At 61.8% G+C, this 55,599-nt stretch carries 57 protein-coding genes and 2 tRNA genes (1 of these 59 only partly in view); 18 read left to right on the top strand and 41 right to left on the bottom strand.

The features are described 5' to 3' along the window. A protein-coding gene (locus ACLFKU_RS24730) for a DNA topoisomerase 3 (protein WP_410850799.1) crosses the window boundary here: on the top strand, positions 1-45 show its end. It extends 2,046 nt beyond the left edge of the window; the window shows 45 of its 2,091 coding nt (coding positions 2,047-2,091); its start codon lies beyond the left edge, outside the window; the stop codon is at positions 43-45. Positions 46-70: 25 nt separating this feature from the next. Here the strand turns inward: ACLFKU_RS24730 and ACLFKU_RS24725 are convergent, their stop codons facing one another. Then, complete coding sequence (locus ACLFKU_RS24725) at positions 71-562, bottom strand: hypothetical protein (RefSeq protein WP_410850798.1); 492 nt, start codon at positions 560-562, stop codon at positions 71-73. A 227-nt stretch (positions 563-789) separates the two neighbouring features. Here ACLFKU_RS24725 and ACLFKU_RS24720 point away from each other — a divergent pair, with 227 nt between their 5' ends. Next, entirely contained in the window at positions 790-1,098 is a 309-nt protein-coding gene (locus tag ACLFKU_RS24720) for an HU family DNA-binding protein (protein ID WP_410850856.1), read from the top strand. A gap of 29 nt (positions 1,099-1,127) precedes the next feature. Here the strand turns inward: ACLFKU_RS24720 and ACLFKU_RS24715 are convergent, their stop codons facing one another. The 12 genes from ACLFKU_RS24715 to ACLFKU_RS24660 form a co-directional block, all read right to left on the bottom strand. Beyond that, complete coding sequence (locus ACLFKU_RS24715) at positions 1,128-2,387, bottom strand: conjugal transfer protein TraB (protein WP_410850797.1); 1,260 nt, start codon at positions 2,385-2,387, stop codon at positions 1,128-1,130. A 245-nt stretch (positions 2,388-2,632) separates the two neighbouring features. Beyond that, positions 2,633-2,986, bottom strand: a complete 354-nt coding sequence (locus ACLFKU_RS24710; protein WP_410850796.1) for a DUF3085 domain-containing protein — start codon at positions 2,984-2,986, stop codon at positions 2,633-2,635. Between the two features lie 124 nt (positions 2,987-3,110). Next, positions 3,111-5,426 (bottom strand): SNF2-related protein, encoded by a 2,316-nt coding sequence (locus ACLFKU_RS24705; RefSeq protein WP_410850795.1) that lies wholly within the window; start codon positions 5,424-5,426, stop codon positions 3,111-3,113. A 111-nt stretch (positions 5,427-5,537) separates the two neighbouring features. Then, positions 5,538-6,221 (bottom strand): hypothetical protein, encoded by a 684-nt coding sequence (locus tag ACLFKU_RS24700; RefSeq protein ID WP_410850794.1) that lies wholly within the window; start codon positions 6,219-6,221, stop codon positions 5,538-5,540. A 112-nt stretch (positions 6,222-6,333) separates the two neighbouring features. Continuing rightward, positions 6,334-6,945: a hypothetical protein gene (locus ACLFKU_RS24695; protein WP_410850793.1), complete on the bottom strand. Its 612-nt coding sequence runs from the start codon at positions 6,943-6,945 to the stop codon at positions 6,334-6,336. A gap of 317 nt (positions 6,946-7,262) precedes the next feature. Next, a complete protein-coding gene (locus tag ACLFKU_RS24690) occupies positions 7,263-7,715 on the bottom strand; it encodes a hypothetical protein (protein ID WP_410850792.1) in 453 nt (150 codons plus the stop codon). 72 nt (positions 7,716-7,787) lie between these two features. Continuing rightward, positions 7,788-8,954 (bottom strand): DUF6094 domain-containing protein, encoded by a 1,167-nt coding sequence (locus ACLFKU_RS24685; protein WP_410850791.1) that lies wholly within the window; start codon positions 8,952-8,954, stop codon positions 7,788-7,790. Positions 8,955-8,970: 16 nt separating this feature from the next. Then, entirely contained in the window at positions 8,971-9,543 is a 573-nt protein-coding gene (locus ACLFKU_RS24680; protein WP_410850790.1) for a DUF3275 family protein, read from the bottom strand. Between the two features lie 295 nt (positions 9,544-9,838). Continuing rightward, the gene (locus tag ACLFKU_RS24675; protein WP_410850789.1) at positions 9,839-10,978 is read right to left on the bottom strand and encodes a hypothetical protein; all 1,140 of its coding nucleotides are present in this window, start codon (positions 10,976-10,978) and stop codon (positions 9,839-9,841) included. 140 nt (positions 10,979-11,118) lie between these two features. Continuing rightward, positions 11,119-11,538 (bottom strand): antirestriction protein, encoded by a 420-nt coding sequence (locus ACLFKU_RS24670; RefSeq protein WP_410850788.1) that lies wholly within the window; start codon positions 11,536-11,538, stop codon positions 11,119-11,121. 580 nt (positions 11,539-12,118) lie between these two features. Next, positions 12,119-12,793: a DUF3577 domain-containing protein gene (locus ACLFKU_RS24665; RefSeq protein ID WP_410850787.1), complete on the bottom strand. Its 675-nt coding sequence runs from the start codon at positions 12,791-12,793 to the stop codon at positions 12,119-12,121. 478 nt (positions 12,794-13,271) lie between these two features. After that, positions 13,272-13,664, bottom strand: coding sequence for a helix-turn-helix domain-containing protein (locus ACLFKU_RS24660; RefSeq protein ID WP_212173990.1), 393 nt, complete (start codon positions 13,662-13,664; stop codon positions 13,272-13,274). Positions 13,665-14,015: 351 nt separating this feature from the next. Between ACLFKU_RS24660 and ACLFKU_RS24655 the strand changes: the two genes are divergently transcribed. The 3 genes from ACLFKU_RS24655 (at position 14,016) to ACLFKU_RS24645 (ending at position 15,309) form a co-directional block, all read left to right on the top strand. Next, positions 14,016-14,435: an ACT domain-containing protein gene (locus ACLFKU_RS24655; RefSeq protein WP_410850786.1), complete on the top strand. Its 420-nt coding sequence runs from the start codon at positions 14,016-14,018 to the stop codon at positions 14,433-14,435. 332 nt (positions 14,436-14,767) lie between these two features. Then, positions 14,768-15,010, top strand: coding sequence for a type II toxin-antitoxin system ParD family antitoxin (locus ACLFKU_RS24650; protein ID WP_410850855.1), 243 nt, complete (start codon positions 14,768-14,770; stop codon positions 15,008-15,010). Next, complete coding sequence (locus tag ACLFKU_RS24645) at positions 15,007-15,309, top strand: type II toxin-antitoxin system RelE/ParE family toxin (protein ID WP_410850785.1); 303 nt, start codon at positions 15,007-15,009, stop codon at positions 15,307-15,309. Before ACLFKU_RS24650 ends, ACLFKU_RS24645 begins: the two co-directional genes overlap by 4 nt. Before the next feature lie 149 nt (positions 15,310-15,458). Here the strand turns inward: ACLFKU_RS24645 and ACLFKU_RS24640 are convergent, their stop codons facing one another. The 4 genes from ACLFKU_RS24640 to ACLFKU_RS24625 form a co-directional block, all read right to left on the bottom strand. Continuing rightward, complete coding sequence (locus ACLFKU_RS24640; RefSeq protein ID WP_410850784.1) at positions 15,459-15,890, bottom strand: TrbG/VirB9 family P-type conjugative transfer protein; 432 nt, start codon at positions 15,888-15,890, stop codon at positions 15,459-15,461. Beyond that, a complete protein-coding gene (locus ACLFKU_RS24635; RefSeq protein WP_410850783.1) occupies positions 15,887-17,218 on the bottom strand; it encodes a TrbI/VirB10 family protein in 1,332 nt (443 codons plus the stop codon). The genes ACLFKU_RS24640 and ACLFKU_RS24635 overlap by 4 nt, the downstream gene beginning before the upstream one ends. Before the next feature lie 2 nt (positions 17,219-17,220). Next, positions 17,221-18,000 carry a TrbG/VirB9 family P-type conjugative transfer protein gene (locus ACLFKU_RS24630; RefSeq protein ID WP_410850782.1) on the bottom strand — a complete coding sequence of 260 codons (780 nt, stop codon included), beginning with the start codon at positions 17,998-18,000 and terminating at the stop codon, positions 17,221-17,223. A 263-nt stretch (positions 18,001-18,263) separates the two neighbouring features. Further along, a complete protein-coding gene (locus ACLFKU_RS24625) occupies positions 18,264-19,004 on the bottom strand; it encodes a VirB8/TrbF family protein (RefSeq protein ID WP_410850781.1) in 741 nt (246 codons plus the stop codon). Positions 19,005-19,079: 75 nt separating this feature from the next. Here ACLFKU_RS24625 and ACLFKU_RS24620 point away from each other — a divergent pair, with 75 nt between their 5' ends. Further along, positions 19,080-19,340 (top strand): hypothetical protein, encoded by a 261-nt coding sequence (locus ACLFKU_RS24620; RefSeq protein ID WP_410850780.1) that lies wholly within the window; start codon positions 19,080-19,082, stop codon positions 19,338-19,340. Positions 19,341-19,342: 2 nt separating this feature from the next. On the opposite strand, the gene ACLFKU_RS24615 is transcribed toward ACLFKU_RS24620, so the two are convergent. The 8 genes from ACLFKU_RS24615 to ACLFKU_RS24580 all read right to left on the bottom strand — a co-directional run bounded on the left by ACLFKU_RS24615 (position 19,343) and on the right by ACLFKU_RS24580 (position 26,548). Beyond that, on the bottom strand, positions 19,343-20,371 hold the full coding sequence (locus ACLFKU_RS24615; RefSeq protein WP_410850779.1) for a type IV secretion system protein: 1,029 nt from the start codon (positions 20,369-20,371) through the stop codon (positions 19,343-19,345). A gap of 35 nt (positions 20,372-20,406) precedes the next feature. Further along, complete coding sequence (locus ACLFKU_RS24610) at positions 20,407-20,691, bottom strand: hypothetical protein (RefSeq protein ID WP_410850778.1); 285 nt, start codon at positions 20,689-20,691, stop codon at positions 20,407-20,409. A gap of 11 nt (positions 20,692-20,702) precedes the next feature. Further along, positions 20,703-21,506 carry a conjugal transfer protein TrbJ gene (locus ACLFKU_RS24605; protein WP_410850777.1) on the bottom strand — a complete coding sequence of 268 codons (804 nt, stop codon included), beginning with the start codon at positions 21,504-21,506 and terminating at the stop codon, positions 20,703-20,705. After that, positions 21,499-24,099 (bottom strand): VirB4 family type IV secretion system protein, encoded by a 2,601-nt coding sequence (locus ACLFKU_RS24600; RefSeq protein WP_410850854.1) that lies wholly within the window; start codon positions 24,097-24,099, stop codon positions 21,499-21,501. Before ACLFKU_RS24600 ends, ACLFKU_RS24605 begins: the two co-directional genes overlap by 8 nt. 104 nt (positions 24,100-24,203) lie before the next feature. Continuing rightward, positions 24,204-24,578: a VirB3 family type IV secretion system protein gene (locus tag ACLFKU_RS24595; RefSeq protein ID WP_410850776.1), complete on the bottom strand. Its 375-nt coding sequence runs from the start codon at positions 24,576-24,578 to the stop codon at positions 24,204-24,206. An 11-nt stretch (positions 24,579-24,589) separates the two neighbouring features. Then, positions 24,590-25,012 (bottom strand): hypothetical protein, encoded by a 423-nt coding sequence (locus ACLFKU_RS24590; RefSeq protein ID WP_410850775.1) that lies wholly within the window; start codon positions 25,010-25,012, stop codon positions 24,590-24,592. Beyond that, positions 25,005-26,054: a CpaF family protein gene (locus tag ACLFKU_RS24585; RefSeq protein ID WP_410850774.1), complete on the bottom strand. Its 1,050-nt coding sequence runs from the start codon at positions 26,052-26,054 to the stop codon at positions 25,005-25,007. Before ACLFKU_RS24585 ends, ACLFKU_RS24590 begins: the two co-directional genes overlap by 8 nt. Continuing rightward, entirely contained in the window at positions 26,051-26,548 is a 498-nt protein-coding gene (locus ACLFKU_RS24580) for a lytic transglycosylase domain-containing protein (RefSeq protein ID WP_410850773.1), read from the bottom strand. The genes ACLFKU_RS24585 and ACLFKU_RS24580 overlap by 4 nt, the downstream gene beginning before the upstream one ends. An 856-nt stretch (positions 26,549-27,404) precedes the next feature. On the opposite strand from ACLFKU_RS24580, the gene mobH reads away from it, so the two are divergent. The 4 genes from mobH to ACLFKU_RS24560 are packed head-to-tail and all read left to right on the top strand — an operon-like array spanning position 27,405 to position 32,755. After that, complete coding sequence (gene mobH, locus ACLFKU_RS24575; RefSeq protein WP_410850772.1) at positions 27,405-29,381, top strand: MobH family relaxase; 1,977 nt, start codon at positions 27,405-27,407, stop codon at positions 29,379-29,381. Positions 29,382-29,405: 24 nt separating this feature from the next. Then, positions 29,406-31,547 carry a type IV conjugative transfer system coupling protein TraD gene (gene traD, locus ACLFKU_RS24570; protein ID WP_410850771.1) on the top strand — a complete coding sequence of 714 codons (2,142 nt, stop codon included), beginning with the start codon at positions 29,406-29,408 and terminating at the stop codon, positions 31,545-31,547. A gap of 11 nt (positions 31,548-31,558) precedes the next feature. Continuing rightward, complete coding sequence (locus ACLFKU_RS24565) at positions 31,559-32,257, top strand: DUF4400 domain-containing protein (protein WP_410850770.1); 699 nt, start codon at positions 31,559-31,561, stop codon at positions 32,255-32,257. A gap of 54 nt (positions 32,258-32,311) precedes the next feature. Then, positions 32,312-32,755, top strand: a complete 444-nt coding sequence (locus tag ACLFKU_RS24560; RefSeq protein ID WP_217043867.1) for an SET domain-containing protein — start codon at positions 32,312-32,314, stop codon at positions 32,753-32,755. A gap of 16 nt (positions 32,756-32,771) precedes the next feature. On the opposite strand, the gene ACLFKU_RS24555 is transcribed toward ACLFKU_RS24560, so the two are convergent. Continuing rightward, positions 32,772-32,984, bottom strand: a complete 213-nt coding sequence (locus tag ACLFKU_RS24555; RefSeq protein WP_217043816.1) for a helix-turn-helix transcriptional regulator — start codon at positions 32,982-32,984, stop codon at positions 32,772-32,774. A 544-nt stretch (positions 32,985-33,528) separates the two neighbouring features. Here ACLFKU_RS24555 and ACLFKU_RS24550 point away from each other — a divergent pair. The 4 genes from ACLFKU_RS24550 (at position 33,529) to ACLFKU_RS24535 (ending at position 35,292) form a co-directional block, all read left to right on the top strand. Beyond that, positions 33,529-33,729, top strand: a complete 201-nt coding sequence (locus tag ACLFKU_RS24550; protein WP_410850769.1) for a hypothetical protein — start codon at positions 33,529-33,531, stop codon at positions 33,727-33,729. Positions 33,730-33,817: 88 nt separating this feature from the next. Further along, positions 33,818-34,042 (top strand): hypothetical protein, encoded by a 225-nt coding sequence (locus ACLFKU_RS24545; RefSeq protein WP_410850768.1) that lies wholly within the window; start codon positions 33,818-33,820, stop codon positions 34,040-34,042. Between the two features lie 312 nt (positions 34,043-34,354). After that, positions 34,355-34,798, top strand: coding sequence for a hypothetical protein (locus tag ACLFKU_RS24540; RefSeq protein ID WP_410850767.1), 444 nt, complete (start codon positions 34,355-34,357; stop codon positions 34,796-34,798). 29 nt (positions 34,799-34,827) lie between these two features. Beyond that, the gene (locus ACLFKU_RS24535; RefSeq protein WP_410850766.1) at positions 34,828-35,292 is read left to right on the top strand and encodes a hypothetical protein; all 465 of its coding nucleotides are present in this window, start codon (positions 34,828-34,830) and stop codon (positions 35,290-35,292) included. 577 nt (positions 35,293-35,869) lie between these two features. On the opposite strand, the gene ACLFKU_RS24530 is transcribed toward ACLFKU_RS24535, so the two are convergent. From ACLFKU_RS24530 to ACLFKU_RS24495, 8 genes are all read right to left on the bottom strand, one after another. After that, positions 35,870-36,907 (bottom strand): IS481 family transposase, encoded by a 1,038-nt coding sequence (locus ACLFKU_RS24530; RefSeq protein ID WP_410850765.1) that lies wholly within the window; start codon positions 36,905-36,907, stop codon positions 35,870-35,872. A 105-nt stretch (positions 36,908-37,012) separates the two neighbouring features. After that, a complete protein-coding gene (locus ACLFKU_RS24525) occupies positions 37,013-37,483 on the bottom strand; it encodes a hypothetical protein (protein WP_410850764.1) in 471 nt (156 codons plus the stop codon). Further along, positions 37,483-37,770, bottom strand: a complete 288-nt coding sequence (locus ACLFKU_RS24520; protein ID WP_410850763.1) for a hypothetical protein — start codon at positions 37,768-37,770, stop codon at positions 37,483-37,485. Before ACLFKU_RS24520 ends, ACLFKU_RS24525 begins: the two co-directional genes overlap by 1 nt. A 119-nt stretch (positions 37,771-37,889) precedes the next feature. After that, positions 37,890-38,432 carry a 3'-5' exoribonuclease domain-containing protein gene (locus ACLFKU_RS24515; RefSeq protein ID WP_410850762.1) on the bottom strand — a complete coding sequence of 181 codons (543 nt, stop codon included), beginning with the start codon at positions 38,430-38,432 and terminating at the stop codon, positions 37,890-37,892. Further along, positions 38,429-39,592 (bottom strand): hypothetical protein, encoded by a 1,164-nt coding sequence (locus ACLFKU_RS24510; RefSeq protein WP_410850761.1) that lies wholly within the window; start codon positions 39,590-39,592, stop codon positions 38,429-38,431. The genes ACLFKU_RS24515 and ACLFKU_RS24510 overlap by 4 nt, the downstream gene beginning before the upstream one ends. Then, positions 39,592-40,488, bottom strand: a complete 897-nt coding sequence (locus ACLFKU_RS24505; protein ID WP_217043821.1) for an AAA family ATPase — start codon at positions 40,486-40,488, stop codon at positions 39,592-39,594. The genes ACLFKU_RS24510 and ACLFKU_RS24505 overlap by 1 nt, the downstream gene beginning before the upstream one ends. Beyond that, positions 40,488-40,979: a hypothetical protein gene (locus ACLFKU_RS24500; protein WP_410850760.1), complete on the bottom strand. Its 492-nt coding sequence runs from the start codon at positions 40,977-40,979 to the stop codon at positions 40,488-40,490. The genes ACLFKU_RS24505 and ACLFKU_RS24500 overlap by 1 nt, the downstream gene beginning before the upstream one ends. Further along, entirely contained in the window at positions 40,976-41,926 is a 951-nt protein-coding gene (locus tag ACLFKU_RS24495; protein ID WP_124674380.1) for a CBASS oligonucleotide cyclase, read from the bottom strand. The genes ACLFKU_RS24500 and ACLFKU_RS24495 overlap by 4 nt, the downstream gene beginning before the upstream one ends. 192 nt (positions 41,927-42,118) lie before the next feature. Between ACLFKU_RS24495 and ACLFKU_RS24490 the strand changes: the two genes are divergently transcribed. Further along, positions 42,119-42,439, top strand: a complete 321-nt coding sequence (locus ACLFKU_RS24490) for a helix-turn-helix domain-containing protein (protein WP_124674379.1) — start codon at positions 42,119-42,121, stop codon at positions 42,437-42,439. A 2-nt stretch (positions 42,440-42,441) separates the two neighbouring features. After that, complete coding sequence (locus tag ACLFKU_RS24485) at positions 42,442-43,308, top strand: ImmA/IrrE family metallo-endopeptidase (RefSeq protein WP_410850759.1); 867 nt, start codon at positions 42,442-42,444, stop codon at positions 43,306-43,308. Between the two features lie 39 nt (positions 43,309-43,347). Here the strand turns inward: ACLFKU_RS24485 and ACLFKU_RS24480 are convergent, their stop codons facing one another. From ACLFKU_RS24480 to ACLFKU_RS24450, 7 genes are all read right to left on the bottom strand, one after another. Beyond that, positions 43,348-45,138, bottom strand: coding sequence for a phospholipase D-like domain-containing protein (locus ACLFKU_RS24480; protein ID WP_410850758.1), 1,791 nt, complete (start codon positions 45,136-45,138; stop codon positions 43,348-43,350). Beyond that, positions 45,135-48,404, bottom strand: a complete 3,270-nt coding sequence (locus ACLFKU_RS24475) for an AAA domain-containing protein (protein ID WP_410850757.1) — start codon at positions 48,402-48,404, stop codon at positions 45,135-45,137. Before ACLFKU_RS24475 ends, ACLFKU_RS24480 begins: the two co-directional genes overlap by 4 nt. After that, on the bottom strand, positions 48,382-48,720 hold the full coding sequence (locus tag ACLFKU_RS24470) for a hypothetical protein (protein WP_410850756.1): 339 nt from the start codon (positions 48,718-48,720) through the stop codon (positions 48,382-48,384). The genes ACLFKU_RS24475 and ACLFKU_RS24470 overlap by 23 nt, the downstream gene beginning before the upstream one ends. Positions 48,721-48,962: 242 nt before the next feature. Next, positions 48,963-49,481, bottom strand: coding sequence for a hypothetical protein (locus ACLFKU_RS24465; protein ID WP_410850755.1), 519 nt, complete (start codon positions 49,479-49,481; stop codon positions 48,963-48,965). 223 nt (positions 49,482-49,704) lie between these two features. Further along, entirely contained in the window at positions 49,705-50,991 is a 1,287-nt protein-coding gene (locus ACLFKU_RS24460) for a tyrosine-type recombinase/integrase (RefSeq protein WP_410850754.1), read from the bottom strand. A gap of 164 nt (positions 50,992-51,155) precedes the next feature. Then, a tRNA-Leu gene (locus ACLFKU_RS24455) sits at positions 51,156-51,242 on the bottom strand. 227 nt (positions 51,243-51,469) lie between these two features. Then, positions 51,470-51,556: transfer RNA gene (locus tag ACLFKU_RS24450), tRNA-Leu, on the bottom strand. Positions 51,557-51,969: 413 nt separating this feature from the next. Here ACLFKU_RS24450 and rnr point away from each other — a divergent pair. Together rnr and rlmB are read left to right on the top strand one after the other, a co-directional pair. Continuing rightward, on the top strand, positions 51,970-54,465 hold the full coding sequence (gene rnr, locus ACLFKU_RS24445; protein WP_368582790.1) for a ribonuclease R: 2,496 nt from the start codon (positions 51,970-51,972) through the stop codon (positions 54,463-54,465). Positions 54,466-54,597: 132 nt separating this feature from the next. After that, complete coding sequence (gene rlmB / locus ACLFKU_RS24440) at positions 54,598-55,341, top strand: 23S rRNA (guanosine(2251)-2'-O)-methyltransferase RlmB (protein WP_013089240.1); 744 nt, start codon at positions 54,598-54,600, stop codon at positions 55,339-55,341. Positions 55,342-55,599: the final 258 nt, after the last annotated feature.

Raw genomic sequence — 55,599 nt, 5'->3', positions numbered from 1 at the left:
ATGACAGGGCGCGCGAGATCAACGGTGCCAAGGACTGGGAAATGACTTTTGCCCGGTACTGTGCAGCCACTTACAGACCATCGGTCTGCTCGTTCGCATACGGTGGGCGGGGTGGTAATGGCGATGGATTCGTACCGCGGATGAAGCGCATCAGCGCATCGTCGGCCTCGATGATGGCGTGGGCGGGCGCGGTATCCAGTTGCCGGTCGTGCAGCATGAGAATCCGCTCGAAGAACGGATAGCCGTCTTCATGGAGATGCCAGGCGTCGGTGTCTACGCCGCGCCGGTTGGCTGTCTCCATGTATTGTTCGGCCGCATGAAACTGTGCCAATGGCAGCTCGCCATATCCGGCACGCTGAAGAAACCAGGTGACGTACATCGCACGCGCCAGATCGACAAGGTTCTCCCTGCATCCCGCGCCGAGACTAACCGTTGCAAGGGCGGCGTGAAACTTCAGCGAACGGGCACGAGCTGCTTCACACGGCAGAGGAAGCAGCAACGCGCGCGAATGGCGACGTTGGCTGCCGTTTCGATTGGGGATGGATCTGGACGTGCGGGACATGCGAAAGGAACTGGGAGCGTAGTGCGCTTCGTGGCATGTGCATTTTTACGCCAGTCCGATATTGCCGTTCCTGAAAGCCGAGCCCGCGCCGGACAGGCGCCATGCCGCTTCGCCTCACAGCGTTCGACCGGGGCTTGCGCAGCCGGCCCGCTTCGCGGTACGGTACGCGCTTGCACGAAAACCCGTCACCCTTCAGGTAACCGTCTGTGGGATCACGGCTGGTCATTATTCATCGACAGAGGAAGCAGGACATGAACAAGCAGGAACTCATTGATGCTGTCGCGTCGTCGACGGGCGCAAGCAAGGCCATCACGGGCGAGGCGATCGATGCGGTGATCGGGGCGATCACGAATGCAGTGGTCAAGGGCGACACCGTGCAGCTGGTCGGCTTCGGTTCGTTCAGCCAGGGTAGCCGCGCAGCTCGCACGGGTCGCAATCCCTCGACTGGCGAGGAGATCAGCATCGCCGCCGCGAAGACAGTGAAGTTCACCGCGGGCAAGGCGTTCAAGGATGCGGTGAACGGCGCCCGCAAATAAGCGGCCTAGCGATCCCTTTAGCGGATCATTCATCGGTTCGTGGCGCGCAGGAGTGGTGCGCCTGCGAGACGCGCCACCGACGCGATACCCTGCTGCTGGATTTCCGGGAGCGCCAGATCGGCGTCGAACCATCCGTTCGACAGGCTGATCACGATGTCAGGCCGGTCCAGCAGCGTTCGCCAGTGTGGCCACCAGAGCAGGTCCTCATAGCAGAGCGACATCGCAGCACGCCGGCCGGCGATCGTCAGAAAGGCTTGGCCGACGTCACCCCTGGCGGCACTCGTCCGGCTGCCCGGCCGCCATAGCGCGACCGGCACAGGTTGCCGGCTGTCCGCCCGGCCGCGTCCAGCACCCGTTACCACCGCGCTGTCGGTGTAACGGAAGGGCGTCGTGCTCACGCCAATATCCATTCCGATCACGAGCGTCTGTCCGGCCGCGCGCATGCGTTCGATATCTGGGCGCCACCATAAAATCATGGCCGGACGCCACAAGCCTGCGATCTCTTCGGGCAGGATCACCACGCGGGCGCCCCCCGCGGATGCACGCTCAACGACGGCCCGCAACCGCAGCGTTCGCGCGTAGAGAGACGGATAGGTGGACTGGTCGAAGCGACCGAGCGCTGTATTCACAGCGGTCCATCGGACGGGTGAGTCGGGTGGCGTCCATTGCCAGTGGGCACACATGGACAGCGCAGTGAGCAGCGCGCCTGCGAGCCACACTTTGCGGGTCCATCGCGGCAAGCCAGCCACTCCGAGCGCAGCCATACCGAGGACCATTCCAGCGAGCCGCCAGCCTGGATACAGCGCACTCGCCACCTGGAGCGGAGAGAGCCACCCGATGATGCCAATGGGGGGGACGGTGACCACCAGTGCTGCGAGCGCCACGCGCCACGCATGGTTCATTGCTGAAGCGGCCGGACCGGGTTTCAGTATGGTCCACGGAAGTGCCAGCACGAGGGCCTGCAGTAACCAGCAGGCGATACCGAGTGTGAACGCAACGGGCGCTGTGAGGTCGTGGTAGCCCGCGAAGAACCGCTCGCATACAACCGGAATATCACGCGCGCCTGTGAGGTAGTAGGCGGCCCAGAGCGTGAAGCAGGCAAGACGGCCGCGCGATTTCGACCAGGCGGCGGGCAGTGCGAGCAGCACGAGGGCGTCATGTCCCGGATACCACGCTAGGAGCGCAGCCATGATTCCGGTGACGGCCACCAACCCGTAATGCGAAAGCGGCATTCCGGCTTGCAGTACAACTACGGCTTGAACCCGTGACAACAACGGAATCTTCTGCATGACGGTCAGCTCGCGGCGTAATGAACTGGCGACAGGTGCTGTCGCAGTTTCGAGTCGCGCTGCTGCCCGGTGAGCTGATCAAATGATTGTCAGCATCCGGTATCGTTGTGGTGTGCAACCTCATCTTATGACATCCACCAGCAGCCTGAGCGAGCTTTGCCTGGCGCATAGAAAAAAATACCCCTGTCTCTTTCGAGAACAGGGGCAGCACACGTTTCTTTGGCGGGCGATAGCGGATCAGGTCGTCATGCTCCCGGCCTGACCGCATTCAGATACAGATGACTCGCGTCGGCTCGAATTTCCAGATTGCACCCGTCATGGATGACCCGGTCAAAGACGGCGTCGTCCTGACCAAGGTACTCCGCGAAATCGTCACCGCCGAACTCTGTGCGTCCACGATGCCACCACTCATCGAATGGCACCGTGTCGGGGTTACATCCGACGGCATACGCGATCAGTCGCGGCTGACCATTGGCTGGGGCGTCGCTCCTCCCGGACAGCATGTAGACACCCTGGTCCTTGACGAGAACGACGGAACAGCCATGGGACCTGGCTTCGATGAGCACAGGACGCAGATCGGAAGCGTTGAAACAGACCATGATATGACCTCCAGAAGTTGGTGAAGTCGAAGCGGGTCGTCGGACCCGCATGCAGACAAAGGGAGGGCTGCCACGTCGCCGCGCCATATGGAATGATGAGCGGCCGCGGAGCCTGTGGTGCCGGCTATTCCTGATTCACGAGCTGACGGGCGAGCGCGACTTCGATGCTTTCACCGCCCTGGTTGAGAATGTCGAGACCAGATTCCGGCATGTCGCCGGAAGTCGACTGCGAGACTGCGATTTTCTGTGCCATCAACTTCAGGCAACGCATCTGGGCCGTGCCTTCGTAGCCGAGGAAGCGCACCGTCACATCGAGGGTCTGGCCAATTCGCCAGCTTCGCCGTGCCGCCTGTTGCAACGTGTAGACGTTGTAGCCCGACTGGAGAAACGCTATGGTCGGGAATTCGAGCAGATCGAGCCCGGTCTTGACCAGCTCGGGGTTCGTGATGATGACCTCCGCACCACGCTCCAGCTGATCGGCGACCCAGTCCTCACGTTTCTCTGCGGGAACGCTCGCGCGAAGCACCGAAGCCCTGACACCGGCAGCATCGAGCAGGTTCTTCAGCCGTACCGACGTATCGCGGGTGCCGGTATAGGTTGTGTAGACCAGCGTACGCCGACGGTTCAGCAGTTCGCCGCGAACGAGCCGCAGCAGTTCGGCTTCCTTCGGACCGGGTTGGTCGTCACGCAGCAGGGCAGGGACGCTGGCGAGAATCCGTTTCGTGCGTGGATGTCGCACCAGTTCTGGACGAAAGCAGCATTCCGGCCACGCGAGCAATGCGTTAAGCACGACACCGAGCAGGCTCTTGTCGCCGCAGCGCAGTGCGGCACGCAGTTCCGACGTGAGCGTCGATTCGAGCATTCGATAAGCGGCTGCCATTTCCTCGGACAGCGCAACCGGCAGCAGCGATTCGTCGTAGGGTGGCAGGACATTCTGACCGATCTGCGACAGCTTCAGGAAGGCGGTATAGGGCACGACGTACCGCATGATGCCCTTGGGTCCGAAGCCTGGGCCCTTGACCGTCGAGACGCTCTTGCGATCGCCCTTCGCGGTGCGGTGCGAACCTTCGTCGACCTGCTTGTGAATGTCGATGAGCACGCCATGCTCACGCATGAAGGCCATCGTTGCGGCAGCCATCGAGCCATTGCTGTTGTAGTTGAAGCCGTCCTCGATCAGCATTGACGGATTCAGGCGATAGAGCAGGTGATACAGATCATCTGCGTAGCCGCCCATCAGCGTGCCGGTGAGCAGAAGGGTTTTCGACGCCTTGCGGGCAAGTACGCCCATTGCCTGACCCTGAGCGGAATTCTCATTCTTGTATTCGTGACCTTCGTCGGCGATGAGCAGGCCAAAGTAACCCTGCGGGAGATAGCGTTTGACGAACTCCGACGCCTGATAGCCACCCTGCCCGAACGAGATTTCCGTGTGGGCCAGCGCGCGCTCCATGCGTCGGGCCTGCCGGTCGGAGAAGACGAGTTCGCCGCTGTCGTCCATCAGGTTGATGAACTCGAACACATTGTCCTGAAGCATGTCAGCGAGCATCGATTCGCCGAAACGGGAGAGCAGGCGTTCGGCGGTTTTCTCACCGACGGTGGGCATCTGCAGCAGGGCGCCTTTCACGAGCTCACGCATCGATCGTGTGCCCTGGCCTTTGGGCGCCAGGGTCCACAGTCGCTCGCCGCAACTGCATGCGCGGCGCTTTTCGTTGAGCGCGGTACGGGCGAGGGTGGGTGTCAGCGGATTGCCGTCTTCATCGCAGACGAACTCGCCGCATGAAGGGCAGCATGCAAAGACGCGCGTGATCGCGTCGGTTTCCATATCGAGTGTGGCAACACGGCGCGCGAAGGCAGGCTTCCAGTCGAATCCCATGCGCATGCGCACGCGGCCGAGGATAAAGAACTCCGGCACCGAAGGTTTCGAGCGCATCACGCGCAACTGCAGGAGCTTGCGCAACGTATCCGGGCCGTTAAGGATCCAGACGCGCGCGCCCGGCACCGTGGTTTTGATTTCACGCCGCCACTTGTAGACAAGATGAGGGGGCGCGATGACAAGGGTGCGCGGAAAGCCGCAGTGATGCAGCAGGACGGCCACGCCGATGCCCATCAGCGTTTTGCCGGTTCCCATTTCCGCATTGATGACACCACCCGGTGCGTGCTGCGTAAGCAGTGTCGTGATCGCATGAATGACCTCACGTTGCGCCGGAAACGGCTGGCGTGAGAGGCCATCGAGCAGGACGTCCCAGTGTGCGGGGCGTTGGCCGTCGTAGATGGAGGGATTCTGTTGACGTACGGCGTCAAGCAGGCCAGCACCAAAGTTCGAGATGAAATCCGGCAACGCGATGATGGACGTTTCGCCGGTTGAGGCTTCACCGGTCGATACTGCATCATCGGTCCCAGCGGCATTGCTGGCCGGCTCGGTTGCTAACTGAAGGGTTTCCATGAAAGACCTCATCTGGAGAAGATGCGCCGGAAAACATCTCCCTGCGGGGGCGATGTCTGCCCGCGCCGGGTTGAGAAAGAAAAGGAGAGCGGAGCCCGCGTTGGGCGGTAGTTAGTCAGGATGGCTACTGGTATCCTGAAGCAATGTGGCCAGCTGGACGGTGAGCGCTTCTCGCGCAACGCCATCGCTGATACCGGCAAGCGTTTTTCTCACCATCGTGGCGAGCATCGTCGTGGCGCTGTCGATATCATCGGCAACCAGTGCTTCGCGAAGCCTATTCCAGAATTCGATCGGCTGGCGGCTGTTGCCATAGTGGATGACCTCCCGGCTGATGAAGGCACCGTCGCCGCCGAATTCGAACAGCCGCTGCTCGCTGCAGTGCCAGCAGCCTTCGAACTGGATAGCGCGCAGGCCGTGCCCATCGTCGAGGCAGAGCGCGATCTTGAACAGCGTTTCAAGATCGGCGGTGTCTTCAGAGGGCCGGGTATCGGCCAGGGTGTTCAGTGCGTCATCGTTATCGACGCAAAAGTGCCCAGCCAGCAGTTGCAGCAGGACGTCCAGGGGGACGTCATCTTCCTCTGGGCAGGGGCGGTCGAGCTGCGCAGCGAGACCCATCAGCCCGTCACGAACGTCGCTCCATGTCGGGTCACTGGTTTCCGAAATCCGGGCGATGTAGGCCTGGCCATCGCCGGGCCAGTCGGGGTCGAGCAGGAAAGCACCAAAAAGCGCCGAAATGACGGGGGTGACATGATCCAGCATGAGGACGCCCGTGCCGTCGTAATAGTTGTTGGCCATGATGTGCTCCATAAGGCGCGGGCGACGCGTCTCGCCCTGGAGACGCGCACGTCCCGCAGGTTGAGAAGAAAAGATCGGCCGGCGAAGGCCGCCGGGATCACGCCCGGGCGGGTCAGTCAAGCCCGAGCGAACCGTTGCGAACGAAGCCGGAAATCGCTTCGGCAAACGAGTCCGGAAGTGCGATCCAGGATGCGTGGATACGCCCGATGGGCGCGTGGGGTGTCTGGTCAAGGCTGTTGGCCAGCCGTTCTCCGAGTGTGCCGAGGACAAGTGCACGCCAGTGCGGCAGTAGCGGTAGCGGACTGAGCTGTTCGATCAGAGACCAGGTGCGGGCTTCGAGTGACTCGACGTCGTGCGCCTGGGTTTCGCGGTCGATCAGCAACCATGCTGAGCCGGTGGCCTTCGACGGGTTGAGAAGCGCTTCGTCATAGATCCACGTGTGAACGAGATTGCCGAACAGGTTGTCCTTCGGCAGGCGGCCGCTGTACTTGTCGAGCCGCCGTGGATCGCCGACGGGAACCGCGGCCAGTGTCTGACCGGTGTCGGGATCGAGCAGGGTGATCTGGCGGATACCGCCTTCCTGGATACCCAGATGCAGCGACGCGTAGAGTTGCTGGACGGCGCCATCACGGCCGAATACGGAAATGAAGGCGAGTTCCCCATCGGGGGCACGCACGCAGGCATCGACGAAGATGTCCTGTAGTTCCTTGACGGGATACAGCATGGGACGCTCCAGCATGAATGTCCGGAGCACCTGCCGGGTGCTGGCCCGGACGGGTTGAAGGGAAATTCCGGGGCTTCCCGAAGGAAGCCGCAGCCGCGCAGACGAAGGCGCCGGAAGGAAACTGCGGAGTGACAACGGAAGGTGTCGCGTAACGGGCGACGACGGGTCAGCTACCGGCAGACCAGCGGGGTATGCATGCTGTGGGTCAGGACCACGGAAGCCGCTTTCCCTGAGCGTCGCTCGCGACGCCCCGGGAAAGCGCCCTGGACAGGGCGCACAAGGGATTGAAATGCGGGATTGAAATGAGCGCCGGCCGGTCAGCAGGCTGTCAGCGTTTCCAGCAGCGCGTGAAGGTCACGCGCCTGGCCAACCGTGAGGGTCAACGTCAGCAGGGCATCGGGATGCCACGTCCTGATCGACGTTGCAAGAGGCAGCCGGCTGTTTAAAAGGCGAATCAGTGCGAGCAGGCATGGAGCAGCGCTTCGCAGCTTCGAGGCGGCGACCGATTGATGGGCTCGTGGCCAGGTGTCTACCGGCGTGGCATCGAACTGCACGCTTTGTCCGTCGATCTCTTCATCGTCGTCATAGAGCAGCGGCCTGTCGGGGGTATCGTCCCAGAGCGTACCGGCCTTGTATGCCGCATGTGCTATCGCACACGCAGCGTCGGAGTTCGCAGCCCGGATGCCGACGACAATCCGGTGTGTGCGATCGAGGCTGTAGCCCACCATGAAGGCGGGAAGGGGTTGCCCGGTAAGCGGTGTGTCAGTCATGGTGCCTGTCCTGTCATCACGGAACCCGCCCCTGCGGGGCAAGGCCCCGCAGGGTTGAAGAAGGGATCCGGTCTAGCGGATCGTGACGATGCGCCCAAGATTCGGGCCGGGTGTGAAGTCGATGCCAGCGATCGTCGGAACGAACCGGTCGCGCATCAGGATCGTGGTCCGGATGTCGCCCTTGTCGGTTTCCTCGATCTGGACCTCCTGTTCCTTCTGCTTGATGGTGTCGCCGCGGATCAGCAGGCGCGTGCCGTCGGTGCCGGTCACCACACCGGTGATCTGACCGGCCGCAAGCGCCAGGGCGAGATGCCAGTCGGACAGGTCGCGTAGCGGCCGGCGTGGCACGACTGCCTTCGAAGCGAACATCGTGGCGAACTGCGGCCAGAGTGTGGCGCCCTGCAGGCGTTCCAGTTCGTGCCCAAGCTGCGGCGCATCGATCCGGGTAGACATGAACGCGTGCTCGCCGGCGATCGAAGGAATGCAATAAGGGGCTGCCGTCCAGTGTTCGGGTAATTCCGGTGGCAGCTCGCCTTCGGTGATACGGGCGAGGCGTGTCGCCAGTGCGCTGTCCACGCCATCGGCGCGCCGTTTGACACCGAAGAGGACGAGCTGTTTGAACGTCTGATCGGGCGCGAGGAATGCCTCGACATGCGTGAAGTTGCGAGCGATCATGGTTGCGAACTCGCGATCCATGACGTAGTGCGGCACGATCAGCACGAGCACGCCGCCGAATGCGAGCCACGGGACCGTTTTCAGGTAGAAGAGTTTCTCGAGGCGATTCGGCTGACGCTCGCCGGTCTGCGCCTTGTCGGAAACGACGTCGCCGTAGGGCGGATTGAGGAACAGCAGGCCCATGCTGCGCGCCGTGATGAACATGTCGTGGACGTCGGTATGCGCCACGGTATCCAGCACGCCCTTCGCATGCCAGGCACGCTCGCGGTCGTATTCGACGCCGAACGCCCGGAGGGCATCGGGGAGCGCGGATAGTTCTGCGAGCGCATCCTTCAGGTCGTGCAGTGCAGCGCCTTCGCCGCAGCACGGATCGAGCAGCCGCACCGGACGATCAGAATCGGCCAGTGCAAGCACGGGGACGATCCGGCCGAGCGTGACGGCGTCGGTCGGGAAATAGCCGTTTCTGATGAAATTTCTGGCGAGGCGGGGAAAGATCAGAGCCATGGGAATCTCCTTGGGACTGCAGAGGGACGGGTGTGCCCTGCGACCGAAGTCGTAGGGCACACCCGCAATCGGGAAATCACGCCTTCAGCCAGGTCTGCGTGGAGGCCTGGAAGGCGTAGCCGAACGCGCGAAGCTGGTCACGCTGCTGACGGAACACGCCGCGGTCGACGGTAGGGTCGAGCTTTACAGGGTCGCCCGCGACGATGGCGTCGGCCAGTTCGGTGCCGAAGAGGTCGGGCAGATACAGTTCACCTGACTCACTCCCAGCCTGCGCGGTGATGGCGGTTTCGTCCCCGCGCGCGGTGGTAACCGTACCCATACTCGCACCCGGCACGCGTTCCTCGTCCGCCGGATCGGGCTCGGTCGAGGCCGGCGCCTGCCCGGTCTCGTTGAACGGTTCGTCGTTGTCGAGCTGAACGTCGGCGAGTCTCGCGCGGATCTCGACGGTGACCTTGCCGTACCACACGTAGCTGTGCGGGTAGATCTTGTCGATGAGAAACGTGCCCGTGTACGCACCGGGCTCGAACTGTTCGAGGACCTTGTCCTTGACCTTGAACTCGCCGACCGACGTCGTGAGTTCGCCGACCTGGAACGGGCCGTTGCTGCCCTTGATGGTGCGCACGTCGAGCGTGCCGGAAAGGGAAATCATGATGCCTCCACGAGGTGAGGCGGGATCGTCCCTGGCGGGCATGGCGTCCCGCCGGTTGGGAAAGATGGGGTGCGGATGAATTCCGTCTGCCCGTTCAGGATGTCGATGGCGGGCAGGCAGCTGCGCAGACAGTGGCGCCGGAAAGCAGCTGCAGGTGTCGCGTAACGTGGCGACGCACGGATCTGCATCGGGCAGATCAGCAGCAAACGGTCATTCCGGGCGGGCGGGCGAGCGTCGCGCGCGCCTGGAATGACGCCTGGCATGGGAACCAGGCGCACTGGAACAGTGAAGAGGACTACTCGGCGGGTTGCGGAGCAGGTTCGTCTGCATGCCGCTGTCCGGTGATGTGACGGAAGAGCCGTGGTGGAAACCGGAAGAGCCGGCCGCCGCTTTCGACGATCCACGTGCGGTGCTGCCGGCCGACCACGACGGCTTCATCGATCGACAGTCCTCTGAGCGTCAGGACGTCGCCCGAAGTGAGCGAGCGCGAGCGCGCGGCATGCCAGGCGCGGACCTGATCACGCCATCCGGGTGAGGCAGGTGGAACCATGTCGAGATAGGCCAGAGGACACGAGTAATAGAAGGGCTCCATTTCCTCGCACATATCCTTGTAGCCCCAGCCTGCGCAGCCTTTATCCCACGCGAGCAGATCGCAGCCGATGTAGCGGAACGGCGGTTCATCCGGCCGCGCAATTTCCCATACGGTCCAGAGCACGTTGCCACTGGTACAGTGTCGCAGGCAGCGGTGTGTCGTACCGTTGTGTTCTTCGTAGCGGGTCAGACGTTCGATCAGTTGTGAGCGGGTCTGCCCATGACCAAAGAGCCATCCCATGATGCACCTCGTGAAGTGAAGCGGCGCATCATTCCCGGGCGGGGACGATACCCCGCGGGGAATGCACCGTTGGGCCGGTGCGGGTGAAGGAGTGATGTGAGTCGGCGATGCCGCGACAGGGCCGCGGTCACACCGTTGCTGCGAGCGAAGGTCGCGCCCGATGACGGTGCGTACCGAACTGATGATGAAAACGGTCCAGTCGGCGAAGTACCGGTCATCGAACACGATTGCGCCGGAGGTGAGCCCGAGCTGGACCGGTAGTGTGAACCTGCCCGTGGGGACGTGGCCGCCAGGCCCTGCGACGACTTCCATGTCGGGAAAGAACAGGCGGCCTTCGAATGGGTCAAGGAATTCGAGTCTCATTTCGCGCGCTTCGACCATATGGCAGTAACGCAGCCGGCCAATCAACGGGCCATCGAAACCCGGTGCGCGCGACGCGCTGAACGGTTCGTCGCGTCCATTGAATAGTCCGAGATAGAGGCCGTCGGGAAGATTGACGTTCTGGTCCGTATAGTGCGGCAGCGATCGACCGTCACGACACGCAAAGAAGGGCTGCGGCGAATCGCTGTCCTCATCGGGCCGGCTCGCCGCGTGGCCCAGCATGCCTGGCTCGGGCAGGGCGTATCGCGCGCCGGATGGCCGGGGAGCGAGGAGCGCACAGGTTGACATAGTTGTCTCCGGTAAGAAGCGCGGAGACGTGCCCCTGCGGGCTGCGTTCCGCAAGGGTTGAGGAGTGGACGGGGTCAGTCGATGGCGGCGAAGATCTCGCGCGCCTCGGGGTGAGAGGGCACGAAGGCGATGAGCCTGTGATAGAGATCGGTGAACGTGTCGTCTTCGGTTGACCACGCCATGGCATTCAGCGCGAATAGCGTCGCGACAATGCCAGCCGCATCGCAACTCATTTCGCCCGCGTAGCCGTTGCCGTCGCAACTGATGTTCGGCGGACCATCCATGCGGGGGCTCATATAGAACGCGTTGTTAGACAGCTCGACATAGTCCCAGAACCCGCCGCGGTAGGCATCGCAAAGTGATTCCATTGCGGTGTAGACGGCAATCTCACCGCGGATCATGTGCCTGCCAAGGTAATGCGGCAGGATTTCCATACGGCGTTCCTCGGGCACGAGGGTGGCGACGATGGAACGTGTTTCAGCAGCCTGGTTCATGACATCCTCCAGAATGATGCGGAGGACGACTGCCCCTGGACGGGGAAGCGCATTCCCCGCGTGGGTTGAAGAAGACGAACGCCACCTGTCACGCGGATGCTGGTCCGCGAGTGGGCGACAGGCAGTGGGTACGAAAGGGCAGCAGGGACTGCCTCGCTGATAAGGGCCGTCGGCCATACGAACACCCAAAGCTGGGAAGACAATCCGGACCTGGCTGGTTCACCAGGTGCAGCCGCGCAGACGGAGGCGCCGGACAGGGCTGCAAAATGTGTCGCCAGACGTGGCGACAGACGAGCCCGCAACTGGCAGGCCAGCAGTGAAGCGGTTATCCGTCATTGACCAGCGCGGTGAATCACGGATAACGCCTGGCAGATCGTGAACTGCCAGGCACCGGTCTAGCCGGGACCATCTGTCCGGCACAAACGTCACGGCGTGACGGGGCCACCGTGGACCCGGACGGGAATCGGCGGGACCATACCGGCTTTCCGGAGCAGCTCACGTTTGTCGCTCCGGAAAGCCGGCTGAACGGCCGGGCGTAGAGATGAGTCCCCGCGCCGGGCGGGGACCATGTTGTTGCCGCTTACCGGTTGCCGGCAGCAGGTTGGCGGATGTTGCCGCCGCCCTGACGGCGAAGTGGCGGATAGCGGTTGGTGCGCTGCGCGGCGTGTCTGGCGGTTGCGTCAACTGCCGGTGCACCTTCACCGGAGTCTTCATCCTTGCCCCCGTCGACCGGTTCTCCGACTTCAGGGGTGCCGCGGTCATCGCGATGCTCGGTCGATGACTCACGCCCGTCGACGATTTCGCGCGAGCTATCGGCACCCGCTTCGGTGTCGTCGCCTTCGTCGCGCCAGACTTCCTGGCCGTCGACCTTGATCCAGAAGAGCTTGAGAAGACGCCCTTTGAGGACGGAGCCCGTTTCGCCAGCGCGGTTGCCGGTGCATTCGAACGTACGGATATAGTGATCACCGGACCGGAAGGCGACGAGCACCTTCACGTCCCGATCATTGGCGTCGTCCATGACGGAGCGAACTGCTTCTTTTGCCTTTTCGCCGGAGACGATCAGGTCGAGCGGAAGATAGACGATGCCGTTATCAACGTTCGGATCGCCATGAAACGCGGAGATCGAGCATGCAAGAAAGGGTTTGGCCTTGCTGCGGCCATTGCCACGCGAGGCGACATCGCGGACGCGGGAGAGATACCCGAGGCCGCGCAGATGAAGATCGAAATACTTGCGGGGTTCGACAGACTGGTTCATGACGATTCTCCAGAACGAAAAAAGGGAATCGCCATACCCGCGTCGGGGAATGACAATTCCCCAGACGGGTCAACAAGGAAGCTTCAGATCAGGTGACCTGCGGTGGTCCAGACGACGGGACGAAGCGCAACCGCAAAAGGTGTCGCACGGGCGACGGTACTGCAAAGGATGCTGGACGAATTCCAGCGGGCAACTTCAGTTGTGAATCGTAGCCGGCAACACCAAAAAGTCAAGGCAACCTGTTGCTATGGATTATTCGCAGTCCAGATGAATATATGGGCGCTCAATGCGATCTCACGATATGTCACCCTGTTTCACTGCCTGATCCGTACCGCGTTCGGCGCGGGTCATCTATCCAGACGGCAGATCAGGTGAAAGCGGGTACCGCGGGCAGCGCGCAGATTCAGGGCGCGCCAAGATCGCCACCGCGCGGGTGAGCATATAGGGGAAACGGCGCACCGCTGGACCGTCGGTGTGGTTATGGGTTCTGTTTGCGCGGGCGCCGCTTGCCAGCGGCCCGGACATTCGTGGTCAGGGTGATGGCTTCATCCATGAGATGCTCCAGTGCATCCTGCTGGAGCGGGGTGAGTACCGAGAGCTTCTGATGGATGCGCATTGCGCGGTCGGCCGGGCCGGTGGCGGTTTCCCCAAGAAAATCCGACAGCCGGCACTCAAGGATGCCGGCGAGCTGGGCAAGGCGTTCGAGGCTGGGGGACGTCACCCCACGTTCGATGTGAGAGAGCGATGCCTGAGCGAGACCAGCCGCTTCGGACAGCTGTTCCTGGGTCAGGCCGAGCGCCTTGCGTCGGGTAGAAATCGCCTTCCCGATTGCCTTGACCAGTTGTTCATGCTCGCCTTGCTGCCTTGTCACTGCCGCTCCCACCCTGAAATGCGGCAAGTGTGCGTGGACAGACGAAAGCAAAGAAGGACTTGAAAACTAATAATATGTGTAATACGTTATATTCTGAAATGCCGGCGGACTGGAGTGTGGTTTCCGGCCGGATTCGGGAATGAGTCAGAGGGCTGCTCGCGTTGACTCTTTTGGCTTGTATCCGTGAGATTGGGGCTTTGGCGGGAACCTGCAGTGTAATGTCACGTGAGCTCATCAGAATGCCGGATATGTTTCTGATTCGTTCACAATATCGTGTTAGCGAGTGTTGGATACCGACCGTGACGGCCGGTATTCCAGTCCGACAAAACTTCTTGCCCGACGGGGAGCGCGGTGAGCCAACCGGTTACGAAACTTGAGCAACTGCTGGCGTCGATGCAGCCGGAGCTGAACGATGGTGCCTACGTCTTTTCATCCGTTCAGCCGGACAGGGACGTGTCGCGACTGGCGCCCGTGGCAACGTTTCGCGAGCGTGAAGGACTGACCATCATCATCGACGAGCAGACAGCATTGCGTGAAGGCTTGCCGGTGCTTTTCCGCGCAGCGTGGATCACGTTGACGGTCCATTCCGATCTGGAGGCCGTTGGGCTCACCGCGGCGGTCGCCGAGGCGCTGACCCGGGCCAGCATCAGCTGCAATGTCGTGGCCGCCGCGTTTCACGATCACATTTTTGTGCCGGTCGAGCGTGCGGCGGATGCGCTTGCCCAACTGGCTGGACTCCAGGCAAAAGCGCTGCGCGACGCGACGGCCTGATGTTCTCTCCGCAGTTGTTCCGGCATGGGAGCGGGTATCGTCATGACCTTGACGAAGTCAGGCTCCCGCTCACTGCGTGACAACATGGTTTTCGGCTATCCACGGAGCATGTACGCGGGAGATTTCAGACATAAAGGGCCGGAACGTGATGCTCCGAGGAGAGGCGTTCTCCCGACCAAAACGCCCTGCGCGCTAACCTTCAGCACGCTCGGTTAAAGCAGTCCGATTTGACTGTGATGCTGCGTTGCCGCTTTAAATCCGAGCCATCTAGGGCGAGATTTTTCGACATCAAATACCAGAAATTGGTATTCTTGGTGGAGGAGGTTCGGGCCATGAGCAAAAGCACATCGTTCACACTCGGTGAACACTTTTCGGAATTCGTCGATGATCGCGTGCGCAGCGGCCGCTACAGCACGGCGAGCGACGTTGTGCGCGCCGGCTTGCGCTTGCTCGAGACCGAGGAAGCCAGGCTGGAGGCGCTGCGAAACGCCCTGATCGAAGGCGAGCAGTCCGGGCCGTCGCGCCCGTTTGATTTTCGCAAGTACATTGCGGGCAAGCGGAACAGAACCGCATGAAGGCTTATGTTCTCTCTCCTGCGGCCGAGCGTGACCTTGACGACATCTGGGATTACACGGCCGGGAGATGGGGGGAGGCGCAGGCTGAGCATTACATCCTGGGCATCGAAAGCACCATTTCCGGCCTGGCCGACGGTACCCAGCCGAGTCTGTCCGCAGCAGATGTGCGCGAAGGCTACAGCAAAGCGCTGGTTGGAATGCATGTCGTGTTTTTCAGGGAGTCGACGGCGCTGATTGACGTGATTCGCATCCTTCATCAACAGATGGATATTCCGGCGAGACTCGGGGACGACAACTAGGCTGATCAGCGCAGTGATGTTTTCTCCAGACAGGGTGTCGTGACCTGTTGCGCGAATACGCAAGTGTCGAATCTGATTGCCAGGACCCGGTCAGCAGCCGCGTCACCCGAAGCAAGCCCACAGATAGACTGCGGGTGCGAGCCTGTGGGTCACGGCCGCAGACCCGTGGGGCTCGACGGTGTAAGGCGGCGCGGCCCCGCAGAGCCGAAATGCGCGCTCGCTGGCGGCCCATTGCGGCTCGCACGCTCGGCACGCGCTACACGGTTTCCTTCCCGGAACACCAGCGCCATTTCCATTTGATCGACGACGACGTAGGGCGGGTCAGGGTGCCAACGCAGGAGCAATGGTCCGCCTGGCGTATCTGCCAGGATGGCGGGCACGTGCTTCGGATCGTCAAACTGCAGGTAGATCCGCTGGCCGTCGTCGAATACCTGATATGGCCGGACTGCGGTGTCACCGCCCAGATCCAAGTCGAAATCGTAGACCGGACCCATTGCGGTCGGTGGTTCGGCGCAGGCTGATTGAAGCAGACAGGCCGTGAGCAGTACGGTTGCAGAAAGCAGGGCGGTGAAGGGTTTCATCGATGGCAACTCCCGTCAGTGGTGCCGGGCGGCAGCAGCATGTCGCGCTGCGTGATGAACGTGATGCGCTGACCCGGCTCCAGCCGCAGCGTCGGCTGGATGTTCATGTTGCGTTGAAGGATCGTCTGCGTGGTCTGGGATAGCGATTGCGCCGCTGCTTCCGACAGATCGGTCGACATGCCGCCGTTGATGTTGATCGTCGTACCGTTCGACTGGCTCTGGTTGTGACCGAGCCAGGCCGCTACACCTGCGATGAGGAACGTCGATCCAAAGATCCTGAAGAAGTGATTGTTGACGTCGGCGCTGACACCGGCTTCACCATCGGGGTCGTTGCCGGTCAGGCCGTCGAGCCGCATCGAGGCGTGGCGGAAGATCATCCGCGTGGCGGCCATCAGCATCAGGTCCTGACCGATCGCCACATCGTTATTCGTGCGACCCAGGATCCGCGTGCCCTTCGGAATCAGCAGGCAGCTTCCGTCGATGCTGTCGTAGATGTCGCGATCGACCATCGCGCGGAAAGTACCGGGCATATCGCTCTTCGCGCCCTGCAGGATCACGGTGGGAATCGGTGTACCGCCCATCACCATGTAGGGTGAACCGACAGGGACCGGGACCAGCGGTGCGCTGTCGTCGTTTCCTTCGCCCTGCTGCCTGATCCAGTCGGCGTTCCGATGATCGGTCGCACTGGATACGCTCACGGAGGACCGTCCCGATGCGGGCGATTCGCCGCTGCTCGTAGCGGCGCGGCCCGCCGCCGTCTGCTGGTCCAGGTGTTGCGACAGGTTGTCCGCGATGTGATCGAGCGGCGAGACTTTGCCGGCGGGCGCGTTGCTGGTGCCGCTGCCAGTGTCTTCGTAGGCGACGAGCGACTGGCTCTGCATGGCTTCGATCTGCCGCTGCAAGGCGAGGCGATCGGCATCGCCCGTTCCCGATGCTTCACCGCCATTCCTGTAGTTGCGGGGGAGTGGACCGCTATCGTCTCCGGGCGCGCCTTTGGGGATGCCATCGAGTGGCGTGCCGCCCAGCGGGGCGCTCGCGCCCGATGCCACATCACCCGCACGAGCCAGTGCCAGGTTGCGCTGGTCCTCGAGGCGCTTGCGGATCGCATCGGGCGAAGCCTTGGGCTGCCGGGCGTCCGCCTCGATCTGTTCACGCTCGCGCCGTTCGGCCGCGGTCTCGTGGGGATGGGATAGCGCATGGACGAGCACGATCGCGAGCAGCGCCGAGCACAGGACAATCAGCAGCGTTTTCGCGAGATTGCGGCGAATACGCGTGAGTTTCGCCGGTTCCTGCGTGAGCGGGGCGCTGCTGTTTTCGGGAGCGGCCATGGTCACGACTTCCCGTAGACGTTCTTCATGCGGGCGGAGTCACAGCCGAACAGGCCACACCCGTGACCGCGACCGTTGAAAACCCGGACCTCCTCCTTGCCGCGTCTTAGCAGCAGACCGTACGTCGTGATCTGCTGCACTTCAAAGAAGTCGCCCCCGAGCGGGATGAAGCTCGCGATCTCGGCCTGGCCTTTTTCGTCCATGACGAGGATGGCGGGCAGCTCGGCGTGATGAGGAAACTGCAGGTACGTGAAGCGCCCGTCGTCGAACACGGTCACCGGAGCGAATGGTGCGCTACCTTCGATCCGATAGTCGAAGTTCGCGTGATCGAGGGGGATGCGTGGACCGGCCGCGCGCACGTCACCTGACACGGGTGAGTCCGCCGGTGCGCCGCCATCTGCCTGCGTTATGGTATTCGCGCCTGGAACGTTGCCCGGGTATTCGATGCCGAAGGGCGAGACCTGTCCCGCCGTCATCTGCGCGTCGGTATCCAGATAGTGCCAGGAGACGCGTTGATACGCCGCGTCATGGTCCGACGAACGGAGGTCCAGTTCGTAGCGCCGCCTCGTCGTGATGACAGTCGCTGCATTGTCGAGTGCGGGCAGGCGCGCCTCGATGAATACGTCGCGCTTCGTGAGGGCGGTATGTTCGAGCCAGCGCTTGCCAGTGTCGGACAGGTAGACGCCAACGATTTCTTCGTCGGGACCGAAAACCAGATGGGTCTCTTCGTTCGTTCGTACGAGGACCGGATACCGGTAATCCGGATCATAGTCATAGACCACCAGCGACGAATCGTCGGGTGCAGGGTACGGCCCATTGATATGGGCTCGGGACGCGGGCGCGCGGGAAGTCGAGAGATTCGGGGCTCGTAGATGCGGCGCTGGCGTGGGCCTCGTATTCACAGTCGGCTGCGAGGTGATGGCTGTCACCGCACTGACCGGCAGCGGTGCAGGGGGCGTTGGTTCTGGCGCTGCGACCTGCGCCGCGGCTGGGCAGATGCATGCGATGAACAATGCCGCGCAGCACGCGGCATAGACAACAGGATTCATTGCGTGGCTCCCGGATTGACGCCCGCATAGGGCGTGAGGCTGAAGTGGGTGATGCGCAGCCCGATCGGGTTGTCCTTTTCTTCGCCGGGTTTCAGCGTCTCGGGCGCGAGCAGGAAGCTGGCCGTGAGCAGCATCTGTTTCGGTCGGGACGGTTTGCCGTTCACGCTCTCGATCAGCGTGAAGATCAGGTAAGCGACCTGACCGTCCGGCGAGAACGACGTCGAGTTCTCGACGAATTCGCGCGTGAGACCCGGCGTTTGCACGACGCGCTGCGCGACCGGATCGGTTACGGTGATGTACGTTTCGAGTTCCTGCGTCGCGGCACCCGACGTCCAGCCGAACGCTGCCGGTATCTGACGGGTGAGGGTGTCCTGGCTGTCCGCCTCGATCGTGAACACGCGCGAGGCCCACTTCACGAGGAAATAACGCTTGTTCGCCGCGGTGACGGAGTAGGTTTCCGCATAACGGTCCGAAACCCACACCGCGCCGCTTTTCTCGTCGTGCTCGACAAAATAGGGGCGGGGACCGCTGTGTGCGCTCTGCACGATCAGCGCCGCGCATTCACCGGCGGCAATCAGCGCGAACGCGACGGCCATCTTGATGGCGAGCCGCTTTTCCCAGATGGGACGCTGGAATGCCGCAAACCAGGCAGAGATCGCCTCTCCCGTATTCGGTGGTGGCGAGAGATCGGCACCCGATATCTCGGTGCCGGAAGAGGGCTGTACGCGTTTGCGCATCGCCTAGTCCCTCCGGCACGGGCATGCCCGCAGTGCTACACTGGCATCCTGTTCACCTGCTGCGAGGGTGCAGCCATGGCCAAGCTCAAGATCATCCTGCTCTATTTCGTGCTGCCGATCCTGCTGGTCGCGGCGTTCGTCCTGTATCAGGTCGGCGCACAGCATTTTGGCGTCGCGATGATGCTTGCGGGCGCAATCGCATTCATCGCCTGGTCGTGGATCAGGACCACCCCGAAGGAGCGTGCCGACGCGCAGCGCATCGATGAAGAGGTGCGATATCAACAGGACCAGGAATGGGCGTCGTATTACGCGTCGCACCGGCAGGATCATCACTGACCTCATTTGAGGATCCCCGGTGTGATCTGGCGGCCGATCGCGCCCTTCCCGAAGCCTTTAACCGCTCCTCCGCCACCGCCGGTGACAAGTGCTCTGGCGATCTCCGGCACCTGCCACATCATGAAGGCCCCGACACCGCAGACCAGCGCGAGCGCGAGCATCGCGAGGTAGTTCGTCGCGTAATAGGCATCGCTGTTCGTGCCATTCTGCGCGGCGGCCTGCTGCACGAGGCTCTGGATACCCGGCAATACACCGCTGTCGACGATCGCCATCATCAGCCACGCGACGACCTTGAAGAGTCCTGCTGAAATGGTGAATCTCAGCCAGCCGTCAAAGAGAAATTCGCCCGCAGGCAGGACATACCAGGGAATCAGCACCGGCCCAAGGCAGAAGGCAATGTCGAGCAGGAACGAACCGAACTGCACGACGACCACGAAGATCATCGTCATCAGCGCGATCGCGATAACCGCGAGCGCCTTCGCGAGAAATGCGAGCAGGATCAGCGGCAGGTTTTTGACCAACGTCCAGATGGAGTTCAGGCCTGCGGAGTTCGCCCCGGCATCGTTCGCGGCCCCGCACACCTGATGGTCGGTGTTCGGGATCACCACGCCATCGGGCGTGATGTCGGGTACCTGCTCGCACACCTGTGCCGCTTCCGTGCGCACGCCCTGGATGATGGTCGAGGCGGCATTGACGAGCGCGCGCAGGAGGTCACCGGGATTGCCCTCGCCACCTGACACACGTGACGCCATTGTCTGCATGTTGTCGACGAAATAGCTGTGCACGGTGCTGGACCAGGCCGTGAGCAGCACGAGAATCACCGCGCACCGGATCAGATGCCGGAACATGTTCGCGAAGAAGCCGGGGAAGTCGCCTTCGAGCAGCCACAGGAACACGTGCCACGTCGCCATGACGAGGCCGAGCGCGGCAAGCAGATCCATGCCGTCGGAGAGGAAGAGCGTCTGCAGGCTCATCCCCTTCGCCTGCATCGCAGCGAAGAGTGCGTTGAGCACGGAAATGACGTCGTTCATGGTCGCAACCTGTTCGCACCATCGTGGGCGGTTTGCTACCGCAGGGCGCCGCCGAGACGCAGCAACGCGAGCAGCAGAGCCAATGGCAGTGCGATCCAGGCTGCCGCAAACACTTGTGGGCTCTCGACATGCACGACCAGCAGTCCAACGAGCAGCGACAGACGTACGCTGCGGGTGATGCGCCGGTCGAACGACCAGTGCGGGTCGCGCTCCTCGAACGGCACGCGGCTGTGCAAACGGTATTGCTGCAGGGCGTGCAGCACCACGCGCAACTCGGCGGGCGTCGCACAGAGATGGCGAATCAGCCAGCGCAGCAACATCCCTGGTTCTCCTACTGGTCCTGCAGCAGATCGAAGTCGGGCGCGCCCTGCGTCGTCTGCTGCTCCTGCTGGTTGGTCTGGCCGAGCGCTGCCGCACGTGCGGCAGCAAGCTGTGCCGCGTTGCCCTGAGCCTGCGACTGCGCGATCCTGTCCTGCATCTGCTGCGCAACCTGGCGCTGCACGAGTGCATGCAGGTCGACCATCTCGCCAGCAAGTACATTCGACTGCTGGTTCAGCATCTGCAGGCCCTGCACATTGCCCGTGACACCTGGGATCTGAGACTGGATCTGCTGCAGGTTCTGCGCGCGCTGCGCGAGCGTGTCCAGATTCTGCATGTCCTGTGTCAGTTGTTGCTGATACAGACCGCCACGTGTCGACGCGAGCGACGTGTAGGCCGACAGCCACTGCGAGGGCGACATGCCCGTCGTATTTATCTCGGAGAGGCTGCGACCGAAGAGCCCATTCGTGGCAGTGGCCGCCTGCTGCAGTTGCGTGACAGCGGTGGACAACGACTGGAAGCTCGCAAGCTGTGTCCGGTAGGGAGCGATGGTCTGGTCGATCAGTGAGTTGGGAACCTGCTTCAGGTTCTGGACCATCGTCACGTACTGCTGCAGGCGGGTGATCTGCGCCTGGACGTTCTGCTCGACCATCTGCGCCTGCTGGGCGACCGAAGAAGCCAGCTCGGCATGGTTCAGCAACTGCGTGATTTCGGTGGCGCCCCCGTCAAGGCCGCCACCGGCGTGAGCCGCACCCGCGTGCAGGATCAGGGGAAGGGCCGCGACGAGCGCGATGCCGAGAATCGTGGACTTACGCATGACGGACTTCCTGTTCCGATGTCGAAGTCGCCCCCATGCTGGCCTGGCTCATCGCTTCGTCGATGTAGCGTTCCTTCCAGTCGAGACGTCCCGAGTGGAGGTGCCGGTCGAACATCAGTTGTGCGCTCATCTCCGATCGCAGGATGGCGATCGACGTGGGGTCCAGTGGCACCGAGATGCGCCGCGACGCGCCGCCCTGCTCGGTCACGAAGTAGTCGCGCTTGGCGACGAGCTGCTGGATCGTGCGGATCTGGGCGTCGGACAGGCCGAAATCGCGCTGGTAAGCCGCTTTCGCGGACGGCGTGAAGTTTTCGACCGGCACGAACACGCGCACGAGGACGTTGTCGCGGATCTGCGGCCAGATCTTCGAGGTCGAGACCTGTTCGGGCGATTGCGCGTCCATCCACACGCAGCCGAGCTTCTTGCGCATCGTGACGATCCAGTTCCCGATCTGCGCGGCGAACGCATCGTCGTCCAGCAGGTTCCAGATTTCCGGAAGCATCACGAGCGTGGGACCGATGACGCCCGAGGCGCGACGCTGCTCGAGCGAATCCTGGATGCGATAGGTCACATACGACAGGAACGGGCGGGCAATGGCCGGACTGGCGAGAATCCGGTCCGTCGCCATCGACACCCACTGGCCAGCGTTCGAGTCATGGTCGAAGCTGTCGCGCACGTTGTCGAAATAGTGCGCGTGAACGGCTGGACCAACCCACAGTGCCAGTTCGTCGGCAAGCGGACCGGCAGGCAGCGACGCGTGGACCGTACGCAGTCGCCACAGTCGCCGGTCGCTGCGGCTGCGCGTGGCAGCAAGCGCGGTTTCGAGTTCGCGGCGGTCTCCCGCCGTCACCCGGTAGGTGCCGCGCTGCTGGACGAGCATCACGATCCATTCGACGAGGAATTCCCGGTGCCGGAGATCCGCGAGCAGCACGAGCGGGTTCATCTGTGCACGTTCGTCATCGGAAGCGCCGGCTGCGTCATGATCGAACTGCAGGTAGCGTCCGCCCTGGAGGATCGCCGGGATACGCATCGACAGGTCCTTGTCGAACCCGTACAGCCACGCATCCGGATACTTGCGGAACAGCGTCGCGCACAGCAGCATGAAGATCGTCTTGCCAAATCCGGTGCGCCCGCACACAAGCATGTGCCCGACGTCGGCGAGGAAGGCGGTGAACCAGTAGGGCGTGCCGAATTCGGTCGGAAAGGCGGCCAGCGCAGGGCACAACGTGCCGGTTTCTTTCGTCAGATGTGCGTTGATCCGGTGCCCGTCCGACACCCCGCGCAGTGGCAGCAGTCGTGCCAATGCGGCGGTGTCGATGAACGACCATCGCGCGCATTCGCGCCACATGCCGGGGATGCTCGTCGCGAAGGCGGAGAAGGCGTGGAGGGTTTCGCGTACCGGCGTGAAGTGCGCGGCGCGCAGCGCTTCCTCGACTGCCCGGTGCGTCGCGACTGCCTGCGTCCACGCCGTTTCGACGGCGACGTCATCATCGAACGGCGTGGTCTCGAAAACGGGCGAGAAGGAAAGGACCGACAGGTTGTAGTACCCATACATTTCCTCGGCCATCTCGACCTTGCCGATACGCCGGTTGGCATCGTCGGCGGCAGTCGAGCGGGACTGGTTCTGGCGGGCCCCCGAGGTGTCCCCGCCGCGGAGCGTAGCGGCCAGCAGCGAGCGCGTGTCGAGCCGTCGCCCCTCGTGATAGCGACGGACGCCGTCGATGAAGCGCATCGCGGCGGTCGGCGTGGTGAGCCGGAAGCAGTGACTGACCGTCAGCTCCCCGGGCACCTTTAGCAGGCCGTCGAGGCTCGTGGGTAGTACGCTGTCCGGCCAGAAGTCACGCCGGGCAGGGATGCCGGCCGCGATCGCGAAGCGCTGGCGTCCGTGCGAGTAGAAGTGCAGGTAGTCGTGACCGGGGCGGACCTCGGTATCGCACATCGCGAGGTCCAGTGCGGGAATATCCGGTACCGGCACGGTGTGCACGTGATCGCTGGGCGGCGAGCAGCACGCGTGCATGAATGCACCCAGTGCGTCACCGCGGAGTCGACGGCAGGCCAGTCGCGGATTGCCGGCGACGAATCCAAACAGGATATTCTCGAAGGTCTCGACGACGGCAGCCAGTTCCGAAGCTGTATACGCGAAAAGGTACTGGTCGGAAAATGTGCCGCGCACGGCCTGCATCAATGCCTGCACGATCGACAGCCGGTCATGTGTCATGCCGTGCGTCACCTTGCCCGCAAACCGGTCGAGTCCGACCTCGGGGGCCAGCGCAAACGTGACGAAGTGGCGGTTCGCATAGTTCGCACCGCGCTCAAACGTGTCGCGCCGTGCATCGTCAACGCGCTGCGAGATGGGGTCAGGCATCGGCGCGCTCAGATACTGGGCACTGCGGCGGCGGTGCACGGTCCACCACATCGTCACGGGCCGGCGCGCGATATCGCGCAGCGACGTGATGAGGTTGTCCATCAGTTCGAGCACGTGGCCGGTCGAGAGCGCATCGGCATCGGGACCCGAGAACTCATACGTCGCCATCACCGACGAGTCCTTGTTGACGATCAGCGAGTCACTGAAGCGGAACAGCCACGGCACCATCTCGGCGGTCGAACGGCGGTCACCATCGGTACGCTGCGCGACCCGCTCAAGCGATTCCGCATCGTACGGAGAGAGGGGTAGTGGCGAGAGAGTGACAGAGGGCTTCAGCACGGCATCCCCCGGGCAAAGCCTTTCGGACGGGCATTGACCTTCTGGCGCAGCAACTGGCGGGGCTCGTAATAGTCGCCCTGACGGCTGTATTTCGTATAGCAGCGGATCTGGTCAGGGTCTCGCCGGACGGCGAGCCAGAGCACAGGATGCGTGACCAGTACTGCGAGCAGCACCCAGCCGCTGCGCAGGCCGGCTGCGAAGGTTATGACGATAGCACCCTGCGCGATACACCATTTGCGGTCGATCCCGAGCAGCAGGAAGGGTTCGAGCATGGTCTTGCGGATGCGTGTCGCGAGCGGGTCCGCCGGATCCTGCGGATCGGGTTGTTCGACAGAGGCGTCACGGCTGGCGAGACGAGGCGTTTCCATGCGGACTCCCGTCAGATGCTGCCCGTGCACGCGGCACCGTGATTGAATACCTGCGCCCAGAGCAGCGGCATGTTCAGGATCGCCAGCGTGCCGAGCACGCCGCGCAGCACGTGCGTCTTGATGTTGCTGCGGCCGTCGTCGAGCAGCCACAGCACGATCGAGCCGACGAGTGCGGAGAGCGAGACGACCTCCAGCAGTTCGTTATCGAGCACGTCCTGATACACCGTGCACAGGCCGCCGTTCCAGATGCCGGCATGCGCGATGGCGGGAATCGAGCCGAGCCAGAGGGCGGCGAAAATCAGGCGCAGCGCCCGATGGTGCCGGACGACGACGGTTCGCCATGCGTCGCGCAGATCCGCGCCGTGCTGGCGGAATGCGGAGATGACCCGTCTGGTGCTGCGGAGCGGGCGGGCGCGATGATGCTGATCATGCATGGAACATCTCCTCATGCGAGGCGAAACGGGAGAAGAGGCAACGTGTCTGGTAGCGCCCATTCCCGGCGCCGAGCACTTCGCGGATTTCGACCGGGCCACGCACTGCACCCTGGCGCTCGGCGTGCACGAAGAACCGGAATGTGGAGGCGATCTTCTGGCGCAGGTCGTCGATCGACAGGAGCCGGCCTTCGTCGCTCATGCGGATGAGCGATTCCAGCCGGGCGGGCGCGGTGTCGGACGAGTCGGCATGGAACGAGACGATGGAGCCGGGGTGTCCGGTGTTCAGCGCTTCCATCAGGTCGAAAGCTTCGGCGCCCCGGACTTCCCCGACGATGATCCGGTCCGGGCGTACCCGCAGCGAGAAGCGCACGAGGTCGCGGATCGTGATGCCGAGATTGGTCTCGAACGCGACGTGATTGGGCGTATGCACTCGCAGCTCCGCCGTGTCCTCGATCGTGACGACGCGGTCTGCCTGCGGTACGGCATCGATCATCGCGTTGAGCAGTGTGGTCTTGCCGGAGGAAGTGCCACCGGAGAACGCGACATTGATGCGCTCGCGCATGACCCATTCGAAGAACTCGCGCAGCGCAGCGCCGCCCGCAGCCAGACGCTCCAGCAGCGCGGTATGGCAGCGGCGCGCGGTGAGCGGTGACGCACCTCGAAGTACATCGAACGCGCCGCTGCGCTCATAGTCGGCAAGTCCAATACGTCGACACGAATGCTTTCTGATCGACATCATGTCGCCGTGTACCGCAACCGGATGCCGGGCAGCGGCGAGGCGCAGGCCAGGCAGGCGCGCATCGAGCAGCGGGGTCTGCTCCTTTGCATTGACGTTCGCTAGGATCGTGATGGCACGGTCGAGCGCATCGGGATCGAGCTCGCACCCGGCGACGTATGTGACGCTCCCGTTGCGCTCGACGAAGATCGCGTCGGCGCGGTTGACCATGATTTCCTGCACGTCAGGATCCGCGAGCATGGTTTGCAGCGGACTGAGGTAGTCGTTCAGTACCTCAAGCGCATATTCATACGTCAACCGGCTCATTGATCGCCTCCCCATGTGAGAGGCTGGAACAGTTTCGCGATCAGCCCGGAAGCCGGCGCACCTTGCTGAACGACTGTGGGATCGGACAATGCAGAAGGCAGGCGTGAGGCCGTCGTGTTGAGTGCCCGATACACGCGGCGCGCGTACGCGATGCGCTTCTCGTGCGTACCGGCGTTGTAGGCGCCCACGGCATCCCAACTCAGGCCGAGGCGACGAAGGTTCTGCGACAGGATCCACGCGCCGACATAGGCGTTGGTGCAGCGGTCATGGAGATCGGCACGCGAGACACCAAATCGCGAAAGCATTGCGAGCCACCGGCTGTTGATCTGCATCAATCCGATATCGGTGCTGCCGTCGACATTCAGATGGACGACGTTCGCGTGCTGCCCGGACTCGACGGTGGCAATCGCGCGGACGAGCCGCGCGTTCACGTGATGAAAGCGCGCGGCGTCATCGATGCAGTCGGCCCGGCAACTGAACGCCAGCCCGGACATCACTGCACCCGCCAGAACGATCCACACACACTTCACCATTGACCTCATCCGTTGTTGCCAATCCCCACGTCGCGCCGATGATCACGAAAACCAGAAAAAGAGCCTGCCGGACGCGGGGAGCATCCCGGCAGGCCAACAGCGCGCGTCGGCCCAGGGGGAGCGGACCGACGGATTCACTGTAGGCAGCGATGGCGCGCAGATGGGCCAGATACCTGTACGTGTGTGCGTCCGGGGCGGCAGGTTTTTGCGGACTGCCTGGTCGCGGGTCGTTGCCAGGACAGACTGTCCAGCGCGATACAAAGGCGTTGGCGGAAGGCTGCAAAGGCAAGGGGAACAAAGGACGTCCAAAAGGGAAGGGCCTTATCCAAAGGCCGCGGGTGAAGCTTGGGATGAGTCGCTTCACCCGCTGAAAGGCGCAAAGGGTGAAGGGTAAAAAGGCGCTTGCAGTAAGGGAGAAAAACGCCGCGGCGAACGCCGGGAAACGTCGGAAAGGGCCAGGAAAGGACAGCCTGGCTGACCGGGACTTCCGGTCCCCGCGCGTTCGACATGACTGCATGCGACGTCCGCATGCCGTGCAGTTATTCCGGACCGGGAGTGAGGGCGACTGCGTACTGTGGGGACAGTTGAACGAGGCACTGCGCACGCCGCGCAACCCGATTGCACTTACCTCCTCCGAGCCCACATGGCACTCAGTACCGCCCTGACCTGGCTGGGACGCGCTTCAGCGGCCTCCACGAGGCTCTCCCAGCCAGCATTGCCTGCTGCGAGCGCAGCCGTTCCGACACCGCGGCGCTCGCAGCCGTCTGCGCAGCATCTGCCCGTACTCGCGTCCGGTGAGCTCCTCGTGCGAACTGGCATGCAGGGCACAGTCCGCAGTATCGGAAGCAGCCTGGGCCTGGCGGCTGAGAGTGAGCGGAGGGACGTCGCGCCGCTGATCCAGCAACTCTCCGAATTCGTGCAACTATTGCCCGCATCGGAATCCCATCATCACGCGCAGCCCGGTGGCCTGCTGATCCATCTGCTCGAGGTGGCGCGGTCTGCACTGCATTTCCGCGAGGGCTACCGGCTGCCACTCGGCGCCAGTCCCGAGGACCAGATGCAGCACGGCGCGCGATGCAGTTATGCCGTGCTGGTCGCCGCGTTGCTGCACGACATCGGTAAACCCCTGGCAGACCTGAAGATTGAAATCGTGAGCGGTACGACCGAGCGGCCCTGGGTGCCGCTGGCGGGCAGCATGAACGGGCAGGGCGGCGAGTGGTACCGGGTAGATTTTCCGGAGCCGGCGCAGCGTGATTATGGCGAGCACGCGCGGCTGTCCATCGTGCTGCTCCAGCGCCTCGTTTCCTCTGCATCGCTTGCCTGGCTCGCAGAATATCCGCCAGTCATCGACGAACTTGCAGCGTACCTCTCCGGCGACGCCGGCGCGAAGGACGGGGCACTCGCGAAGATTGTGGGGGAAGCGGACCGGCGCTCGGTTGCGCAGAACCTGCTCTCGGGCCCTCGCACCCGCTTTGCGACAGCTCGCGCCGTTCCGCTGATCGAGCGGTTGATGGGTGGATTACGGCGGTTGCTCGCCGAAGGCGAGGTGCCGATGAACCGTGCGGGTGCAACCGGATACTGCGACGGCGAATCCCTGTGGTGCGTCGCGAAGACGTTTGCCGAGGCTGTGCGGGCGTGGCTGGCCCGAAACGAACTACAACAGCCTGGTGCGGCCGGTATCCCGACCGATAACAACCGGCTCTTCGACACCTGGCAGGAGTACGGCGCGCTCGTTCCCACGCCGGAAGACGGTGCGATCTGGACCGTCGAGGTGACGCTGGGAGCCTGGAAGCAGACCTTTACGGTTCTCCGCTTTCCGCTCGACCGGCTGTACGCTAATCCAGGCCAGTATCCCCGTGCACTTCCGCCCGACGCGGTTCGAGTAGTTGAAGCCATCGAGGCTGGAATGGGCGCGGCGCCGCCGGTCGGGGACGCGTCGGCCGCCATGGCATCCAGTGCGGTCGCTGTCCATTCCAGTTTCGCGGATGCGAATGAGTCGGAACAACCAGGGCCTGCTGAGGCAACGCTTGCTCCTGAGGGAGCGCCCGCGGCACAACCCGACGCAGCGGCATCCATGTTGCTCGTCATGCCTGATCTGACTGGCGCAGCAGTCGATGAGCCCATACCGGTGTCAGCCACAAATGCTCCTCAGCCGCGTTCGGCCGTTGACTCGCCAGATTTTCTGCCTGACGTCGAGAGCGCATCGACGCTGCAGGCCGAAGCCATTCGTGACGGGAAGGCGCATAGGGCAGACCGACCTGTGCCCGACCAGGTCACCTCGCCGATGCGCCCGAAGCAGAAAGCGAAGGCGCCGGCCCGGTCCGTGGCTTCACGCGAGGGCGGCCGGCAACCGCGACCGAATGCCGAGCGTTTCATGGCCTGGGTCCAGGAAGGGATCGCGACGGGCACACTGCCGTACAACGAATCGATGGCGCGGGTGCACTTCGTGCCGGAGGGCATGCTGCTCGTGACGCCTGCGGTGTTCCGCGATTTCGCGCAGGCGCACCCCGAGGCGATCGAACAGACGCCAGCTGAGGACGGCAGAGCGCCTGAGCCATGGAAGCAGGTGCAGCGCGATTTCCAGAAATCGGGCTATCCGGTGGCGGCGGATTCCGGTGGCGCCGCGCGCTCCTATCTGCTCCACTACACGATCAAGGGTGCGGGCGGACGGCAGCTGTCCGTGATGCTCGTGCCCGAGCCCGAGCGGTTCTTCAATCCCGTTCCGTCTCCGAACGCGATGATCCAGTCGAAGCAGAAGCCGGAGCAGGATGCCGACGGCATGCGGCAGTCGTAGGCGTCGGGCGCGAGCGGACAGGCGATGGGCTATCCAGTCGAGAACCGCTTTCGCAGACCCGTCGAACTGCTGTCGTCGGTGGCCGCGCTTGCCGCAATGGGCGTGCTCTGGTCCCACCCCGCGCTGTTTCTGCTCACCCCGGCGACCGGCGGTTTGACGACTCTCGGGTTGCTCGCCCTGGCCTGGGCGCGTGCCAGGCAGGCGTGGCAACTGATCCGTTTCCAGCGCAACCTGCGGCGCCTGCCGCAGTACGTGATCCCGGCCGCGGTCATCCCGTGCTCCAGCAGGGAGGTATTTCTCGGCCGCGGTTTCCGGTGGAGCGGTATCCACACCCAGCGCCTGTATCAGGCCCGTCTTCCCGAGAACCGGCGACTGCTCGCCCGAAGCGATCTCTATGACCTCGCACGGGATCACGAGCGGCGCTATCCCGACGGCCGGCTTGCACGTATGACGCGACGGCAGGCATGGTGGAATCCCGTTGCGCCACTGCCACCGGTTGGCGGCGATCCAGCCCTGCACGGTGTGGAACCCGAAGAGCGCGGTGTCTGGTTCGACCTCGGTGAGCGTGTCGGCCATATGGCGGTGCTCGGCACGACGCGCGTGGGCAAGACCCGCCTGTGCGAGGTTCTGGTCGCGCAGGATATCCGTCGCGGCGATATCGTCATCGTGTTCGATCCGAAGGGCGACGTCGACCTGCTGCTACGCATGTATGCGGAGGCGAAACGTTGCGGTCGCGAGGGCGAATTCACGTTCTTTCATCTGGGCTACCCGGACCGCTCCGCGCGTTACAGCCCGATCGGCACCTACTCGCGAATCACGGAGGTCGCGACGCGCATCGCGGGCAACCTGCCGAAGGAGGGGCAGTCCGCCGCGTTCCGCGATTTCGTCTGGCGCTTCGTGAACGTGATGGCCCGTGCGATGAGCGCGCTTGGTATCCGTCCGACCTACGAGATGATCTACCAGAATGCGGTGAACATCGACGGGCTGGCGTTGCGGTATTTCCGCTTCTGGCTCGATCGTGACCACCCTGGCTGGGAAGATGGGCTGGAGCCACTCGAGAAGGAAGAGGCGAAGCAGGCGATGCGCCTGCAGCGCAACCAGGAAGTGCTGCAGATCGCGAACCTGATCCGTCAGCAGGGCTGGACCGATCCAATCGCCAATGGCCTGCTGTCCGTGATCAGCAACGAGCGTTCTTACTTCGACAAGCTGATCTCATCCCTCTACCCCCTCCTGGAAAAGCTCACCACGGGGCGGACGTCGGAGCTGCTGTCGCCCGACTACAGCGACCCGGACGACCCGCGCCCCGTGTTCGACTGGAACCGGGTGATGGACCGCGGCGGGATCGTATATGTCGGGCTCGATGCGTTATCCGACTTCGAGGTCGCGGGCGTGGTCGGCAACGCGATGTTTGCGGATCTCACGTCAACTGCCGGCCGGATCTACAAGTATGGGCATGGTTACGGCCAGAGCACCGCCAGCGGCAGGCGCCGCGTATCGATCCACGCGGACGAATTCAACGAACTGGTCGGCGACGAATTCGTGCCGATGGTGAACAAGGCAGGCGGGGCCGGTTATCAGGTGACGGCCTACACGCAGACGAGCGCCGACGTGGAAGCGAAGATCGGTTCGCGGGCCAAGGCAGAGCAGATCTTCGGCAACTTCAACACGCTCGTGATGCTGCGTGTGAAATACGTGACGACCGCGCAGATCCTCACCGATCAGTTGCCGATGGTCGACGTGAAGACGCTGACGCTCGCCTCGTCGGCGACGGATGCGGTGCGGCGCGGGGAGGGTGTGCATTTCACGGCGCAGACGCACGACCAGATTTCGGTACGCCCTGTGCCAATGTTGCAACCCGCCGACCTCACGCAACTACCGAAGGGCCAGGCCTTCGCGCTGATTGAGGGCGGCCAGCTGGTCAAGGTGCGGCTGCCACTGCTGGAGGAGAACGATCCCATCATGCTGCCCGGACTGGATGAGGTGGTGGCCGATATGCGGGCGAAATACGTGTCCTATGTGCAGGTCGTATCGCCGTTTGATGATGCAGGTGGGGTGGCGCCGGACGTTATCGGCGGCGCAGTGGGCAGCTTCCTGCCAGTCCTCAGCCACACCGAGCCCCTAGCCAGCGAACCCTGGGCGGTCGAGGGCAAGGGCGCAGGGTTCTGAGAGGAGCGGGCATGAGCGCGGCGCGCCGGGATGGCAACGCGGACGGTGTGAAATCGTTTTTCTGGATCGTCGATCTGGCGATCCATGCGACGCTATGGTTGATGCTTGCATCGCTTCTGTCGGTGCTGGCTGACATCGCGGCGGCTCACTTTTTCTGGCGGGACGATCCGGTGTGCGGAATTGAGACGCTGCTCCGTTATTACCTGGAACAGACATCGGATCGCGAACTCGCAAGGCGTGCCGCAGACCTCGCGTACTGGAGCTGGTTTGGCTGGACGGGCGTCGATGCCTCTGCGCGGGCGTGGCAGGCCGGGACACTGCCGGCTCAGGGCCTCGGCTCCATGCTGCGGCCCGCATTCACCGGATCAACACGCGAGGTGTTGATCGTGGCGATGATCGGAATGAAGCTGTTCGGCGTTCGCGTCTCGATGTTGCTGATGACGATCCCGCAGTTTGTGCTGGCCGTTGTGGTCGCACTCACGGATGGACTGGTGGCGCGTCACGTCAGGCGGGCGCAGGGCGGCCACGAATCTGCGACCCGCTACCACCATGCAAAGCGTGGGCTTGCATTTGGGGTGATACCGCTGACGGCCATCGTGTGGCTTGTTGCGCCGCTGTGTCTGCCCGTCTATCTGCTCTTCTGGCCGGTCTCCGTGATGACGCTGCTCGCGGTATGGAACATGGCCAAGTACTTCAAGAAGTACACGTAGGTGGCAATTTGTCTCCCCTATACTCCCGCCATGAAAGAACAGAACAGACAGGTTATGCAGCGACGTGTGGCGGTTCGACGCTCGCCCGTGGATGGGCGCGGCGTGTTTGCGTTACGGGCACTCGAAGCCGGAGAACTGATTTTCGAATACAAGGGTGAGACGATTGAGTGGACGGCGGCCATCAGACAGCATGAAAGTACAGGCACAGCTGGCCACACGTATTTCTTCGGTCTGTCGGACGGGCGCGTAATCGACGGCGGGCATCAGGGAAACAGCGCTCGGTGGCTGAACCACTCATGCAACGCCAATTGCGAGGCGCTGGAGGTCGAAGACCGTGTGTTTATCTACGCATCGACCGCGATCGCACCCGGCGAGGAACTCTTTCTGGATTACCAGCTGGCCGTTGACGATACAACGGACGAAGAGGTGAGGCTCAGCTATGTCTGCCGGTGCGGCGCCTCGGGATGCCGCGGCACGATGCTCGCCGTGGGCTCGTGATGTTGCACACGGCGATTCAGCGGCCTGATGGTAGCGCTGAGACCGACCGCTCTCGCGCGGCGCTGCGGTTCGCGAGCCATGCCTCCAGTTCTGACTCGCGCCAGCCGGTTGCACGTTCTCCGATGCGTATGGGGCGCGGAAACTCCCCACGGCTGATCATTGCATAAATGGTCGCGCGGCAGAGGCCAATTTTCTTTACAACATCCTTCATGCGCATTACCTGATCCATGGCGCATATCCTCCTGCTACTTGTTCAGCTTTGATTATCCCCCTGTCGTTTCAGCCTTCAATGGACACGCGCGAGAACGAACATGAGGTGTCGTGAGGCGGCGTGAAGATTCGCCACCCAGGCTGAAACGAAAGTGACTCTCGCCGTTACTCTTGGTTACAATAATCCGCCGTGGGTACGCTTGCGGGGGTACGCTCAGGGCCTGCGCGGTACACGCAATCTGATTCATCCTGCCAAGCACATCCAGGAGCGAAGCGAACTCCCGAAACTCCGTAGAAAAAGCAGCGCCACGAAGTGGCGAATCACGTCAAGACCAACATGGAAACAAGATGACTGTTGAAATACCTGCATGTGCCCCGTGCCCGAAGTGCCGGGAGCGAGAGCGAATCACGTCGGTGAAGGCGGCTAGCGTCGGATATATGCAATGCGATGCTTGCGGATACATGGGCCCCGAGCTGATGGCTAAACCGGGTACGCCCGAGCATCTGTTTGTGGCGGCTGTCGTGCGGGCATGGAACAACGAACCGCGTTGAACGGGAACCAAATGGCTAACTACGACGTAGATTTTTCGTACAGCAAGACCGCGACGCCCGATGTGATCGATGTGCATATGGTGATGTATTCGATACTTGGAGTACCAGACCGTCTCACTGGAAAAGCTTTGCTGGATCATATCGCAGCATATCTCCGTCGGGAAATTCGCGATATGGCAAAGATCGAGGGGCTACGCATCCGTGGTGCCTAAGGTATTTGCTTAGACGGCGGGACGGATCCGCCCTGCGATTTGCCGTTGACGGAGCGCGGCACACCATGGAAAGCAAAAGGAGTGGGAAATGACAGATGTTGGCGTCGAAGTGAGGATCAAGGATTCGCTGGTGAACGAGTTTGTGAAATCTGAATGGTATGGTGAGTTACCCGAGGGCGTCGTCGCTCACCACATAACAGCAAGCGAATGGCCGTCTGTGAAGGGGCGACTGGACGCTCGCGGGATCAAGTACAAGTGGCGAGAGTTGGCCCTGAATGCACCGCTCAATGTCGAGAACGGCGCCGATTGGTAGGAAAATGCATGGGATCCCTATACAAAAGACGGGATGCCGCTTCAAGTCGCGAATGACTTTGTCTACATCGGATCCGGTGTGCCGGTCGGGAGAATGCGCGGCGACAGAGTGTTCGGTCCAGGCGGCTGCTATGTCCGTTCAATCGTGGGAGATCGACTGGTGTATCGGTTCACCCAGAGCGCTGCAGTAGGATCACCGTTCCTGGTGGCGCACCGCGCACGCTTAGCGAGAGCACATCGAGCTGGGTTCGCTGTGTGGGGTGAAGGACCCGACATTCCGGACTGAGCAATCACGGAAAACGGAGAGTGTGTCATGGCCGCGATCGAGATTCCTGCCATCGAATTTCCCCAATGGATGCGATGGGCACATCGAGAGCGGCCGTCGCGGGATTTCGATGTGCCGGTTGGCTTCGGGCTGTTGGGCATCTATATGTTGGCAACAAGCGATGTCGATGCCGGATCGACGATCGGAGGGGATAGGTACCTTGACGAAGCAGTGCTCTACATCGGGATGTCGGCGCACGTCGAGCAACGATTAGAACAATCTCATGAGGCGGTCAAGGCGTACAAACAGCACTCTGGCGACCTTGCCGCAAGCAATCTTCGATTCACGATTTGGCATTCTGGCGCGACCAAGGGGCCGTACGAGCGAAAAGGCCCTGCTGTCGAAGCTGCGACAATAGCTGTGTACGAACGCGTGCTATTGCTCAAATATGCGGAAAAGTTTGGTCGGTTGCCTCAATTCAACGGACTGTAGATCGCGACGGAAAACAAAACGAGGACTATATGAGCGAGCTTGAACAGCGTCAGGCTGCAAGAGCGAGGAACAAGCGAGCGTTTGAGCTCAGGACAAGTACGAGGCGCGAGGAGCAAGACCTGGAAGCGGCTCTGCAAAAGAAAGAAATCACTGAGCGTCAAGCTAAGAGTATCCGGAAATTTTGGGCGGTAGCGGCAGAGATCCGGCAACGACCGCCTTCCTTTGCGGTGCAGGGCGACGCCGGGCAATACATTGGCGAGATGAAGCCGCTGACTGACTCCAGACGATGGGCGGCGTGGCGATACGGGCCGGAGTATAAGAATGGACCTGTCCTCCACGAAACCGAGCAGGCAGCACTTTGCTATGTGAGGAAGGCCAACAAATTGAGCCCGGTCGAGGAACTGAAATCGCGGATTCGTGGCGACTATGGCCGATGGGTTTTGGTTGAACTGTATTCGGGCCGATGGGCATCCAATTTGGCATGCCTGCTGTGACGATGAGGGATACTGCCGACTCATACTCAGTGAAGGTTTTTTCGACGCTGACAACCTGAGCTTTCCGACGCCTCACGAAGCACTTGCCAAGATCGTTCAGGGATATGAAGAGGAAGCTGCAGAGGTCGGGCAGTGGGTTTTGAGCGACGAAGCTCACGGGAATGACATAAGACGAGCACGAAACGATATGACGAAGCGTCAAACTGCCATCCGCGATTCGGAACACGCGGTCAAGAAAGCGCTTGGGAGGGCAAGCAAAGAACATTTGTTCGTGCAGATCGACGGTGCGCTTATAGACGCGACAATGACCGTTACTACTGTACCTGCGGACGAAGTCGGTCCATCTCATCGAAAGTATCGCTACGATCTATCCGACGGTCGGTCAGTGGCTTACGGGTATTCAAAGCGGGAGGCTTTGGACAGGCTTCTGGAGCTGGGGAAAGAGCGCGGGTGGGCAGTCTATCAGCGATTGACATAGGAAAGCGGGAGGAACGCGATTGCTCGCTCAGGTCGTCGGATAAACTGTATTAGCCGGAACTCGATCTGACAGGTGGCCGGGCCGATAGAGGGGATGGGGTCAATGGGGAATGAGTTTCTCCCTGGCGAGTTCCAGTGAATCCAGGAAGGTGCGCATTGGTGTTTTGCCATAACACCATCGCCCCTGATGCTCCCGTTCATTGTTGTACTGGTCGAGCCACGCATCAAGGTCCGTCTGCAAGGCGCCGATCGATTCGTAGATCTTCTTGCGGAAGGTGATGCGGTAGAACTCGTTGAGCATGGTCTTGTGCAGTCGCTCGACGATCCCGTTGGTCTGTGGCGACTTGGCCTTCGTGCGGGTATGGTCGATATCTTCCAAGGCCAGGTACAGCTCGTATTCGTGATGTTCGGGGTTGCCGCAGTATTCCGTGCCGCGATCCGTCAGTACGCGCAGCAGCGGGATGCCGAAGCTATCGAAGAATGGCACAACGCGATCGTTGAGCAGGTCAGCCGCCGGCAACGGCGTCTTGCGATCGTAGAGCTTGGCGAACGCGACCTTCGAGTAGGTATCGACGAAAGTCTGTTGATAGACACGGCCAACGCCCTTGAGACTCCCGACATAGAACGTGTCCTGTGCGCCGCAGTAGCCTGGACATTCGGACTCGAATTCGCCGTGTTCTTCCTTCTCGCGCTCGGCGCGTTCCAGCGCAACGAGCTGTCCCTCGGTGAGCACCAGACCTTCCTGGGCAGACTTGGCTTCCAATGCCTTCAGGCGCTTGGGCATGGTCTCCAAATCGTGGCGCAGCCAGATGCTACGGACACCCTGTGGAGAAACGGACAGGGCATGCCGCTTGAGGACTTCGTTGGCGATCCGGATTTGGCCATAGGCAGGCAATTCGAGGGCCAGTTCGACGACGGCCGCTTCGATTTGCGGGTCTACGCGGTTCTTGAGCAGCGGCCGGCGATGCGAAATCTCCTGCAGCGCGGCCTCGCCACCACGGTCGTACAGTTCCTTAAATCGGTAGAAGCTGTCGCGCGAGTAACCCATCACGCGACACGCCTGGCTGACGTTGCCAAGTTGCCGGGCCAGCTCGAGCATGCCGACCTTGGCACGGATGACCTTCTGTTCCTGAGTCATGGCGGACTCCTTGCTGTTCGCGGTGCGCATTGCCGCTACGGGCTACGCCCTCCGCGCCAATGCGCACCAGCATGAGAAACCTACCACTGTCAGATTTAGTCTAGTTCACTGCAGATAAACCACTTTTTCATTGCGACTAGAGAAGTCGTCGCTCCATATCAGTCTGATGGGATGCTTACTCTTGCTGTTCAGGGACAGGGCCGCGATGAGCTCTACTGACTGATGCGCGTCCAGTATTTCCAGCGGAAACTTCGAATCAATGTCTGATTGAATCAGGCAGCCATTGCCTTCAGGAAACTCCATGGTTACGTTGCGAGCAGCCGATTTGCCCTTATTCCAGATTTTCAGTCGCCGGTCATTGCTTCCGATCTTGATGAACGTTGCACCGAGATCGGCTTTCCGGAAATTGAGGGCTTCACTGGTTTCTTTCTCCAGCAGCAGGCTGTTTAGCCGTTCCTGGCTTTCAATGACCTGCTTTTGCTTCTGATTGAACCGGAATGTCATCCAGGTGGAGTAACCCGATAACAGCAGAGCGCCTGTGGCGATCGCGTCGCCAACGCTGATCGAGAGTGGCATCACCGGATCTTAATGTGTTTGTTGCCAGCGAACGCCTTCTTCAACGATTCGTGCAATTCCTTGCGAACATCCTTCACAACGGCCTCACGAATCTCCTTGATATGCGCTTGTACATTCTCACTGTTTGCCCTGCTCAGATCGTCCTTGGAGATTTTCAGCCCGCAATTGCCGCAGCTGAGTAACTCACCGGGCTGCCCGTCCGCACCCTCGTGAGAGAATCCGGTATTTCCGCAAGTCGGACACTGAAGAGTGATCGAGCGGCTGTATTTGCCTGCGTTGAGAGTCATCTAATTTCTCCCGTAGTGAAGTTTTGTGCAATATCTGCGATGGCATAGTGGCGCCCCAACGCACGATAGAATGGCATGGTGATGTGCCAGCACATGCGGCAGACCCGATCGTTCCCACGCTATTCTAGGGCTCGAATAGCCCGGAAAAGTTCGGCCTGGTAGAGAGCATCATGCAGCGCATCGTGGTCGCTCTTGAGTGACGGCTTCAGAGTTGCCGCAATCTGGCTGGAACGTGTGCCACTCCAGGTACTCCCGGCAGCACCCATGTACATGGACTTGATGTCGAGTGCAGCGAAGCCGAAGGGATTGCTTCCCAGATAGCGGTGGAAGTAATAGTTCACAAACGACCAGTCGAACGCGGCATTAAACCCAACGAAAACTGGCGTGCCATCACCGCCGGCGACGAGAATTACCCAGTCGTGGAAGGCCTGCATCGCAGCGGCCGGTTCGAGCCCATCGTGTTCGAGTCGGTCCAGCGACAACCCGGTGACCTTCAGCGCGGCAGGGTCGGCGTTGCGGGTGGTCGGCTTCAATTCGCATGCAAAGGTCTCTCCTGGTTCGCCTGCGTTGCAGGCGCCGATCGAGAGAAGGCTGTATTCCCCCGGAATCGGTCCGGCAGTTTCGACATCGACTGATATATAGATTTCGCGCGGACTGGTCATGGAATTAGCGGCTCCGTCGGGACAAGGGTGGGACGGTTTCTGACTGCCTCCCAATGTTTGCGAAGCTCGCGGCGCCGCTCCTCGACACTTCCCGTCGTTTTCCAGTGATGACCGGAAAACGTGGTGATGTCGAACGGGTGCGCGGTGCCTGCCTTCGCCATCAACATGGTCGGCAGGCCGCGACCAAGCGCATAGCCGAGTTCCAGGAAACAGTTTGGACGCGAGCCCGTTATGTCGGCGAGAACAATACTGCTGCGATGGAGCTTTGCGAAAATCTCCTGATCGATGCGGGCGTGATCGAAGGCCTGGTAACCGTCAATCACGGCCATCTTGTACCGCAATTCGTCTTCGATGACGGGCTGCACGACAGTGTCGAAGAATGCCTGCACGTCGTTGAAATCCTCGTGCTCAGGGTTGAGGAGCCGGACCACGAATGCCTTCGGCGGGGCCAATGCCTCAATCAATGCCATCAGGTCATCGACGCTCTCTGGCACGGCTTGCCTGGATGGCATCTCAATCCGGTTGAGCCACCCGTGTGATGACAGCGCGGTGTCCGTCTGGAACAGGCGCTTCGCATTGTTTCCTGCAAGCCCGAAATCAAAGAGGCGAAGCGAGCCTGATTGCGGTGATCCGAGCTTCAGGTTGAGCGGAATCACGGGCTTACCTGCATCATGATAGATGTTGGCCAGGAACAGAACGCCCTCACCGCCGCCCAGGGTGATGAGCATGTCGCCATGCCGCGCCTGCATTTCCATGCGCTTGCTGTTCATGTTCCACAGGGCCGCGCTTTCGATCTGGATCATCGGTGAGCCGCGTAGCGAGCTCCACAGTGCCGCGTACTGTTCGGGAATCTGTGTCTCCGTCTTGTGATGCTTGACCGCGATGACAAGCGGGTTTGGTGCACCCTCCGGACGGGCATGCAGATGCTTGTGGACGGTTTCCCAGACCAGCCAGTCGAAACAGATGGGCAAGCCGTCCTCGCGAAGCTTTTCTGCATCGACGGGGATGACGAACGTCGCACCCATGCGAATCAGTTCTTTCACCAGCGACTCGACAATCGCGCGAGCGCGCCTGACTTCGTCCGCTGACGCGAGCGCGAGATCCCCTGAAATGCTGCCAGTAATGTGGACGCGACGGCCAAAGAGGGCGGATCGGGCCATTACCTGTCCTCCATGATGGGCGACGGGCGCAACGACAAGGCGGCTTCGTGAAGATGCCGGAAGGCGAGCGGGTTGTCCGGGAATGCCTTGGCCATAGCGGCGGGATACAGGCGTGTGCGGATATCCGAATACGTCCACCTCGGCAGTTGCGCACGGGAGCCCGTCACGGCCACGAGTTCCTCAATCTGCTGCTGCGTGAGACCCAGTCCCTCGAGATCCATCGAGAACAGCTCGCGCCGCTCGGCGTCGCCGGGGCGCGTGAATTCCTCGACGACGGCGGCGCGGCGTTGCAAGGCGGCATCCAGCACCGAAAGCCGGTTGGTGCAAAGAAAAACGACTACACGGCCCCCGAAGCGGCGCAGATCGTCGATACACTGGATCAGCGTGTTGACCGCGACCTTGTCTTCGTGATGGCTGTGCGCCTGCGTGCGCGCTGCTGCCAGCGAGTCGCCTTCATCGATCACGAGGATGGCGCGGCGCGTCTTGCCCGCCGATTGCGTCACATCCTGAAAAGCCTGGGTCAGGAGCGTGCCCATCTCGCCGACCTTGCCGCTGCCGCGCACGCGGTTGCTGAGCCTGAAGAGCAGGGAGTCTTCCGTGCGCGACTCCCTGGCCAGCCTGTTTGCGATGCATTCGGCGGTCGCCGTCTTGCCAGTGCCGACATCGCCATGAAAGATCACGAGCGGATACTGTTCGGCGACGAGATCGCACAAGGCCAGTTTTTTTCTGTGGTGCTTTTTGCTCCACTCTGCGAGGTCGCCGAGATTGAGCAGCAGACGAAGCTGGTCATGGATCTGCGTATAACGTGCGTCAAAACCCAGCAGCGTTTTTTCACGCGCCGCGAGACCTGCATCGGGCAGCGGTGTTCTGGCATCGAAAATGGTTGTCTGTGTCATCAGTTGAAATCCTTTCGCTGCATGCCGTATCCATTGCTCATGTAATCGCGGCCGGTACCCGACGTCAGGCCTGCATGGCTCGTGTCGGCATTACTCGCGACCCAGCCAATGCGCAGACGACTCTTCGTCTTTTCCCTGGCGGCCGCGTCATACGCATCGGTGTAGGACAGAACGATGCGCAGTTCCGCACCCGGGATTTCCGGCCACAGGACACCGCCAGGGCGGCTTGAGGACAGATCACCAGAATCGGTATTCACGACAAAGCGAGTCGCCCGGATTTCGACTCCGGCATACAGCAGGGTGAGGTCGACCATCCTGAGATATCCGTTCTTCGCGAAGACTTCGATATCGTGAGCCCAGTTCCGTGCTTTTTCTTCGGTCACCGCTTTGGTGCTTCCCGCGATCATCAGCAGGTCGGCGCAAACACGCCGCATTACTATTTCGATATCGGCAACCGAATAGGTTTCGGTGGATGCGTAGGTCTCGCTCATGCTGACTCCCCGACCGTGAAGCGCGGTCCGAACAGTTCTTTCCAGATTTCGATATCGTCTTCGGTCGAGGCGAACACGGCCGTTTCCCATGCCTCGTGTGCCGCCGCAACAATCTCCTTGCGCTCCTCTTCCGAAATCCGGCTGGCGACATTGTTGGTGTTACAGACGGGATCGAGGATCACCACCGGATCGGAAAAAGTCGGAACAACGCTGCTGTTCTCGGGGAATGTGATGGCGTCCTTTAACCCCGACTGGGCGATGTACAGGAGGAAGTCGCGGAAACGTTTCTCGAGGGTGCCGGCCGTGCCGTTCTTTGCCAGAACGTGCGCCATGATCAGTTCGATCGTAAACGACTTGAGCGGCTTGAGTTCGACGCGGTTGCGCCACTTCTTTGCCAGACGCACCAGCGTGCGAAAGTCTGGGTCCGCATTCTTCCGGTCGCGCACGAACTTGATCTGGCATGGTGCGCACGTCTGCACATGGGTACCATCATGAATGTCGAACTGCCACCCGTAACCTGCGCGGGTAGGGTCTTCGATCACAGGCACGATGTCGACGCTCAGCCCGCTGCCTGCAAAGGTGACGGTCGCTGCCTTGCGCTGGATCTGAAAGTCCTCGACGGACTTGTTCGGATAGAGCTTGATCAGCACGTCGTAGATGGTCTGGCTAAGGCTCGCGAGCGTTTCCTGGCTCACGCTGCGTCCCGAGATATAGAACACCACGTCGACGTCGACCGGGTCCTCCGAGGTTTTGCGCAGGATCGTGTACTTGGCGAACGAGCCTGCCTTGACCACTTTCGTGATCTTGATGTCCGTCTGTTCGTGAAGCTTTTTGCTCAGCGCCGCCACAAGCCGGTCGACCTGTTCGTGATACGCCTTACGCCTGTCGGAAGGCAGGCGCAATACGGTGCTGTCGTAGTATCGGATATCGGTATTGCTCAGTGGCATATGGTCTCCGCGGCGTGCGAGGTTGAGCCGGATCCGGATCGACGCGCTCCTTGCCGGCGTATCGGGAAGTCCAGATCCAAAGTTCGGAATAGCGAACTTTCGTGATCTTACATCACATATTTCGATTGTCAAACGAAAAGTTCGGTATCGTGGTATATTGGGTTCACACCTAATCTGTTGGGAGACGCGATGATGGCGACACGTCTCGGTGAGAAATTGCGGGAGCTTCGAAAGGAGCGGCAACTGACGCTGGAGAAACTGGCCGAACTGGCAGGGATGAGCAAGAGCTATCTCTGGGAACTCGAAAACCGTGAGTCGCAAAGACCGTCGGCCGAAAAATTGACTGCACTAGCCGATGTACTTGGGGTAGCCACGTCGTACTTCATTGAGGAGGACGTGCGCGCGCCTGAAGAGCGCCATCTCGATGAGGCATTCTTTCGGGGCTACCAGAAGCTTGATCCGGAGGCGAAGGAACAGCTTCGCAGGATACTCAACACGTTCAAGAAGAATTAGTGATGGCCGAATCCTGGACGCCGCCGCGTGCCGCGACCCGCCTCGTGCGCGTCACGGAAGCCTTTGCGCTCGCCCACGGCGTCGATCGGTTCCCGGTTGACGTGCCAACGCTGGCACTGGAAGCCGCGCGCATATTCGGATGGAGCGACCCGATTACCCAGGTGGAACCGGCCGATATCCGGGGATTCGAGGGGGCGCTTCTGCCAGACGAGGAGCGCCGGCGCTGGCTGCTTCTCTACAACGAAACGGTCTCGTCGCCCGGTCGGATACGGTTCACCCAGGCACATGAACTGGGGCATTACATACTTCACCGGCTCAGCAGGGAATCGTTCCAGTGCAGCGACGCCGACATGCTGAACTGGTCTCAAGACGATCGCGATATCGAGGCACAGGCCGACCTGTTCGCTTCCTATCTGTTGATGCCGCTCGACGATTTTCGCGCGCAGCTTTCCTCCGGCGCTGATCTCGACGCGTTGAGCCATTGCGCGGACCGGTATGGCGTGTCACTCACGTCCGCGGTGTTGAAGTGGCTGCAGTACACGGACGAAAAAGCCGTCCTGGTGATGTCCAACGATGGTTTCATCAACTGGGCGTGGTCGAGCGAGCCGGCCTTCAGGTCGGGCGCGTTCTTCTCGACGCGCGGCAATGTCATTCCCGTGCCCGAACAGTCCCTGGCGGCCAACCCGAATATCAGACATGACCGACGGGGCGCAGAGATTCGCGCCTCGGTCTGGTTTGAGCATGCCGATCCTCACATGTCCCTGCGGGAAATGAAGATTCACGCCGGGCAGTATGATGCCACGCTGAGTCTACTCTGGTTGCCTCGCGGTGCGGACGTATGGCCTCCCCGGCACCGGGAGGAAGACTAGGCGACAGCAGGCGGCGGCAACCGGATGCCTGGGATGTCTTTACTGCGTGGCAACGGGCTCGGCGTCCTGCGTCAGTTCAGGAAATATTTCCTCGAGACGGGTCAGTACGTGGGCGGCAATGCCCGGTGCGCAGATGTGCACGCCGACTTCGCCGCAGGGGAAGTCGGGGTCCGCTGATGCAGACGCCCAGTTCAGGCTCGTGACGACCAGATTGTCGTCATCCCATGCGACGAACTTCCCATGCAGGGGAATTTTCCCGGCTTTCGCCAGGATCACGCCATTGAGTCGGGCTTCCTCAGCGAGCGCCCTGGCGTGCCGGTTCTTCAGCGGACCTGTCGTGCGCGTATAGAAAACGATCGTACGTACGCCCGGGCGTTCAGCCGCCTTCTCCCCTTGCATTAACGCACCCGGTCTTGCTGTCGAGCCCAGCCGGTGACTGCCCACGACAAACCGCGTCACCGCCGCACCGCTGGCAGTACGTATCAGACGGTCGTGCGCGTCACCTACAACAAGGGCAAGACGACCGCTGCCGTCGATTGTTGGCGTGCGCCGTAGGTCACGGGCAAGCGTCGACATCTCGGTGGCGATATCATCGGACAGGCCACGGCGTCCCACCAGTCGTTGGACGGCCACCGCGACGTCTGCGACGCACTGTTGATCCCGAAGTACAACTGACATCTCGACGGCCTCGAAAGGGGACGATAGCCAGTTGCATGAACCGACGCCTGCAATCCAGCCGTCGTGTGCGGTATCCAGCAGGATCAACTTAGCGTGGGATCCTGTGGTTCTCATATGGACGCGCACGCGGCCCTTCAGGACCTCGTCTTCTCGAACCAGTCGCGCGATAGCGGTAGCTGCGGCAGCATGTTTTCGTTCAGTCTCATCATCCAGTTCAGCACCCCAGAGCAGGTCGAACGTCACGCCACGCCCACATGCGGTCCGTATCGCGTCCATCAGATCGCTGAAGCGCTTGGCGTCGAGGAACGTGGAATGGATGATGACGCGCCTGTGAGCGCGTGTGAGGAGTGACACAAGACATTCCCTGTGCGCCGATCCGCCAATAACGAGATCGGACGGCTCGAATGTGCAGGCATGACTCGTGGAAGTGCTGTCAGGTACGTCCTGTTCGCCCGCGTAGGTCACGGTGAGGTGTTTCGTGCCCGATGGCAATGCCGCAGCCTGGGCGATGAGATCGCGAAGGTTCATGCCTGCCGATTCAGGCAGACCCTTGGGGATTCCGTCGATCACACGCAGCACCATAAACTCGTCTTCGCGCAAAGTGGCGGTCTTGCCGTCAATCGTCGCGACCTGTTCGTCCCATCCCCGGACGGCGATTTCGGACAGGCGGTTCATGTTGGCCTCGTGTGACATAGAAGGGGCGCCGCCTTCGACGTGGATAGCCCGGACTTCGTATCCAGCCTGACGCTCCCGGTCGAGCCGGTGTCCCGGCATGATGCGCACTTCACGCGTTGGGAAAAAATCACCCGTCGCGGCATCAATGACAAAGCTGACGCGCCGTGAAACACGTTTGGGAAAAAATGGCAGGGTCTCGCCGCTGGCCACGGTCCGGAATCCGTATTCGCTTGCGCGAAATGCGACACTGTCGCCGCTCAGCGTGACCTCGACAAGGCGAAAGCGCATCAGGCGCGCGATGGATGCAATGATGACCTGGTGTGGCAGGTCAGCTTCGCGGGCGAGCGTGGAGATCGACCTGGGCTCGCGCACAATCGCCCATAACACAAGTTCGTCAACAACACTCCATGATCGTCCGCGGTCGATTCCGACCCTGCAACTGACCCGAAAGACCGGGACTGCGATCAATACGCTCATAGTTGCTCCTTTAGCGCATCGGGGCTGATCGAGCGGGCGAGCGCGATGTCATTTCTCTTCTGGCTTTCAAGCTTGCGGATTGTCTCAGTCATCAGGGCAAGAAACGAGAGGTCGTGATCTTCCGCGTCCGGGTTGACGGCGCGGACCGCTTCGGCGAGGAAATCGAGGCTGCCGACGATGATCAGCTGTGTTTTGGCGCGACTGAGCGCGACGTTCATACGCCGTCGGTCACGCAGGAAGCCCAGGGCATTGCGCGGATTGTTTCGTACGAGCGAGAGAATGACGACATCGGCCTCGCTACCCTGAAAAGAGTCGACCGTTCCGACCAATGCGCCATCGCTTCGCACGGGTTTGAAATGCTTCAGGTGCTGCAAGTCGCCAGACCTCCGTGATGACAGCCGCTCCTGGATCTTGTCGACCTGCGCCTTGTAGGGCGATAGGATGGCGAGCGTTGGCGGCTTCGTGGTTTCGCGGGCCCGCAGGTGCCGCAATACGTTCATGACCGCGTCTACCTCGGCGGGGTTGTGCCAGCGAGGCTTTCCACGTTCGATTTCTGTTGCGCGGCCGGTCGAGCTCACATGGGGGAAATTGACGACGACAATGGGGGAACACGGGAGCGCGCCAAGCCGGACGACGGGGGATGCTTCCGTCTCGGCGGCATGTACTCGGCTGGCAGCGGTCCGGAGTTTTCCGTCATAAAACGCGTGGGACACAACCTCTGCGATGGCCGGATCCATCCGCCTCTGCTCGGTAAGCGTTTCCGAGATCGGGCGGTGCGTCGGGTTGCCATGGCCACGTCGCTCATCATTCTCGACGAAGCTGCGAAACGGTTCGAGCAGCCTCAAGGCCATGTCTGCCGTTGCTTTCAGGGTGGCGGCATCCAGGGCAATCAATTCGAGCTCGTCGAGTTCACCATCGTGCAGCAGGGAGCCGACGTACTGTCCGGCGATCTGCAAGGCCTCGCTCACAAGACTCTGGTCGCGCAGGATACGCACCATCCGTTCCGACTCAAACGGCGGCAACTGCCGATGGTCGCCAATCAGAAGGCGGCGGCCTGAAAGCATGAGCGGGCCAACCAGTTCCGGTCCGGTCGCCTTGGCTGCCTCTTCGACGATGACCCAGTCGAACTGCTGCCGGGCCTCGACGAGGCTTTCGATGTCCGATGAATTGGCTGTCGAGATGACGATGTTCGCCGCATCGAGTATCAGATGTGAGATCGCGCCGAGCCCGGATCGCTGCTCCCGGGTGATGGTGTCCTTCGCGCGCTCCATGCGACCGGCGGCGTCGCGCAGTTCCGCAATACGCGCGCGAAGCGGTTCCGGTGCCGTTCTCGCGAGCCCGCTTTGCGAAAGGCGCTCCAGATAGTCCAAACCCGTCCGATGGACTTCCTCACCGCTCGTCGGTCGACGCTCGGAGGTGGTCGACCGGACGAGCAGAACGTCATCCTGTCCTGCCTCGGCGAGCGTCTCCCGGATCTTTTTCTGAAGATTGTCGAGTGCATCATGGCCCTGCGCGGTGACCAGCATGCGCGTTGAGCTATCGTCAGCAAAACGGCGTCTAACCACTTCGGTTGCCAGCCTGGTTTTGCCAACGCCAGGGGGCCCCACGACGAAAAACGACGGAAGCGTGGACCAGAGGCCGATCAGCGCCTTCTGCTTGGGCGGGTCCAGATCCAGAAAGGCTTCGTCCCGGCGTGCCTCGTCGCTGAATTCTTCACGGCTGGATCTGCGTACGCGCCATGGATCGGCCAGCATGTCGACGAGGTCAGCACGCGTGTCGAGTGCCTTGATGTTACGCAGTCGCCGGGAAATGGCCTGTTCCGTTCCTGCATCGCGTTCCGTTCGAAGAAAGTAGGGCCCCTGGTTTTCAAGGTCTTCGTCGATCTCAAAGCGGTATGCCTGAATGCCGCGATGTTCGAGCGCTTCGACAAAGCTGGCGACCACGTCGCTGGTTCGTGTGGATCCCAGGCCGGCGGCACGACAGAGTTGCCATTTCGCTTCGGCATCGCGCCGGTCGTCCTCGAACAGCCATTTGAGGGAAACGGCGCTTTCGGTCAGGCCGATCCTTTTTGCGATACGGTCGCGCTCGCTGCCGGGCTCGGCACGCAGGAGCACAGAACGACGGCCCTTGTGTACCTCGGTTGCCAGAACCTGCACGGGATAGACCTCCAGCGCCTTGACAACCGCTTCCACGGTTTGCACAAGCAGCAGTGCATTGCGCACGGTGTCACCCTCGTCGGGCCCGATTGCGTCACGTGCTGGGCTGGCGAAGGTGCTCCAGTCGAGCGTATCGGCGCCAAGCCGGCCACGCGTCTCGCGAGCCTCGCGCGCGTTCGTCACGATTGTCACGGTCTGGATCAGGGCATGTTCGTCGCTCTCGCCAAGACTGAAAGTGCCGTCCCTCAGCTCTGCCTTTCTGCAGACGGCGATGTCCCACAGGGCGGCTCCTTCGTCACGGAAGGCAGTAAGCCTGTAGACCATGGTCGATGTCACCAGCCGGATCGTATCGGTTGCCGGATCGAAGGATCGAGGCACCAGCACTGTTGCGCCGCCGTCGAGGTCGGCACGGATCCAGTCGAGCTGACGCCGGTGTTCATCAACCGGAATTTCCCCGGCAGTTGCCGTGTAGACGGCATCGCTGACGTTCGGGTTCGACGGAACGCAGAGGATGAATGTCCCGGCGCGCGTCGAGGCGGACTGTGCAACGCTCGCGAGCAGGTCATCAATTGCACGTCCGATTGATCCGGCGTCGAGCTGATCCATTCTCGCCGGCCTCACGAGGCGCAGTAACAGCAGACGTTCGGCCGTGTTGAGCTCAATGGCGGGGCTATGTCGCCCGGCGGGCATGACATCGCCCGAGTCCCTGACGATGCAGTCAAGACAGTCTGCGATCATCAGCCCCATCGACTGCCAGTCCTGGGCGAACGAGTAGCGCTCCGATCTGCGTTCAGCGGCGGCCGATCCGACCTTCGCATGTGACCGGTCCGTTGCGTCGGGAGTCAACCACAGGCTCCACTCGAAGCCCCCCAGCCGGAAATCCGGCTCGTCAGCACCTTCCGTCATCACCGCGTCGGGGCCAACGGCACCATGCACGAGACCTTGCGCGTGAACAATTCCAAGCGCTGTGACAAGGCGCCTGATATTGCGCCAGAACAGTATCCGGGCGCGCGGCGAACCGGGGTTGTTCAGCCAGTGCTGACGTGAAGCGCGCCTGAGCATGTCGGCAAGTGGTCGTCCTGTCCGTTCAAGGACCACACCGAAATCCAAGGACCACACCGAAATCGGACTCGTCTTCCACGAACTCCAGAACGTCGACGATTACCTCGCGGGCACCCTCGTACGACATGACACGCTGCACCTGCCGCATTTCGTGCAGCCAGAGCTGTCGGAGATCATCATCAAGCGCCGTACCTGTCTTGCGCCAGAGCTTGAGGTTGCGCTCTGCGCCGGATACCTTTTCCTCGACCTCGAAGACGGCCGGGCGAAGGGCGAGCCGGTCTCCTGGCGCGATGGCGTCTTCGAGGAACTCGAACTTGTGATCAAGTGATGCCTTGTTGCGTTTTACATTATTTTCGCGTGGCATTCTTTCCCCGGAGCCGGATTAACACGGTAGGCATTGTTGATTATCTTATCGCAGCCGGCTGTAGGTGCCGGTGCATCCCGAGCCGCACCGATAGGTTGCCGGCCCTGGCTGGACATCATCGACGCCTTGAAGGAGCATTGCCTGCGGATTTATGAGGTTTGAACGGACCACCGTATGCCGACGGAGCTTAGGGCAATGGATACACCTGCATAGGATCGAGTAAGCTGGGCGAGTATTTGACGCTACCCCAGCCGGCCATGGCGTTCAAGCATTCGCATCAGGACTTTGTTCGCCTGCGTGAAATTCTCCCGCTGATCGCGAAGCTGGTACGCCCATTTGGCGCCATGGAATAGATTGTTGCGCAGCCTCCAGATGATCAGCAGCAGGCACAGAACCTTGTCGCGCGGGTCGTCGTTCGCGCCCTCAAGCACAGCCTGAACGAGGTCGGGATAGTCGGAGGGGCGAAGGTTCAGATAGGGGAAGTGATAGGTCAGGGCGCCATCGGCGAAGTAACGGTTCCGAAAGTAGGCAAGCTCCGCGTCGTAGAGACCAGCTTCAAGCGTACCGTCCGCCGCCCAGGTGTCGGCTCGCTCACGGATGCGGTCGGCACGGGCGAAATTGTCCATGACCTGTGCTTCGAAGAGGGTCCAAAGAAAGGCGAACTCGAAGATGGCGTGGCGATCGGGGTCGGGAAGATCCCGAAAGCCGGGCGCGTGCGCTTCAAGCCACAGCTCGCTCGTGCTCTGTTCTTTGTCGTTCATGGCTCAGTCGTGTCCCATTCTGCGTTTAGCAATCACTCTCCGAGAAGTAGCCCAGCGTGTCACGGTTGAAGTGTGCTACACGGCGACACCTGCAAGCTGCACACTGTCCCGCACGATTGAAGCCAGGGACCCTCAACACCCGGCAGGCCTTGCACTCTGTAGAAGCTCGCGCCGTTGTCATCGAATCGAGTGGATAACGTTGAAGCAACGAATCGCGGCTTCATCAGGCTGCGATTTCGTCGTTGTCGAGCGATTGCGAAGGCGTAGAGGTCGATTGCACGGGTATCCTGTTGACCCGTTGGGCAAATGACTGCTGCTGGGCCGGTTGCATGTCGGTCTTCAGCGCATCAAGGTAGTCGGCGTACCACTGAATCATCGCACGACGTTGCACCAGATACTTGGCGTGGTTGTAGTCGCCGGCAATGCCTTCCTCAAGATGGGCCAACTGGGTTTCGACGTGATCCTTTGTCCAACCGTGCTCGCGAAGGAGGGTACTCGCCGTATGGCGTGTTCCGTGACCGACCATACGGCCCTTGTAGCCAATCTTCGAAAACACGAGGTTGATAGTGTTCTCGCTGATGACCTCGTGCTTCGTCCCGATTCCTGGGAAAACGTACTGGTGACGGCCTGTCAGCTTTTTGAGTTCCCTGAGCGCCTTGACCAATTGCGATGGGAGCGGCGTGACGTGGCTGCGTCGCATCTTCATCTTCTCGAAGGATATTGTCCACAGCGCGCCATCGAGATCAATTTCGGTCCATTCGGCGTATCGGACCATACCGGGACGGCTCGCCGTCCAGATCGTCATCCAGGCAGCGACATAGGCGATGAGGCGACTCGTTGATTTCTCGAGTGCACGCAGGAAATCGGGCAGTTCCGGTTCGAGGAGGTGTGGATAGGGTTTTGCCTTCGGCGCGGCTTTCGCAATGACCTTGAGCTCTGAAGCCGGATTGAATTCGCATTTGCCGCGTGCGATGGCTTGACTGAAAATCTCGCGCAGCCAGCCGCGGGCTTTTTTCGAGACGTTAAGGGCGTCGCGCTTTTCGAAGCGTTCCTGGACGCGGGCGCAGTCTGCGCGCGTGATGTTCACCAGCTTGATGGAACCGAGTTCGGGAAGGATGTCCTTGTCCAAGTACGTTCGAATCTTGTCCAGTGTCGAGGCAGACCGACCCGCATCCTGTTTGCTCCTGTACCAGAGTTCAGCGGCTGCCTTGAACGTGCCGTCGTCGCTGGTGTCCGCCCGCTCACGGTCTATACGTCGTTTCGCGCGCGGATCGGCGCCGTCGGCGACGAGTGCACGGTATACCGCTGCCTGCTGCCTCGCTTTCTGAAGCGTAACGTTGGGGAAGCGTCCCAGCGAGATGCGGGGTTGCTTGCCGTGCAGGCGATAGCGGAAATGCCAGAACTTGTTGCCCTCCGGCGTGACCCAGAGGACTAGGCCGTCGCCATCGGCGACACCGTAGGGCTTTGGCTGGGGCCGGGCTGCTTCGACTTCGCGTACGGTGAGAGGCATGGTGAGTACATTGCGTGGTCTCGAACTTTCAATGTACTCAAAAATGTACTCATCTGCACCTGGCTTGCCGTGTTCGGGTTTAGACGGCAATAAACAAAAAACCCCGCAAATTCAATGATTTACGGGGTCTTCTGGACTTCTCTGTACTACTCTAAACAGCCTTGTGGTGCCCAGGAGAGGACTCGAACCTCCACGGTGTTGCCACCGCTAGGACCTGAACCTAGTGCGTCTACCAATTCCGCCACCTGGGCACGTCTTCAAGCTAGACCGCTATTTTAGCAAGATGATTAAGTTTGTCAATCTCTGCTTCAAACAAACTTGCTTTTCTCATCCGCCTGGTTGAACGTGCAGCGAAGTGATGCAACCGCTACCGAACCACCGTCCTGCTCATCCGGCAATCGAAACACGAACAGCGATTTCGACTACCAGGCCTTACACAAAAAAGAGAGCCGCCAGAAGGCGGCTCTACTTTCGAATCTGGTGCCCAAGAGAGGACTCGAACCTCCACAGTGTTGCCACCGCTAGGACCTGAACCTAGTGCGTCTACCAATTTCGCCACCTGGGCAGGTGATGAACTGCAAAGACCGCCATTATAGCGACCGATTTCGACCTGTCAAGCGATTTGCCGAGCGCGTTTCAACCTCGCTGCGAGCCGGCGCACGACGCGTCCGAACCACCGGCGCAGGCCCGCGTGGCGCCCGACACGGGTGTTAGAATGCCTCGCAGTAGTTCGTTGGCACGATGCACATCCGGTGTCGCGACGCGAGTGTCGACATGCGATCAGCCAGTGGCGCGCCGGCCTTGCGTTGAACGAGCCGAACCCGGGCAGTTTCCTGTGCAATCGCAGTAGAGCAGAAGAGCAGCAAGCAGCAGGTGCAATGACCGAGGCAGCGCAGCCGCCCGACAGATCCAGCCGAGCGCAACTGCGCGCATTAAGCAAACGCCTTCCAGGCCGGACCACATCGCCGACCGACGTCCATGCAACGAGAAAAAATCATCGACAAGCCCTTGAGCAAATTTCCGTATCCGATTCCAAGCCGCGAAGAAATCCTCGGCGTGCTGCGCACGAGTGAAACGCCGCTTGCCGCGAACGACATCGCCGAAGCCCTGTCGATCAAGCGCCAGGAGCGCGAAGGATTTTTCAAGCGTCTCGGCGCGATGGAGCGCGACGGCCAGATCCGGCTCGATCAGCGCAATCTCTATCAACTGACTCATCCGTCGAACTTCGTCGCGGGCCGCGTGCAGGGCCATCGCGACGGCTACGGTTTCCTGATTCGCGACGACGGCCAGGACGACCTGTTCCTGCCCAACGGCGAGATGCAGAAGGTCATGCACAACGACCGCGTGCTCGCGCGCATCGTCGGCTATGACCGGCGTGGGCGGCCCGAAGGGCACATCGTCGAGGTCACGGACCGCGCGAACAAGCGTGTGATCGGACGCCTGCTCAACGAGAACGGCGCGCTGATCGTCGCGCCCGAAGACAAGCGTATCGGCCACGACATTCTGATCACGCAGAACACCCGCAAGGCGAAGGTCGGCCAGGTCGTGGTGGTCGAGCTGACCGATTTTCCGAGCCGTCATTCGCAGCCGCTCGGCCGCGTGGTCGAAGTGCTCGGCGATATCGACGACCCCGGCATGGAAATCGAAATCGCGGTGCGCAAGTACGGCGTGCCGCACGAATTCAGCGAGGCCGCGCTAGGCGAAGCGGCCAAGCTCCCCGATGAAGTCCGCCCGGCCGACATCCGCCATCGCGTCGATCTGCGCGACGTGCCGCTCGTCACGATCGACGGCGAGGACGCGCGCGACTTCGACGACGCCGTCTATTGCGAGCCGGTCAAGGTGGGCCGCGGCGACGGCTTCCGCCTGATCGTCGCGATCGCGGACGTGTCTCATTACGTGCTGCCGCAAAGCGGGCTCGACACCGACGCGATCGAGCGCAGCACGTCGGTGTACTTCCCGCGCCGCGTGATCCCGATGCTGCCGGAGAAGCTGTCGAACGGACTGTGCTCGCTGAATCCGCAGGTTGACCGCTGCGTGCTCGTGTGCGACATGATCGTCACCGCGCGTGGCGACGTGAAGGCGTATCAGTTCTATCCGGGCGTGATGCATTCGGCCGCGCGGCTCACCTACACCGAAGTTGCCGCGGTGCTGACGAACACCAAGGGTCCCGAGGCAACCCGCCGTGCCGCGTTGCTGCCGCAACTGCAGAATCTGTATGGCGTCTACAAGGCGCTGTTCGCGGCGCGCCAGAAACGCGGCGCGATCGACTTCGATACGACGGAGACGTACATCGTCTGCAACGCGCAGGGCAAGATCGAGCAGATCGTGCCGCGCACGCGCAACGACGCGCACAAGCTGATCGAGGAATGCATGCTGGCCGCGAACGTGTGCGCGGCGGATTTCCTGAAGCGCAACAAGCATCCGGGCCTGTTCCGCGTGCATGCGGGCCCGAGCGCGGAAAAGCTCGAGAACCTGCGCACGTTCCTGCGCGGCATGGGCCTGACGCTCGGCGGCGGCGACACGCCGCACGCGAGCGACTACGCCGCACTGATGGCGCAGATCCGCGACCGGCCCGACGCGTCGATGCTGCAGACCATGCTGCTGCGCTCGATGCAGCAGGCGGTCTACAGCCCCGACAACATCGGCCACTTCGGTCTCGCCTACGAGGCCTACGCGCACTTCACGAGCCCGATTCGTCGCTATCCGGACCTGCTCACGCATCGCGCGATCTACGCGATCCTGCAGGGCCGCAAGTATCAGCCGCAGCCGCCGCACGGCGTCGAGCTCAATACCGCGCTGTCGCCGCGCGCCCGCGCAATGCAGCAGGCCGACGAGGAAAAGCGCGGTGCCCGCGCTCGCACGAACAACGTAGCGATCTGGGAAGAGCTCGGGCTGCACTGCTCGGCCAACGAGCGCCGCGCGGACGAAGCATCGCGCGACGTCGAAGCATGGCTCAAGTGCTATTTCATGCGCGACAAGCTCGGCGAAGAGTATGGCGGCATGGTCAACGGCGTCACGTCGTTTGGCATCTTCGTGCAGCTCGATTCGCTGTTCATCGAAGGTCTCGTGCATGTGACCGAACTCGGCTCGGACTACTTCCAGTACGACGAGATCAGGAACGAGCTGCGCGGCGAGCGCACCGGCATTCGCTACCGGCTGTCGGATCGTGTGCGCGTGCAGGTGAGCCGCGTCGATCTCGACGCACGCAAGATCGACTTCCGTCTCGTGCGCGATACGCCGATCAAGCCGCCCGCGCCACGCGGTATGGCGGCGGACAAGGGCGAAGGCGCTGGCCCGCGCGTGCGCGTGTTGCCGTCGGCGGAAAGCGGCGCGTCGGTGCCGGGTCAGCGGCGCAAAAAGGCCGCGCCCGCGCAGAGCGTGGCGGTCAAGGAAGCGCGCGCCGCGCGCGGCGCGGCGAGGAAGCATGGCGTCGCGAGCAAGGCGGCGTCGAAGCAGGCACGCAAGAAGCGCTGAGGCTTTCACAGCGCCGCGACCGCGCGCAGCGGGCACGTGAACGCGTGCCGGTTGCGCGCGGTCTGCCTTTTGGTTTCATCTTCATCACAGTGGCGCGCGTTGAATGCGCGTCCAATCAAAGGTTGTTCAGTCATGGCACGTCATAAGGTTTTATACGGTTTCCACGCAGTGACCGCGCGTATCCGGCACGATGCGTCGACGGTCGAGGATGTCTATTACGACGCGACGCGCAAGGACCGTCGTATGACCGAATTCCTGCAGGCCGCGAAGGACGCGGGCGTGCGTCTGATCGCTGCCGACGAAACGCGTCTGTGGGGCCTCGCGCGCACCGAACGTCATCAGGGCGTGGTCGCGCGCGCGGGCGATCTGCCGCTCGCGCAGAACCTCGCCGAACTGCTCGACGGCATCAGCGGCTCTCCGCTCATCCTCGTGCTCGACGGCGTGACCGATCCGCACAATCTCGGCGCCTGCCTGCGCGTCGCCGACGCGGCTGGCGCGCATGCGGTGATCGCGCCGCGCGATCGCGCGGTGGGACTGAACGCGACTGCCGCGAAGGTCGCGAGCGGCGCGGCCGACACGGTGCCGTACATCACGGTCACGAATCTGGCGCGCGCGCTGCGCGAACTGAAGGACGCGGGCGTCTGGGTGGTCGGCACGGCCGGCGACGCGCAGAAGAGCGTCTACGAAACGGAACTCGACGGGCCGGTGGCGCTCGTGATGGGCGCGGAAGGCGAGGGCATGCGGCGTCTGACGCGTGAAACCTGCGATGTCGTCATGAACATTCCGATGGCGGGGACGGTGGAGAGCTTGAATGTGTCCGTGGCTAGCGGGGTGTGCCTGTTCGAGGCGGTGCGGCAGCGGGCGGTGAAGAAGTAGTTTTCTGTCGTCGGACTCGTTGTTGGACGATTGTTGGCGCCCGGAACGCGGTGGTGGTTTCGGGCGCTTTGTTTTGGATGTGGAGGATGAGGCTGTCTCCGCAGGAGACTCCTTGGCTCATCAAGAAAAGAGGGAGTGTCTGAATTTTTGTGTGCAAGGCGTCTGAACATTTCAGGCGTGGCAGGCGATCAATTTCATTCTAGCTGTTGGGTCGTGTGAAGCGATCCTCGTAGAGGATCGCGAACTGCCGCATGGCGG

This window comes from Paraburkholderia sp. EG304, assembly GCF_046543485.1.
GTDB lineage: Bacteria > Pseudomonadota > Gammaproteobacteria > Burkholderiales > Burkholderiaceae > Paraburkholderia > Paraburkholderia youngii.
Note: the sequence above shows the minus strand (reverse complement) of the source record. Positions and strands in the feature narration are given on the sequence as shown.

Bases quoted from the DNA above. Each gene is read 5' to 3' on its own strand.
- ACLFKU_RS24560 (WP_217043867.1), top strand. From the start codon at position 32,312: ATGCAGCGACGTGTGGCGGTTCGACGCTCGCCCGTGGATGGGCGCGGC.
- ACLFKU_RS24700 (WP_410850794.1), bottom strand. From the start codon at position 6,221: ATGGCCAACAACTATTACGACGGCACGGGCGTCCTCATGCTGGATCAT.
- ACLFKU_RS24525 (WP_410850764.1), bottom strand. From the start codon at position 37,483: ATGCCACTCTCGATCAGCGTTGGCGACGCGATCGCCACAGGCGCTCTG.
- ACLFKU_RS24460 (WP_410850754.1), bottom strand. From the start codon at position 50,991: ATGCCTCTCACCGTACGCGAAGTCGAAGCAGCCCGGCCCCAGCCAAAG.
- ACLFKU_RS24540 (WP_410850767.1), top strand. From the start codon at position 34,355: ATGGCCGCGATCGAGATTCCTGCCATCGAATTTCCCCAATGGATGCGA.
- ACLFKU_RS24510 (WP_410850761.1), bottom strand. From the start codon at position 39,592: ATGGCCCGATCCGCCCTCTTTGGCCGTCGCGTCCACATTACTGGCAGC.
- ACLFKU_RS24695 (WP_410850793.1), bottom strand. From the start codon at position 6,945: ATGCTGTATCCCGTCAAGGAACTACAGGACATCTTCGTCGATGCCTGC.
- traD (WP_410850771.1), top strand. From the start codon at position 29,406: ATGGGCTATCCAGTCGAGAACCGCTTTCGCAGACCCGTCGAACTGCTG.
- ACLFKU_RS24605 (WP_410850777.1), bottom strand. From the start codon at position 21,506: ATGCGTAAGTCCACGATTCTCGGCATCGCGCTCGTCGCGGCCCTTCCC.
- rlmB (WP_013089240.1), top strand. From the start codon at position 54,598: ATGGCACGTCATAAGGTTTTATACGGTTTCCACGCAGTGACCGCGCGT.
- ACLFKU_RS24625 (WP_410850781.1), bottom strand. From the start codon at position 19,004: ATGCGCAAACGCGTACAGCCCTCTTCCGGCACCGAGATATCGGGTGCC.
- ACLFKU_RS24710 (WP_410850796.1), bottom strand. From the start codon at position 2,986: ATGGTCTGTTTCAACGCTTCCGATCTGCGTCCTGTGCTCATCGAAGCC.
- ACLFKU_RS24680 (WP_410850790.1), bottom strand. From the start codon at position 9,543: ATGATTTCCCTTTCCGGCACGCTCGACGTGCGCACCATCAAGGGCAGC.
- ACLFKU_RS24620 (WP_410850780.1), top strand. From the start codon at position 19,080: ATGGCCAAGCTCAAGATCATCCTGCTCTATTTCGTGCTGCCGATCCTG.
- ACLFKU_RS24595 (WP_410850776.1), bottom strand. From the start codon at position 24,578: ATGGAAACGCCTCGTCTCGCCAGCCGTGACGCCTCTGTCGAACAACCC.
- ACLFKU_RS24590 (WP_410850775.1), bottom strand. From the start codon at position 25,012: ATGCATGATCAGCATCATCGCGCCCGCCCGCTCCGCAGCACCAGACGG.
- ACLFKU_RS24515 (WP_410850762.1), bottom strand. From the start codon at position 38,432: ATGACCAGTCCGCGCGAAATCTATATATCAGTCGATGTCGAAACTGCC.
- ACLFKU_RS24480 (WP_410850758.1), bottom strand. From the start codon at position 45,138: ATGAGCGTATTGATCGCAGTCCCGGTCTTTCGGGTCAGTTGCAGGGTC.
- ACLFKU_RS24505 (WP_217043821.1), bottom strand. From the start codon at position 40,488: ATGACACAGACAACCATTTTCGATGCCAGAACACCGCTGCCCGATGCA.
- ACLFKU_RS24520 (WP_410850763.1), bottom strand. From the start codon at position 37,770: ATGACTCTCAACGCAGGCAAATACAGCCGCTCGATCACTCTTCAGTGT.
- ACLFKU_RS24675 (WP_410850789.1), bottom strand. From the start codon at position 10,978: ATGCTGGGCCACGCGGCGAGCCGGCCCGATGAGGACAGCGATTCGCCG.
- ACLFKU_RS24530 (WP_410850765.1), bottom strand. From the start codon at position 36,907: ATGACTCAGGAACAGAAGGTCATCCGTGCCAAGGTCGGCATGCTCGAG.
- ACLFKU_RS24490 (WP_124674379.1), top strand. From the start codon at position 42,119: ATGGCGACACGTCTCGGTGAGAAATTGCGGGAGCTTCGAAAGGAGCGG.
- rnr (WP_368582790.1), top strand. From the start codon at position 51,970: ATGCAACGAGAAAAAATCATCGACAAGCCCTTGAGCAAATTTCCGTAT.
- ACLFKU_RS24565 (WP_410850770.1), top strand. From the start codon at position 31,559: ATGAGCGCGGCGCGCCGGGATGGCAACGCGGACGGTGTGAAATCGTTT.
- ACLFKU_RS24585 (WP_410850774.1), bottom strand. From the start codon at position 26,054: ATGAGCCGGTTGACGTATGAATATGCGCTTGAGGTACTGAACGACTAC.
- ACLFKU_RS24495 (WP_124674380.1), bottom strand. From the start codon at position 41,926: ATGCCACTGAGCAATACCGATATCCGATACTACGACAGCACCGTATTG.
- ACLFKU_RS24485 (WP_410850759.1), top strand. From the start codon at position 42,442: ATGGCCGAATCCTGGACGCCGCCGCGTGCCGCGACCCGCCTCGTGCGC.
- ACLFKU_RS24645 (WP_410850785.1), top strand. From the start codon at position 15,007: ATGAAGGCTTATGTTCTCTCTCCTGCGGCCGAGCGTGACCTTGACGAC.
- ACLFKU_RS24670 (WP_410850788.1), bottom strand. From the start codon at position 11,538: ATGAACCAGGCTGCTGAAACACGTTCCATCGTCGCCACCCTCGTGCCC.
- ACLFKU_RS24665 (WP_410850787.1), bottom strand. From the start codon at position 12,793: ATGAACCAGTCTGTCGAACCCCGCAAGTATTTCGATCTTCATCTGCGC.
- ACLFKU_RS24635 (WP_410850783.1), bottom strand. From the start codon at position 17,218: ATGGCCGCTCCCGAAAACAGCAGCGCCCCGCTCACGCAGGAACCGGCG.
- ACLFKU_RS24600 (WP_410850854.1), bottom strand. From the start codon at position 24,099: ATGGTGCCGTGGCTGTTCCGCTTCAGTGACTCGCTGATCGTCAACAAG.
- ACLFKU_RS24550 (WP_410850769.1), top strand. From the start codon at position 33,529: ATGGCTAACTACGACGTAGATTTTTCGTACAGCAAGACCGCGACGCCC.
- ACLFKU_RS24465 (WP_410850755.1), bottom strand. From the start codon at position 49,481: ATGAACGACAAAGAACAGAGCACGAGCGAGCTGTGGCTTGAAGCGCAC.
- ACLFKU_RS24650 (WP_410850855.1), top strand. From the start codon at position 14,768: ATGAGCAAAAGCACATCGTTCACACTCGGTGAACACTTTTCGGAATTC.
- ACLFKU_RS24690 (WP_410850792.1), bottom strand. From the start codon at position 7,715: ATGACTGACACACCGCTTACCGGGCAACCCCTTCCCGCCTTCATGGTG.
- ACLFKU_RS24555 (WP_217043816.1), bottom strand. From the start codon at position 32,984: ATGGATCAGGTAATGCGCATGAAGGATGTTGTAAAGAAAATTGGCCTC.
- ACLFKU_RS24715 (WP_410850797.1), bottom strand. From the start codon at position 2,387: ATGCAGAAGATTCCGTTGTTGTCACGGGTTCAAGCCGTAGTTGTACTG.
- ACLFKU_RS24545 (WP_410850768.1), top strand. From the start codon at position 33,818: ATGACAGATGTTGGCGTCGAAGTGAGGATCAAGGATTCGCTGGTGAAC.
- ACLFKU_RS24470 (WP_410850756.1), bottom strand. From the start codon at position 48,720: ATGCCACGCGAAAATAATGTAAAACGCAACAAGGCATCACTTGATCAC.
- ACLFKU_RS24500 (WP_410850760.1), bottom strand. From the start codon at position 40,979: ATGAGCGAGACCTACGCATCCACCGAAACCTATTCGGTTGCCGATATC.
- ACLFKU_RS24580 (WP_410850773.1), bottom strand. From the start codon at position 26,548: ATGTCCGGGCTGGCGTTCAGTTGCCGGGCCGACTGCATCGATGACGCC.
- ACLFKU_RS24610 (WP_410850778.1), bottom strand. From the start codon at position 20,691: ATGTTGCTGCGCTGGCTGATTCGCCATCTCTGTGCGACGCCCGCCGAG.
- mobH (WP_410850772.1), top strand. From the start codon at position 27,405: ATGCAGGGCACAGTCCGCAGTATCGGAAGCAGCCTGGGCCTGGCGGCT.
- ACLFKU_RS24615 (WP_410850779.1), bottom strand. From the start codon at position 20,371: ATGAACGACGTCATTTCCGTGCTCAACGCACTCTTCGCTGCGATGCAG.
- ACLFKU_RS24705 (WP_410850795.1), bottom strand. From the start codon at position 5,426: ATGGAAACCCTTCAGTTAGCAACCGAGCCGGCCAGCAATGCCGCTGGG.
- ACLFKU_RS24535 (WP_410850766.1), top strand. From the start codon at position 34,828: ATGAGCGAGCTTGAACAGCGTCAGGCTGCAAGAGCGAGGAACAAGCGA.
- ACLFKU_RS24725 (WP_410850798.1), bottom strand. From the start codon at position 562: ATGTCCCGCACGTCCAGATCCATCCCCAATCGAAACGGCAGCCAACGT.
- ACLFKU_RS24640 (WP_410850784.1), bottom strand. From the start codon at position 15,890: ATGAAACCCTTCACCGCCCTGCTTTCTGCAACCGTACTGCTCACGGCC.